Source organism: Pseudomonas sp. S1_G07 (assembly GCF_054668565.1).
The window spans coordinates 4,635,357-4,691,807 of the sequence record NZ_CP162778.1 but is presented as its reverse complement, the minus strand read 5'-3'; the positions used below and the strand labels follow the sequence as shown (position 1 = coordinate 4,691,807).

Genomic DNA, 56,451 nt, shown 5'->3' with positions numbered 1-56,451 from the left:
CGCAAAGTTCGCAATGTGCATAGTCAGACCGCTACCACAACGATGGCGCCGATCACCAGAACGGCACCGGCCGCCATGGAAGCTGCATACCAACGCAATTGGCCGGTTTCGCTGCGGCTCAGGGCGGTGTGACCGCCTTTGGCGGCGCGCGGGATCAAACCGATGGTCTGGTCGAGCGGGTCTTTGCGCAGTACATGGCTGATGGCAAGGTAAGGCTTGACGAACAGTTTGTCGTAGATCCAGTCGAAGCCCCAGGCGGCGAACCACCAGGCCGAAAGGAAGCGGCCGATGCCACTGTTGGCCACGGCGGTGACGAAACGACGCTTGCCGAGGAACAGCAGGGCCGCCAGCAGGATACCGGCCAGGGCGATGGCGCCCGAGGCGATTTCCAGGCTGTGCTTGGCGGCGCCGCCGGCATGGCCGGCGCTTTCCGGCAGTACACCGGCCAGTGGCGGGGTGATCAGGGCGCCGATGAAGGTCGACAGGATGATCAGCACCGACAGCGGCAACCAGTGGGAGATGCCATGGCCTGCATGGGCTTCGGTCTTGGCTTCACCGTGGAAGGTGATGAAGATCAGGCGGAAGGTGTACAGCGAGGTCATGAACGCACCCACCAGGCCCGCGTAGAGCAGGTTCTGGTTACCGCTGGCAAAGGCTTCCCAGAGGATTTCGTCCTTGGAGTAGAAACCGGCGGTCACCAGCGGCAGGGCGGCGAGCGCGGCACCACCGACGATGAAGCTGGCGTAGGCCAGCGGCAGTTTCTTCCACAGGCCGCCCATCTTGAAGATGTTCTGCTCGTGGTGGCAGGCCACGATCACCGCGCCGGAAGCCAGGAACAGCAGGGCCTTGAAGAAGGCGTGGGTCATCAGGTGGAAGATCGCCGCGTCCCAGGCGCCGACGCCCAGGGCCAGGAACATGTAGCCGATCTGGCTCATGGTCGAATAGGCGAGGATCCGCTTGATGTCGGTCTGCACCAGCGCGGCGAAGCCGGCCAGTACCAGGGTGATGCCACCCACCACGCCCACCAGGTGCAGGATGTCCGGCGCCAGGGTGAACAGGCCGTGGGTACGGGCGATCAGGTAGACACCGGCGGTCACCATGGTGGCGGCATGGATCAGTGCCGACACCGGGGTAGGGCCGGCCATCGCATCCGCCAGCCAGGTTTGCAGCGGCAGTTGCGCGGATTTACCCACGGCGCCGCCCAGCAGCATCAGCGTGGCCAGGGTGATCCAGAAGTCACCGACCTGGAATTTCTGCGGCGCCAGCACCAACAGTTCCTGGATATTCAGCGTGCCGACCTGTTGGAACAGGATGAACAGGCCGATGGCCATGAACACATCGCCGATCCGCGTGACGATAAACGCCTTGAGGGCCGCGTTACCGTTGTTGCGGTTGCTGTAGTAGAAACCGATCAACAGGTACGAGCACAGCCCCACGCCTTCCCAGCCGAAGTACAGGAACAACAGGTTATCGCCGAGCACCAGGAACAGCATGCTGGCGATGAACAGGTTGGTGTACGAGAAAAAGCGCGAGTAACCCGCTTCACCGCGCATGTACCAGGACGCGAACAGGTGGATCAGGAAGCCCACACCCACCACCACGCCGAGCATGGTGATCGACAGGCCGTCGACGTAGAGGGCGAAGTTGGGCTTGAAGCCTTCCACCGACATCCACTGCCACAGCACCAGGGTGTAGTGACCGCCTTCCGGCGGCGCCACGTTGAATTGCCAGATGACGTAGGCGGCAACGATGGCCGACAGGCCAATGGAGCCCACGCCGATCAGGGCAGAAAGGTTTTCCGACCAGCGTCCACGGGAGAACGACAGCAGCAGGAAACCGATCAGGGGAAATACGAAAGTCAGAAAGATCATGTTCATCCGCGCATCTCACTGGCAGCGTCGATATCAAGCGTGTGGAAGCGACGATACAGCTGCAGCAGGATCGCCAGGCCGATACTGGCCTCGGCGGCTGCCAGGCTGATCACCAGGATGAACATCACTTGTCCATCCGGCTGGCCCCAACGTGCACCCGCCACAATGAAAGCCAGTGCCGCAGCGTTCATCATGATTTCCAGGCTCATCAACACGAACAGGATGTTACGGCGAACCATCAGGCCGACCAGGCCAAGGCAGAACAGGATGCCGGCGACCGCCAGACCATGCTCCAAAGGGATAGCAGGCATCGTCATTGCTCCTTGGCTTCGTTGCGGCCCAAGTGGAAGGCGGTGACGGCTGCGGCGAGCAGCAGCATCGACGCCAGTTCGACCACCAGCAGGTACGGGCCGAACAGGCTGATGCCCACGGCTTTCGCGTCCACGGTGGTGTGGCCGATGGCCTGGCCGCTCTGGTGAGCGAACAGCACATACAGCAGTTCACCCAGCAGCAGGGCTGCGAGGACAACCGGGCCGAGCCAGATGCCGGGCTTGAGCCAGACGCGCTCCTGGGCGACCGAAGCCGGCCCGAGGTTGAGCATCATCACCACAAACACGAACAGCACCATGATGGCGCCGGCATAGGCGATCACTTCGAGCACGCCGGCGAACGGTGCGCCGAGGCTGAAGAAGGTCATGGCCACGGCGATCAGCGAAATGATCAGGTAGAGCAGGGCGTGCACGGGGTTGGTGTTGGTGATCACGCGAAGCGTGGACACAACCGCGATACCCGATGCGAAATAGAAAGCAAATTCCATCTTTCTTCCTTAAGGCAGCAAGCTCTTCACGTTGATCGGCTCGGCTTCGTTTTGTGCGGCGCCTTTCGGCTTACCGGCAACGGCCATACCTGCAACACGATAGAAGTTGTAATCAGGGTTTTTACCGGGACCAGAGATCAGCAGATCTTCTTTCTCGTACACCAGGTCCTGACGTTTGAACTCGGCCATCTCGAAATCCGGCGTGAGCTGGATCGCAGTGGTCGGGCAAGCTTCCTCGCAGAGGCCGCAGAAAATGCAGCGCGAGAAGTTGATGCGGAAGAAGTCCGGGTACCAGCGACCGTCTTCGGTTTCAGCTTTCTGCAGGGAGATGCAACCCACCGGGCATGCCACGGCGCACAGGTTGCAGGCTACGCAACGCTCTTCGCCATCGGGGTCGCGGGTCAGCACGATACGGCCGCGATAGCGCGGCGGCAGGTACACCGCTTCTTCCGGATATTGCAGGGTGTCGCGTTTGCGGAAGCCGTGACCGAACACCATCACCAGGCTTCGCAACTGGGTACCGGTACCCTTAACGATGTCGCCAATATATTTGAACATGGGTCAAATCCTCACTGAACCGCGCCCGCTGGCGTGTTCAACAACACAACGGCAGCAGTCACCAGCAAATTGATCAGGGTCAGCGGCAGGCAGAAGCGCCAGCTGAAATCCATCACCTGGTCATATCGTGGACGCGGAATGGAAGCGCGCAGCAGGATAAACAGCATGATGAAGAACGCGGTCTTCAGGAAGAACCAGAAGAACGCCAGCTGCGGCAGGATGCCGAATGGTCCGTGCCAGCCGCCGAAGAACAGCGTGACCAGCAGGGCCGAGATCAAGATGATGCCGATGTACTCACCGACGAAGAACATGCCCCATTTCATGCCGGCATATTCAATGTGGTAACCGTCGGCCAGTTCCTGTTCCGCTTCCGGCTGGTCGAAGGGGTGACGGTGAGTCACGGCCACGCCCGCGATGAAGAACGTACAGAAGCCAAAGAACTGCGGAATGATGAACCACAGGTTCTGCGCCTGGTACTCGACGATGTCGCGCATGTTGAACGAGCCGACCTGCACCACGATGCCCATCAGCGCCAGGCCCATGAACACTTCGTAGGACACGGTCTGCGCCGAGGCCCGCAAGCTGCCCAGCAGGGCGAACTTGTTGTTGCTCGACCAGCCGGCGAACAGCACCGCATAGACCGACAAGCCGGCCATGGCGAAGAAGAACAGCAAGCCGATGTTCAGGTCCGCCACGCCCCAGGTCGGGGTGATCGGAATGATCGCGAAGGCGATCAGCAAGGCGCTCATGGCCACCACCGGCGCCAGGGTGAAGATCACCTTGTCGGCAAACGGCGGGGTCCAGTCTTCCTTGAAGAACATCTTCAGCATGTCGGCCGCGATCTGGAACATGCCGAACGGGCCGACGCGGTTCGGACCGTAACGGTCCTGCCACCAGCCCAGCAGGCGACGTTCGACGAAGCTGAGCAGGGCGCCCGCGACGACCACCGCCAACAGGATCACGATGGCCTTGACGACCGAGATGATCACATCGATCACTTCAGGGGTGAACCAGGTCATTGCGCTGCCTCCTGCAGACCGTCAACGGTTTTGCCAAAGATCGCAGGCGGAATGCCGGCGAGGCCTTTCGGCAGTGCAACCAGGCCAGCACCCAACTCATCGTTGATGCGCAGCGGCAGACGCAGGGTCTGGCCGGCCACGTTCAGGCTGAGCAGGGCACCGTCGTTGACGCCCAGGCGGTCGGCTTCGGACTTGGCCAGGGACACATAAGCAGTGGGGATGCGCTCTTGCACCGGCGCGGCCTTGGAAGAGGTCTCTTCGCTGCCGAACAGGTGGAAGAACGGCACAACCTGCCAGGTGCCTGGGGCCGGGTTGAACGGACGCGGTACCGCAGCGAACCAGTTCAGCGAATCACCAGTGCTTTCGATCAGGCGCGTGCCTGGGTCGCCAGCGCGGATGTGGCCGCCGACTTCGTCCTGGAACTTGTTCCAGGCCTGCGGCGAGTTCCAGCCCGGTGACCAGGCGAACGGCACCTGCTGACGCGGCTCGACCGAACCCGAGTAACCTTCCATGGAGAAGGCGAACGCGGTGTCGTTGTCTTGCGGAGTACGCGGTTCATGCACGCTGATGTCGGCGCGCATGGCGGTACGACCGGAGTAACGCAGCGGTTCACGGGCCAGTTTCAGGCCCTTGATACGGAACGCGGCGGACGGTGCGGCGTCGACGATACGCGCCAGTTGCGGCGCGCTGGCGGCCACGGCGGCGGTGACGTGGTCGAGCTGGGTCCAGTCGATCGGCTGGTTCAGCAGGGTCGAGCGCAGGGCATGCAGCCAGCGCCAGCCTTCGTGAACCAGGATGCTGGCGTCCATGTACTTCGGATCGAACACCTGGAAGAAGCGCTGGGCGCGGCCTTCCTGGCTGACCAGGGTGCCGTCGCCTTCGGCGAAGGTCGCCGCCGGCAGCACCAGGTGGGCGCGGTCGCTGGTAGCGGTCTTCTGGTGGTCGGCCACGATCAGCACTTTGGCAGCGTTCAGCGCGGCGTCGACCTTGGCGGCATCGGTACGGGTGTACAGGTCGTTTTCCAGCACCACGATCGCATCGGCAGTGCCGTCGATCACGGTTTGCAGGGCGGCGTCCACGGACTCGCCGCCGAGCATGGCCAGGCCGAGGCTGTTGGCTTCCGGCACGACCAGGCTGATGGAGCCGTTCTTGTCGCGCAGCTTCAAGGCTTTCGCAATGTTGGCAGCGGCTTCGATCAGTGCCTTGGAACCCAGGGAGGTACCGGCAATGATCAATGGGCGCTTGGCGGCCAGCAGGGCGTCGGCGATGCGCTGGGCCAGTTCGACAGCTTCAGTGTCCAGGCCTTCGACGGCCGGTGCGCTGGCGTCGAGGGCGTGGGCCACGGCGAAACCGATGCGCGCCAGGTCGTCGGGCGCTGCGTGTACGCACTCTTCGGCGATGTCGTCGAGCTTGGTTTCAGCCAGGCTTGCGATAAACAGCGGGTTCAGCGCGTGCTGGCCGATGTTTTTCACCGCGGCGTCGAGCCAAGGCTGTACGCGCATGGCGTCGGCCATCGCTTCGGCCTTGCCTTTGACCGACTGGCGCAGCGACAGGGCGATGCGGGCCGCGGTCTGGGTCAGGTCTTCACCGAGCACGAAGATCGCATCGTGGTCTTCGATGTCGCGCATGTTCGGCACCGGCAGCGGGCTGTCGTTCAGCACTTGCAGGACCAGGCGGATGCGTTCCAGCTCAGCAGCTTCGATACCGGAGTAAAAGTGCTCGGCACCGACCAGTTCGCGCAACGCGTAGTTGCTTTCGAGGCTGGCGCGCGGCGATCCGATACCGATGATGTTGCGGCCGCGCAGCAGGTCGGCGGCCTTGTCCAGCGCTTCGTCGGTGCTCAGCTTGGCGCCACCGGCCAGCAGCGGCTGACGTGGGCGATCTTCGCGGTTGACATAGCCATAGCCGAAACGGCCACGGTCGCACAGGAAGTATTGGTTCACCGAACCGTTGAAGCGGTTTTCGATGCGACGCAGTTCGCCGTAGCGCTCGCCCGGCGAGATGTTGCAACCGCTGGAGCAGCCATGGCAGATGCTCGGTGCGAATTGCATGTCCCACTTGCGGTTGTAACGCTCGGAGTGAGTCTTGTCGGTGAACACACCGGTCGGGCAGACCTCGGTGAGGTTGCCGGAGAATTCGCTCTCGAGTACACCGTCTTCAACGCGACCGAAGTACACGTTGTCGTGGGCGCCGAATACACCCAGGTCGGTGCCGCCGGCGTAGTCTTTATAGAAGCGTACGCAACGGTAGCAGGCGATGCAGCGGTTCATTTCGTGGGAAATGAACGGGCCGAGGTCCTGGTTCTGGTGGGTACGCTTGGTGAAGCGATAACGGCGCTCGTTGTGGCCGGTCATCACCGTCATGTCCTGCAGGTGGCAGTGACCGCCTTCCTCACAGACCGGGCAGTCGTGGGGGTGGTTGGTCATCAGCCATTCGACAACGCTGGCGCGGAACGCCTTGGATTCTTCATCGTCGATGGAGATCCAGGTGTTGTCGGTGGCTGGGGTCATGCAGGACATGACGATGCGACCACGGGTGTCGTTCTCGTCGGTGTATTGCTTGACCGCACACTGGCGACAGGCCCCGACGCTACCGAGCGCGGGGTGCCAGCAGAAATAAGGGATGTCGAGGCCTAGTGACAGACACGCCTGTAACAGGTTGTCCGCCCCATCGACTTCGAGCGCTTTGCCGTCTACGTGGATAGTGGCCATGGTTCAAAGTTCTTCGTTGGCCCGTTGTCAGCGGGCGTGGCTAATGGAATCTTGTTGTTCATGTGCATCTACACAGCCATAAAGGCGTCAGCACATGAGCAGGCGAAGGGCACGGACCCTTCGCCTGTTTAAACGTTACGCGCCGACTACGATCGGCCTCGCCAGAGGCGGGACGGCAGCGCTGGTAGGCGCGATGCCGGCTTCGAACTCCGAACGGAAGTATTTGATTGCGCTGCCCAATGGCTCCACGGCGCCCGGTGCGTGAGCACAGAAGGTCTTGCCCGGACCGAGGAAACCGACCAGGCCCAGCAGGGTCTCGATGTCACCCTCGCGGCCTTCGCCGTTTTCCAGGGCCATCAGCAGCTTGACGCTCCAGGGTAGACCGTCGCGGCATGGGGTGCAGAAACCGCAGGATTCGCGGGCAAAGAACTGCTCCATGTTGCGCAGCAACGAGACCATGTTGACGGTGTTGTCCACCGCCATCGCCAGGCCGGTACCCATGCGGGTGCCCACCTTGCCGATGCCGCCGGCATACATCTGGGCGTCGAGGTGCTCGGGGAGCAGGAAGCCGGTGCCGGCGCCGCCTGGCTGCCAGGCTTTCAAGGTGTAGCCGTCGCGCATGCCGCCGGCGTAGTCCTCGAACAGCTCGCGGGCGGTCACGCCGAACGGCAGCTCCCACAGACCGGGGTTCTTGACCTTGCCGGAGAAACCCATGAGCTTGGTGCCCATGTCTTCACTGCCTTCACGGGCCAGGGATTTGTACCAGTCCACGCCGTCGGCGATGATCGCCGGCACGTTGCACAGGGTCTCGACGTTGTTCACGCAGGTCGGCTTGCCCCACACGCCCACGGCGGCAGGGAAGGGCGGCTTGGAGCGCGGGTTGGCGCGGCGGCCTTCGAGGGAGTTGATCAGTGCGGTTTCTTCACCGCAGATATAACGCCCGGCGCCGGTGTGCACGAACAGTTCGAAGTCAAAACCGGAACCGAGGATGTTCTTGCCCAGCAGGCCCGCAGCCTTGGCTTCCTGCACCGCGCGGTTGAGGTGCTTGGCGGCGGTGGTGTATTCGCCGCGCAGGAAGATGTAGCCACGGTAGGTTTTCAGCGCGCGGGCGCTGATCAGCATGCCTTCGATCAGCAGATGGGGCAGTTGCTCCATCAGCATGCGGTCTTTCCAGGTGTTCGGCTCCATCTCATCCGCGTTGCACAGCAGATAACGGATGTTGATGGATTCGTCTTTGGGCATCAGGCCCCACTTCACGCCCGTGGGGAAGCCCGCACCGCCGCGACCCTTGAGGCCGGAGTCCTTCACGGTCTGGACGATGTCGTCCTGGGCCATGTCGGCGAAGGCTTTGCGCGCAGCGGCGTAGCCGTTCTTGGCCTGGTACTCGTCGAGCCATAGCGGCTCGCCGTCGTCACGCAGGCGCCAGGTCAGCGGGTGAGTTTCGGCCGAACGCTTGATCAGGTTGGCCGGGCCGAAGGAAGTCAGGGTCATGGGTAGCCCTCGAGCAATTGGGTCACGCCAGCGGGCTGCACGTCACCGAATGTGTCGTCGTCGATCATCAACGCCGGCGCCTTGTCGCAGTTGCCCAGGCAGCACACCGGCAGCAGCGTGAAGCGGCCGTCCGCGGTGGTCTGGCCGAGGCCGATGCCCAGCTTGGCCTGGATCTCGCTGACCACCGACTCGTGGCCACCGATGTAGCAGACCATGCTGTCGCACACGCGAATGATGTGGCGGCCGACCGGCTGGCGGAAGATCTGGCTGTAGAACGTGGCCACGCCTTCAACGTCGCTGGCGGGGATGCCGAGGATCTCGCCGATGGCGTAGAGGGCGCCGTCCGGCACCCAGCCACGTTCCTTCTGGACGATCTTCAAGGCTTCGATCGACGCCGCGCGCGGGTCTTCGTAGTGATGCAGCTCGTGCTCGATGGCCGAGCGCTCGGTTTCACTCAAGGTGAAACGGTCTGTCTGGATAAGCGGGCTGTTCATGCTTAGCGGTCCACGTCGGCCATAACGAAATCGATACTACCCAGGTACGCAATCAAGTCCGCGACCATCTCGCCTTTGATCACCGAAGGGATCTGCTGCAAGTGGGCGAAGCTTGGGGTACGAATCCGGGTGCGGTAGCTCATGGTGCCGCCATCGCTCGTCAGGTAATAACTGTTGATACCCTTGGTCGCTTCGATCATCTGGAAGGATTCGTTGGCCGGCATCACCGGGCCCCACGAAACCTGCAGGAAGTGCGTGATCAGGGTTTCGATGTGTTGCAGCGTGCGCTCTTTCGGCGGCGGCGTGGTCAGCGGGTGATCCGCCTTGTACGGGCCTGCCGGCATGTTGCGCATGCACTGTTCGATGATCTTCAGGCTCTGGCGCATTTCTTCGACGCGCACGATGCAGCGGTCGTAGGCATCGCCATTGGCCGCCAGCGGTACTTCGAATTCGAAGTTCTCGTAGCCGGAGTACGGGCGCGCCTTGCGCAGGTCGAAATCGCAGCCGGTTGAGCGCAGACCGGCACCGGTGACGCCCCATTCCAGGGCTTCCTTGGTGTTGTACTGGGCGACGCCGATGGTCCGACCCTTGAGGATGCTGTTATCCAGGGCGGCCTTCTGGTACTCGTCGAGGCGCTTGGGCATCCAGTCGATGAATTCCTTGACCAGGCGCTCCCAACCGTTCGGCAGGTCGTGGGCCACGCCGCCGATGCGGTACCAGGCCGGGTGCAGGCGGAAACCGGTGATGGCCTCGATGACCTTGTAGGCGCGCTGACGGTCGGTGAAGGTGAAGAACACCGGGGTCATGGCGCCGACGTCCTGGATATAGGTGCCCAGGAACAGCAGGTGGCTGGTGATGCGGAAGAACTCGGCCATCATGATACGGATGGTGTCGACGCGGTCCGGCACCTTGATACCGGCCAGCTTCTCGACCGAGAGCACGTACGGCAGGTTGTTCATCACGCCGCCGAGGTAGTCGATACGGTCGGTGTACGGGATGAAGCTGTGCCACGACTGGCGCTCGGCCATCTTCTCGGCACCACGGTGGTGGTAGCCGATGTCTGGCACGCAGTCGACGATTTCTTCGCCGTCCAGTTGCAGGATGATACGGAAGGCACCGTGAGCCGAAGGGTGGTTCGGACCCAGGTTGAGGAACATGTAGTCCTCGTTGGTGCCGGAACGCTTCATGCCCCAGTCTTCCGGACGGAAGCGCGCGGCTTCTTCTTCAAGCTGTTGCTTGGCCAGGTTGAGGCTGAACGGATCGAATTCGGTGGCGCGGGCAGGGAAGTCCTTGCGCAGCGGGTGACCTTCCCAGGTCGGCGGCATCATGATGCGCGTCAGGTGCGGGTGGCCCGGGAAGTCGATGCCGAACATGTCCCAGACTTCACGCTCGTACCAGCTGGCGTTCGGCCAGATACCGGTCACGGTCGGCACGCTCAGGTCGCTTTCGGACAGCGCGACCTTGATCATCACGTCGCTGTTACGTTCGATCGACAGCAGGTGATAGAACACGGTGAAATCGGCGCCGCTCGGCAGGCCCTGGCGCTTGGTGCGCAGGCGCTCGTCCACGCCATGCAGGTCATAGAGCATGACGTACGGCTTGGGCAGGTTGCGCAGGAAGGTCAGGACTTCGACGAGCTTGGCGCGCGCCACCCACAGCACCGGCATGCCGGTGCGTGTGGCCTGGGCGGTGAAGGCGTCAGGGCCAAAACGGTTGTTGAGTTCGACGACCACATCCTGGTCGTCTGCCTTATAAGGCGGGATGTACAGAGCACTGCCTGTAGTCATGGTTTTTTATCGCTTTCGGTCAACGTAAAGAATGAGGCCAGGGTTTCGTTCTATAAAAGAAGCGGGCTGGATCAGACTTCGTCGGGGCTGCGCAGGTTGGTGACTGCGATTCGCTGTTCGCGGCGCTGTTCCTTTTGCGAAGGCATCTCGGCGCGATAAACGCCTTGATCGCCGACGACCCAGGACAGTGGGCGACGCTCCTTGCCAATCGATTCCTGCAACAGCATCAAGCCTTGCAGAAATGCTTCTGGACGGGGCGGGCAGCCAGGCACGTAGACGTCCACGGGCAGGAACTTGTCCACCCCTTGAACGACGGAGTAGATGTCGTACATGCCACCGGAGTTGGCGCACGAACCCATGGAGATAACCCACTTCGGTTCGAGCATTTGCTCGTAGAGACGCTGAATGATAGGCGCCATCTTGATAAAGCAGGTACCGGCGATAACCATGAAATCCGCCTGACGCGGCGATGCCCGGATGACTTCGGCGCCAAAGCGCGCGATGTCGTGGGGCGCCGTGAAGGCGGTGGTCATTTCCACATAGCAGCACGAAAGACCGAAGTTGTACGGCCACAGGGAGTTCTTACGTCCCCAGTTGACCGCGCCACTCAGCACGTCTTCCAGCTTGCCCATGTAGATGTTTTTGTGGACTTGATCTTCTAACGGATCGGAAACGGTTTCCCGTTCGCCGATGGGGTACTGCTCGTTAGGAGCATCCGGGTCGATCCTGGTGAGATTGTATTGCATCGCCAAAGCCTCATTGTTTCAGCTTCGCTTGCCGCTTGCGACGAGCTTCCGGAGCCCAATCAAGGGCGCCCACTCGAAATAGGTAGACAAGGCCTGCCAACAGAATTGCTATGAAAACGAGGGCTTCGACGAATCCGGTCCAGCCGCTTTCGCGGACGGACACAGACCAGGCAAAGAGAAAGAGGGCTTCGATATCGAAGATCACGAACAGCATCGCGACCAGATAGAATTTGGCTGAGAGCCGCAAGCGGGCGCCACCTGTAGGTAGCATGCCCGACTCGAACGGTTCGTTTTTGCTGCGGCCCCAGGCTTTTGACCCGAGGAGGCTGGAGACGCCGAGCATGAAGGCACAGAGGCCGACAACACCGAGGAGGAAAATGGCAAAGCCCCAGTTGTGGGCCATGAGTCCTGTCGCTTCGGTCATGCTGGAAATCCTTAACAGAGAGCAAAGGTCTCTGAGCTCGAAAAAGTAACAATGCAGTGACGATATGTCGCAGCGTAGTCAATCCCGGTGATTTTATGGCTAAACACCGGGCAAGTAAAATTCCTGTGGCGAAATTATTCGATGGAATAAGGACATAGTGCACCTCGATGGGGCTGCAGCCCTTGTATGGTGGGCATTAGCGGGCAATTAATCAATTGTGTTTTGTTTAACCTGTAACGAAGTTTAAAGACTCTAAATGATAATGAATATTGTTTGGGTGGGGTTTAAGCGAGCGGTTGTCATGTGGCGAGGGAAGTTGCCGTTACTTGGTTGATTGAGGCTAGTTGCTCGAGGGGATCTTTTAACCGATTTATCTGGCGCGAATACCGCGTTGGATCAAGGTTTTGCAAAAAAACCTCAGCCCGACGCGTTCCCTGTGGGCGCTGGGCTTGCCCTATTGCCAGTCAGTCAAGCGCAGATTCCTTGTAGAAGCTGGCTTGCCTGCGATGGCGGTGGATCAGTAGACCCCTATGCCAGCTGACCCGCCGCCATCGCGGGCAAGCCAGCTCCTACAGTGGATCGGCGTTGCTTGAGCATTGCGTTCGTTTAATTGATCGGTATTAAGACTTGCCTGCGATGGCGGTGTGTCAGCTATGGGTGGGGTGCCAGCACACCGCTATTGCAGGCAAGCCACACTTTTGATTTTCGGTGTTCCTGAAACAAAAAAAACGCCCCGAACCAGTCGGGGCGTGATTGTTGTGCGGCACGGCGGTTAGTTCTTCAGTGGTTCCGCCGTGGCCGTGTACTCAGTCTCAGTGGAACTGTTCTTCTTCGGTCGAACCGGTCAGCGCGGTCACGGACGAGGTGCCGCCCTGGATCACGGTGGTCATGTCGTCGAAGTAGCCGGTGCCCACTTCCTGCTGGTGCGCCACAAAGGTGTAGCCTTTGGCGGCGTCAGCGAACTCCTGCTCCTGCAGCTTCACGTAGGCGGTCATGTCGTTGCGGGCGTAGTCGTGCGCCAGGTTGAACATGCTGTGCCACATGTTGTGAATGCCGGCCAGGGTGATGAACTGGTGCTTGTAGCCCATGGCGGACAGTTCGCGCTGGAACTTGGCGATGGTCGCGTCGTCCAGGTTTTTCTTCCAGTTGAAGGAAGGCGAGCAGTTGTAGGACAGCAGTTGGTCCGGGTATTCCTTCTTGATCGCTTCGGCGAAACGACGGGCTTCTTCCAGGTCCGGCTTGGCGGTTTCGCACCAGATCAGGTCGGCGTACGGGGCATAGGCCAGGCCGCGAGCGATGGCCTGGTCGAGACCGGCGCGCACTTTGTAGAAGCCTTCCTGGGTACGCTCGCCAGTGACGAACGGCTGGTCGTACGGGTCGCAGTCCGAGGTCAGCAGGTCAGCGGCGTTGGCGTCGGTACGGGCCAGGATGATGGTCGATGTGCCGGCAACGTCAGCCGCCAGGCGCGCAGCGGTGAGCTTTTGTACGGCTTCCTGGGTGGGCACCAGAACCTTGCCGCCCATGTGGCCGCATTTTTTCACGGAGGCCAGCTGGTCTTCGAAGTGCACGCCAGCGGCGCCTGCCTCGATCATGCTTTTCATCAGTTCGTAGGCGTTCAGAACGCCGCCGAAACCGGCTTCGGCGTCAGCCACGATCGGTGCGAAGTAGTCGATGTAGCCTTCGTCACCTGGGTTCTTGCCGGCTTTCCACTGGATCTGGTCGGCACGACGGAACGAGTTGTTGATGCGCTTGACCACGGTCGGCACGGAGTCCACCGGGTACAGCGATTGGTCGGGGTACATGGATTCAGCGGAGTTGTTGTCCGCCGCCACTTGCCAGCCGGACAGGTAGATTGCCTGGATACCGGCTTTTACCTGCTGGACTGCCTGGCCGCCAGTGAGGGCGCCCATGCAGTTGACGAAATCTTTGTCGGGACGGAAGGACGGCTTGGCGCCCTGGGTCACCAGGTTCCACAGCTTCTCGGCGCCGAGTTTTGCAAAGGTGTGCTCGGGTTGAACCGAGCCACGCAGGCGGACGACGTCAGCAGCGGAATAAGCGCGGGTCACGCCTTTCCAGCGTGGGTTTTCAGCCCAGTCTTTTTCAAGGGCTGCAATTTGCTGTTCGCGTGTCAGTGCCATGGAGATAAACCTCGTCGCGTCTTCGATGGTAGAGAAATCCGTTTGCCAGCCCTGCATTGAATGCGTGGGCAGGGCTGCTCGCTGACCAGAAGCTTAGGCGGCCATGTCGGGTGTGGCGGGGAGTGCGACGGGATGAACGATGATCCAGAGAGGGGCAGGTAGGGGCTGGCCGAGAACGGTCTTTGGGCATCGTGGGCCCTTGGATATTCTGCGTGTATAGCCGGGTTACCTGGTTAGCTTCCGTCCCTCGGGACAACTTCGTTCCAGTCGCAACCTCGTCAAACACGCCTTGTGGGCGGTACAGACACGAATCGGCTCGGGTGGGTAGCTTGGAGCGACGATCCGAAGGCCCTTGCCAGGGCCCCTGATTAGCGGGAGCGAGGCCATCATGCCCATGCTTTTTTGGATCGTCAAATGTTTTGTAGTGCTTTTTTTGCGGCACTACATCTTTAGTCTTATACGACTCATCAGTCAGTTTTCGGTGCTTCAGTTCAGGGTGTCGACTTTGACCCGCAAAGTCAGGTCGTCGCGGCCCTGGGTAGAGTAGCTGCGGGTTGTGGAGGATTTATCGGCCTGAGTTTCACGATTGATGCCTGCCAGGGAAATCCACTCGCCCAGGCGACCGCTGACGGTTGTGTCGGTACTTTGCACATTCACTACATCGGGACGCTCCTGGCTCATGCGGTCACGGTTGGTACTGATCGCCAGGTGCACGGTCTCACCCGTGACGCTCGCGGTCACGTAGAAACCCTGAGTCACGTTACGGTACTGCGTCTGGTTTTGCGGGCGGCCATAGGTGTCGGGCTGCGTGGTGGTCAGAGGCACGCTCTGGCCGACCTGGATCAGTGCCGGTACGCCTTCGCTGGCCTGGATCTGCTGGATGCCGCCGTCGCGGCTGGCGGTGCCGTAGCTGATAATGCGGGTTTGGCTGTCAGTGCTGTTCTGCTGGTTGTTTTCGTTGGTGTCGACGGTAATCAGCAGGCGCTTGGCCGGGGTGTCGAGTTGAGCGAGCAATGCCCGTAGACCTTCGATCTTGCCGGGGTCAGCGTCCACGATCAACTGGTTGCCATAGGCGCTGACCTTGCCGTCCTTGCCGATGAAATTCTGTGCCACCGGCAACAGGTCGGCGCTGGTGCGATTGCTCAGATTGATGACTTGAGTGTCAGCCAAGGCCGAGACACTGGCGGTCAGGAGGAGGGCGGTGAGCAGGGTGCGTAGGGACATGTCCGTTATCTCTGCGAGTCATTTAGGCTTGATAGTGCCAGTTTGTCGGCCTGGTGGGTCGCAAGTTTAGTGAGGAGCGAGCTTGCCGTGTCGGGCGGGTTTGTCCTAATGCCAGTCAGTTAAGAGATAGAACGAGCAAACAGTAACCTGTGGCGAGCGGGCTTGTCCCGCGTTGGGCTGCGCAGCAGCCCCCATAAAAAAACGCCGCGTTCTTTCAGAAAGAACGCGGCGTCTGGTTTTGGCGCTGCTACGCAGCCCAGCGCGGGCGGTGCGAACAGGGATCAGCCCTCGCGCACCATATCAACATGCGGAATCCCGACTTCCAGGAACTCCTCGCTGACGATCTTGAAGCCCAGTCGCTCATAGAACGGTGCGGCATACACCTGTGCGCTGAGGAACTGCCTGGTCTGGCCGCGTTTCTCGGCCTCGCCAATCACCGCCGCCATCAACTTATCGCCGACCTTCAGCCCGCGCCAGTCCTTGAGCACCGACACGCGGCCGATCTCGCCGCTGGGCAGCAGGCGCGCGGTGCCAATCGGAAAATCACCTTCGAATGCCAGGAAATGCACGGCATCCGCGTCGTCCGCATCCCATTCCAGCTCGGGCGGAACCGATTGTTCGGCAATAAATACCGCTTCACGAATGCGCCGAATCTCCGCGATATCCTTTTGCCAGTCCGCGACACTTACGTGAATTTTATTCATCCGCAAACCCCAGACTGCCTTGCTTGACCAGTTCGCACAGCAGGTTGCGGCCGTCTTCGTCGGCCAGCCATTGGCCGAGGTTTTCGCTATGCAGGGCGTCGGCCGAGCACACCAGTTTCAACAGTTCGCGCAGCTTGCCCGGCAGGTATCGGCTCTGGCCGCTGGCGAACAGCAACACATCATCGTCGACTTCGGACCAGGCCATGCGAGCGCTGGGGTTGCGTACCAGGATCGCGCCATCGTGCAGGCTGTTGACGAAATCGTCTTCGTCCAGCTCTTCGCCGGCCACCAGTTCCGGGTAGCGTGGCTCGGTCATGAACTGGCCGAACCAGGTCAGCAGCATGCGTTCGTCGCTCATGTGCTCGGCCAGCAGGCTCTTGAGGCGATCGAGGGCATCATTCTGGATCTGGTGCGGGTCGCTGACTGGCTGGGCATCGGCGTCGGTGTAGCGCTCTTCGTCCGTCAGGTACTGGGCGAGGAAATCGGTGAAGTGGGTCAGCACTTCGGCGGCGCTTGGGGCGCGAAAGCCTACCGAGTAGGTCATGCAGTCGTCTTCGGCAATGCCGAAGTGCGCCAGGCGCGGCGGCAGGTACAGCATGTCGCCCGGTTCCAGCACCCATTCGGCGCTTTCTTCGAATTCGGCGAGGATGCGCAGGTCGGCATGCTGCAGCAACGGGCTTTCCGAGCTGCACATCTGGCCGATCTTCCAGTTGCGCTTGCCTTGGGCTTGCAGCAGGAATACGTCGTAATTGTCGAAGTGCGGGCCTACGCTGCCGCCGGAGGCGGCGAAGCTGATCATCACGTCGTCGATGCGCCAGCTGGGCAGGAAGCGGAACTGTTCCAGCAGCTCGGCGACTTCCGGCACGAACTGGTCGACGGCCTGTACCAGCAGCGTCCACTCGCGCTCGGGCAGGGTGCTGAAGGCGTCTTCGGCGAACGGGCCACGGCGCAGTTCCCACGGACGCTCGCCGTGTTCGATCACCAGGCGCGATTCGACTTCTTCTTCGAGGGCCAGGCCGGCCAGTTCGTCGGCGTCGATCGGGCTTTCGAAGTCAGGGATGGCCTGGCGAATCAGCAGCGGTTTTTTCTGCCAGTAATCGCGCAGGAATTCCCGTGCCGTGATGCCGCCCAGAAGTTGAAGAGGGATATCAGGATTCATGTGTAACCTATTGAAAAAAAGCACTTTTCAGACTGGAATAAAAACGCCCGGCGCTGCCGGGCGTCTCAAGGGTCTTGCGGTAATCAGATGCGCTTGGCTTGGGCCACGGCGTTGCCGATGTAGTTGGCCGGGGTGAGCAGTTTCAGCTCGGCCTTGGCCGCGGCTGGCATGTCCAGGCCGTCGATGAAAGTTTGCAGGGCTTCAGGGCTGATGCCCTTGCCACGGGTCAATTCTTTCAGCTTCTCGTACGGGTTTTCGATGTTGTAGCGGCGCATCACGGTCTGGATCGGCTCGGCCAGCACTTCCCAGCACGCGTCCAGGTCAGCGGCGATCTTCTGCTCGTTGAGCTCAAGCTTGCTGATGCCTTTGAGGCTGGCCTCGTACGCGATCACGCTGTGGGCAAAGCCCACGCCGAGGTTGCGCAGTACGGTGGAGTCGGTCAGGTCGCGCTGCCAGCGCGAGATCGGCAACTTGCTGGCCAGGTGCTGGAACAGGGCGTTGGCGATGCCGAGGTTGCCTTCGGAGTTTTCGAAGTCGATCGGGTTGACCTTGTGCGGCATGGTCGACGAACCGATTTCACCGGCAATGGTGCGCTGCTTGAAGTAGCCCAGGGAGATGTAGCCCCAGATATCGCGATCGAAGTCGATCAGGATGGTGTTGAAGCGCGCAATGGCGTCGAACAGCTCGGCGATGTAGTCGTGGGGTTCGATCTGCGTGGTGTACGGGTTGAAACCCAGGCCCAGCTCGTCTTCGATGAACGCGCGGGCATTGGCTTCCCAGTCGATCTCGGGGTAGGCCGACAGGTGGGCATTGTAGTTGCCGACAGCGCCGTTGATCTTGCCCAGCAGCGGTACGGCCGCGACTTGGGCGATCTGACGCTCCAGGCGGTACACCACGTTGGCCAGTTCTTTGCCCAAGGTGGTCGGCGAGGCCGGCTGGCCGTGGGTGCGCGACAGCATCGGCACGGCGGCGAAGCGGATCGCCAGCTCGCGGATGGCTTCGGCAGTCTGACGCATCAGCGGCAGCATCACGTCATCACGGCCTTCGCGCAGCATCAGGGCATGGGACAGGTTGTTGATGTCCTCGCTGGTGCAGGCAAAGTGGATGAATTCGCTGACCTGAGCCAGTTCCGGCAGCTTGGCCGCCTGCTCCTTGAGCAGGTACTCGATGGCCTTGACGTCGTGGTTGGTGGTGCGCTCGATCTCTTTCACACGCTCGGCGTGCTCCAGGGAGAAGTTTTCCGCCAGGGTGTTCAGTACAGCGTTGGCCTCGGCGGAGAACGCCGGCACTTCGCTGATAGCGGGGTGAGCGGCCAGGCGCTGGAGCCAGCGCACTTCAACCAGTACACGAGCACGGATCAGGCCGTATTCGCTGAAAATAGGGCGCAGGGCCTGGGTTTTGCCGGCGTAGCGGCCGTCAACAGGGGAAACCGCAGTGAGCGAAGAGAGCTGCATGGGGTGTTCTCGGACAGTCGGGCAACGAAATGGGGCGCGTATCATACATGAAAAAATCCGCCGGTCCGTCGCCAACTGACCGGCGTATTACGCGTAACGGCTTGAAAATGGCCTGTCGCTGCGACTTATTCGTTGCGCATCAACGGGTAAAGCTCTTTGAGCAATTTGCGGCGGCTGATGACCAACTGCCAACGGTGACCGCCCAACTGGCGCCACAGACGCGCCGAGCGAATACCGGCCAGGAGCAGGGCGCGGATTTTCGAGGCGTTATTCGGCTGTTGCAGATTGCGCATGTCGCCATGCACCTGGATCCGCTGGCGCAAGGTGCTCAAGGTGTCCTGGTACAGCGCACCGCAGGCTGCGATCACGTTTTCATGGGCCGGGCCGAAGTGTTCCACCTGGGACTGGATCTGTGGCAGGCGCTTGCCGATGGTGTCCAGCATGTCTTCGCGCTTGGCCAGTTGACGCTCGAGGCCGAGCATCGACAGGGCGTAGCGCAGCGGTTCGCGTTGCAGGGTGCTGGGGTCGCGTTCAAGGGCGCCGACCAGCGCGCGGTAACCCTCGCGCAGCGCCAGGTCGTCGCCGCCGTAGACTTCCAGGGTGTCCTTGGGGTCGCGGATCAGCAGGCTGCCGAGCATGCAGGTCAGGCCGGCCTCGGTGACCTGGCCGGTCTTGGCGATCTTGTCCACCAGCACGGCGCTGAGGAATACGCCGCCGAGGGCGGTCAATTGCTCCTGGGTAGGGCTCATGCCGGGTTGCTCCAGGCTTGTGCGACTTCGATCACGCCGCCGCCCAGACAGATTTCACCGTCATAGAACACCACTGACTGGCCAGGGGTGACCGCGCGTTGCGGGTCATCGAAGGTGGCACGGTAGCCAGTGGCGGTTTTTTCCAGGGTGCAGGGTTGGTCGCTCTGGCGATAACGCACTTTGGCGGTCAGGCGACGCGGCGTGCTCAGGTCGATCGGGTTGACCCAATAGATCTCCGAGGCCAGCAGCGCGCCGGAGAACAGCAGCGGGTGTTCATTGCCCTGGCCGACGATCAGTACGTTGTTTTCCAGGTCTTTGACCAGCACGTACCACGGCTCTTCGCCTGCGTCTTTCAAGCCGCCGATGCCCAGGCCCTGGCGCTGGCCGATGGTGTGGTACATCAGGCCATGGTGCCGGCCGATGACTTCACCGTCGGTGGTTTTGATGTCGCCCGGTTGCGCCGGCAGGTATTGCTTGAGGAAGTCGCTGAAGCGGCGTTCGCCGATAAAGCAGATCCCGGTGGAATCCTTTTTCTTGGCGGTGGCCAGGCCGTGTTGTTCGGCGATCCGACGCACTTCGGGCTTTTCCAGCTCGCCCACGGGGAATAGGGTCTTGGCGATCTGTTCACCGCCGACGGCGTGCAGGAAGTAGCTCTGGTCCTTGTTCGGGTCCAGGCCCTTGAGCAGTTCGGTGCGGCCATCGATATCGCGACGGCGTACATAATGGCCAGTGGCAATCAGATCGGCGCCCAGGATCATGGCGTAGTCGAGGAACGCCTTGAACTTGATCTCGCGGTTGCACAGGATGTCCGGGTTCGGCGTGCGCCCGGCCTTGTATTCGGCCAGGAAGTGCTCGAACACGTTGTCCCAGTACTCGGCGGCGAAGTTGGCGGTGTGCAGCTTGATACCGATCTTGTCGCACACGGCCTGGGCGTCCGCCAGGTCATCCATGGCGGTGCAGTATTCCGTTCCATCGTCTTCTTCCCAGTTCTTCATGAACAGGCCTTCCACCTCATAACCCTGCTCCATGAGCAGAACGGCGGAAACGGAAGAATCCACGCCGCCGGACATGCCGACGATGACGCGCTTCTTTTGTGTGTCAGAAGGGGCTGGATCACGCATAGGGTTTCAACGGGTGTCTTGAAAAAGGACGCGATTCTAGCAGGCCTGGGCCCGCAAGGCTAAAGAGAAGGGCGGATCAATTCGAGACTGTGGCACTGGCCGGCCAGATAATCATCGATACAACGCATGATCAGCTCGCTGCGCCAGTCGTCGTGCAGGCCCATCAGCTCCTCACGAGTCAGCCAGCGGGCGCGGATAATGCCTTCGTCGAGTTGATAGTCCGGGTGGTGTTTCAGCGCCTTGGCGGTGAAGCACACGCGTTGGTAGGTCACGCCGTTGCTCGGGGCGGTGTACAGGTAGATGCCGACGATGCCGGTGGCCTCCACGTCCCAGCCCGTTTCCTCGAGGGTTTCGCGCACGGCGGCTTCGGTGAGGGTTTCATGCGGATCAAGGTGGCCGGCCGGCTGGTTGAGCACGGCGCGGCCGCCCTTGAGTTCTTCGACCATCAGGAAGCGGCCGTTGTCTTCGACGATGGTGGCGACGGTGATGTGGGGTTGCCAGGTCATTCAAAACCTCGATTCATGGTGCGGTGCGGTCTTTGGGCAGGATTGCAGTCGGTGTGGGAGCGGGCTTGCTCGCGAATGCAATGGGTCAGATATGCATCGGGCGACTGGCACACCGCATTCGCGAGCAAGCCCGCTCCCACATTCTGATCCGGTTTCTTCAGCAAAACCGCAGTGTCCTGAAACAGAAACCCCGGCACAGGGCCGGGGCTTCTTTGCATCTCTTACAACCTTACTTCAACTTGGCAATCGCCGCATTGAGCGTGTTGCTTGGGCGCATGGCCTTGCTGGTCAGCTCCGGGTTCGGCGCGTAGTAGCCGCCGATGTCCACTGGCTTGCCCTGTACGGCGTTGAGTTCGGCAACGATGGTTGCTTCGTTCGCGGCCAGGGTCTTGGCCAGTTCGCCGAATTGCGCTTGCAATGCAGTGTCTTCGGTCTGGGCAGCCAGGGCTTGGGCCCAGTACAGCGCCAGGTAGAAGTGGCTGCCGCGGTTGTCGATGTTGCCGACTTTGCGCGAGGGCGACTTGTTGTTGTCGAGGAACTGGCCGGTGGCCTGGTCCAGGGTCTTGGACAGCACCAGGGCTTTCGGGTTGTTGTAAGTCACACCCAGATGCTCAAGCGACGCCGCCAGGGCCAGGAATTCGCCCAGGGAGTCCCAGCGCAGGAAGTTTTCTTCCAGCAGTTGCTGCACGTGCTTGGGTGCCGAACCGCCGGCGCCGGTTTCGAACAGGCCGCCGCCGTTCATCAGCGGCACGATCGACAGCATCTTGGCGCTGGTGCCCAGTTCCATGATCGGGAACAGGTCGGTCAGGTAGTCGCGCAGTACGTTGCCGGTCACGGAGATGGTGTCCAGGCCCTTGCGGGTGCGCTCCAGGGTGAGCTTCATCGCGTCGACCGGCGACATGATGCGAATGTCCAGGCCTTCGGTGTTGTGGTCTTTCAGGTAAGCCTGGACTTTCTCGATCACCGCGCCATCGTGGGCGCGCTGTGGGTCCAGCCAGAAGATGGCCGGGGTATTGCTGGCGCGGGCACGGTTGACGGCGAGTTTGACCCAGTCCTGGATCGGCGCGTCTTTGGCCTGGCACATGCGGAAGATGTCGCCGGCTTCGACGTTCTGTTCCATCAGCAGGTTGCCCTTGCTGTCGGTGACGCGGACGACGCCGTCGGCCTTGATCTGGAAGGTCTTGTCGTGGGAGCCGTATTCTTCGGCTTTCTGTGCCATCAGGCCAACGTTCGGCACGCTGCCCATGGTGGTCGGATCAAACGCGCCATTGGCCTTGCAGTCTTCGATGACGGCTTGGTAGATGGTGGCGTAGCAGCGATCCGGGATCACCGCCTTGGTGTCGTGCAGTTGACCGTCGGTGCCCCACATTTTGCCGGAGTCACGGATCATGGCCGGCATCGAGGCGTCGACGATGACGTCGCTCGGCACGTGCAGGTTGGTGATGCCTTTGTCGGAGTTGACCATCGCCAGGGAAGGGCGAGCGGCATAGACCGCCTGGATGTCCGCTTCGATCTGCGCTTGTTGCTCGGCAGGCAGCGCCTTGATACGCGCGTACAGGTCGCCGATGCCGTTGTTCAGGTTGAAGCCGATCTGCTCCAGCACGTCGGCGTGCTTGGCCAGGGCGTCTTTATAGAACTCGGCAACGATCTGGCCAAACATGATCGGGTCGGAGACCTTCATCATGGTGGCTTTCAGGTGAACCGACAGCAGTACGCCCTGTTTCTTGGCGTCTTCGATTTCAGCGGCGATGAAGCTGCGCAGGGCTTTCTTGCTCAGCACGGCGCTGTCGATGATTTCGCCGGCCTTGACGCTGGTCTTTTCTTTCAGGACGGTGGTGCTGCCGTCTTGGGCGACCAGTTCGATTTTGACGGCGTCAGCGGCTTCGATCTGCACGGCTTTTTCGCTGCCGTAGAAGTCGCCGTTGCTCATGTGGGCCACGTGGGACTTGGAGTCGGCAGCCCAGGCGCCCATCTTGTGCGGGTGCTTGCGCGCGTAGTTCTTGACCGACAGCGGTGCGCGGCGGTCGGAGTTGCCTTCGCGCAGTACCGGGTTCACGGCGCTGCCCTTGACCTTGTCGTAACGTGCGCGGGTTTCTTTTTCCGCGTCGGTGGTTACGGTTTCCGGGTAGTCCGGCAGGGCGTAGCCCTGGGCCTGCAGTTCCTTGATCGCGGCTTGCAGCTGCGGGGTCGAGGCACTGATGTTAGGCAGCTTGATGATGTTGGCTTCGGGGGTAACGGCCAGGGCGCCGAGTTCGGCGAGGTGGTCCGGTACGGCCTTGGTGCCCAGTTGCTCGGGGAAGCTTGCGAGGATGCGCCCTGCGAGGGAGATGTCGCGGGTTTCCACGGCAATATCAGCGGAAGCGGTGAAGGCCTCTACGATAGGCAGCAGTGAATAGGTGGCGAGGGCTGGGGCTTCGTCGGTGAAGGTGTAGATGATCTTCGAGCGGGTGGGCATATTCGGATTAACTCTCTTCTTTGCTGAAAGCGTGCGCAGAAACTCGAGATGCGCCGGGTAGAGCGCGTTCGTTCAAAGTCATCCATGAGCGAAAGGTCGAGGTTTCTTCGCGGTGATGTTGGGTTGCATCAGTCGAGCGTCAAGCGGGTGGGCTATTGTAATAACCCTGCTTTCTGGCTGAGGGCTCGGTTCTAGAGCGGTCCGCCGTCGTGACTCTTTGGTCAGCGGCGGCATTATACATAGGTCGCTATGCTTACGCCGAGCCTTCATACAAAAGGTGTGTCGTCCATTGGTCTAAAGGTCGCAGGTACCGGATTACGCCTAAAGTCGCACGATGTGCTCAAGATTGGCGTTTTTCCCTTTGCTTTCAGGCTTGTAGGCGACAAATTACGCTGTTTTCGAGGCAAATGAGCATGGCGCGAGGTTTCGGTCGCCATTTATCTGGAGTAGGCTCGAACGCAGCCAGATGTTCAATCCATAGATGGAGTTCAGCATGGGATACAAGAAGATTCAGGTTCCGGCAGTCGGCGACAAAATCACCGTCAACGCAGACCATTCTCTCAATGTTCCTGACCAACCGATCATCCCCTATATCGAGGGCGACGGTATTGGCGTAGACATCAGCCCGGTGATGATCAAAGTGGTCGACGCAGCTGTTGAAAAGGCCTACGGCGGTAAGCGCAAGATCTCGTGGATGGAGGTGTATGCCGGTGAAAAGGCCACCCAGGTCTACGACCAGGACACCTGGCTGCCCCAGGAAACCCTGGACGCCGTCAGGGATTACGTCGTGTCCATCAAGGGCCCGCTGACCACCCCGGTGGGGGGCGGTATTCGTTCGCTGAACGTGGCCCTGCGTCAGCAGCTCGATCTTTATGTATGCCTGCGCCCGGTGCGCTGGTTTGAAGGCGTGCCCAGCCCGGTCAAGAAGCCAGGCGACGTGGACATGACCATCTTTCGTGAAAACTCTGAAGATATTTACGCCGGGATCGAATGGAAAGCCGGTTCGCCGGAAGCGATCAAGGTGATCAAGTTCCTCAAGGAGGAGATGGGCGTCACCAAGATCCGTTTCGACCAGGATTGCGGCATTGGTATCAAGCCGGTATCGCTGGAGGGGACCAAGCGTCTGGCGCGCAAGGCCCTGCAATATGTCGTGGATAACGACCGCGACTCGCTGACCATTGTGCATAAAGGCAACATCATGAAGTTCACCGAGGGTGCCTTCAAGGAATGGGCCTATGAAGTGGCGGCCGAGGAGTTTGGCGCAACGCTGCTCGACGGCGGGCCTTGGATGCAGTTCAAGAACCCGAAGACCGGCAAGAACGTGGTAGTCAAGGACGCCATTGCCGACGCCATGCTCCAGCAAATCCTGCTGCGCCCGGCTGAATATGATGTGATCGCCACGCTTAACCTCAACGGCGACTACTTGTCCGATGCCCTGGCGGCGGAAGTGGGGGGGATCGGTATTGCGCCGGGTGCCAACCTGTCCGACACCGTGGCCATGTTCGAGGCGACCCACGGCACCGCGCCAAAATATGCCGGCAAGGACCAGGTCAATCCGGGCTCGCTGATCCTCTCAGCGGAAATGATGCTGCGTCATATGGGTTGGACGGAAGCCGCCGACCTGATCATCAAGGGCACCAATGGCGCTATCTCGGCCAAGACCGTGACCTACGACTTCGAGCGCTTGATGGAGGGTGCGAAGCTGGTCTCGTCGTCAGGTTTTGGTGATGCGCTGATCTCGCACATGTAAGGCAGGGGCAACAAAAAAACGGCCGCTCAAAATGACTGATACGGCCGTTTTTTTTGCAATTTAAACGCTCGGCGACAGAGGGGTCAGGCCGTTTGTTTGTTTTCTTTATGAGCGTGCGCGGCTGCGGTTGTTTCCGGTGTTTCTGCCTTCACTGCATCGATTTTCACCGTGTGCAGCCCTTTCGGTCCTTGAACGATTTCGAAGCTCACAGCTTGGCCTGCCTTCAACGTTTTGTAGCCTTCCATTTCGATCGCTGAATAATGCGCAAAAAGGTCCTCGGTTTTTCCATCCTCATTCACAAAACCATATCCCTTGGCATTGTTGAACCACTTGACCTTGCCATTGATCTTGACGCCAGACATACACATTTCCTTCTGCACCAGACTCCATCACTGGAGTATCATCCAGTTTATCCGTCCTAACCCGAATAAATAAGGTTGACTGCGCGGACCTTTTTTACCCACTGTGGGTTCTATTGGTTGTAACACCGATTTGCCGATAGTCAAGGCGACCAGTCGGTCATAGTTGAAATTCTGACAGCTCGCCCCCATCACTGTTATTGAACCACTGACGAACCTTTCTTTCCCATGCATGCAATCAGCCAGATTCGACTAACATTCAATCAGGATCGACCGGATCACGAACACGATGACGACGGTTCTGCAGGCATTGCTGTTCAGGAATCCAAGCCTGCGTTACAGGCGCCGCCGATGTACAAGGTGGTTTTGTTCAATGATGACTACACACCGATGGATTTCGTGGTCGAAGTGCTCGAGGTGTTTTTTAACCTGAACCGCGAGTTGGCGACCAAGGTAATGCTGGCCGTTCACACAGAAGGACGGGCAGTATGTGGAGTGTTTACCCGTGACATCGCCGAGACAAAGGCCATGCAGGTCAACCAGTACGCCAGGGAAAGCCAGCATCCGCTACTCTGTGAAATCGAGAAGGACGGTTAACGCCGACCACTTGGGTATGAGGTGAAGCTATGTTAAACCGCGAGCTCGAAGTCACCCTCAATCTTGCCTTCAAGGAGGCTCGTTCGAAGCGTCATGAATTCATGACCGTCGAGCACCTGCTGCTGGCACTTTTGGATAACGAAGCTGCCGCCACCGTTTTGCGTGCGTGCGGCGCCAACCTCGACAAGCTCAAGCATGACCTGCAGGAGTTTATCGACTCCACCACGCCACTGATCCCCGTGCATGACGAGGACCGCGAGACCCAGCCAACCCTGGGCTTCCAGCGGGTATTGCAGCGTGCTGTTTTCCACGTACAGAGCTCCGGTAAGCGTGAAGTCACAGGCGCCAATGTGCTTGTGGCGATCTTCAGCGAACAGGAAAGCCAGGCAGTGTTCCTGCTCAAGCAGCAGAGCGTTGCCCGTATTGATGTCGTCAACTACATCGCCCACGGCATCTCCAAGGTGCCTGGGCATGGCGATCATTCCGAGGGTGAGCAGGATATGCAGGACGACGAGGGCGGCGAGCCTTCTTCTTCAAGCAACCCGTTGGATGCCTATGCCAGCAACCTCAATGAACTGGCGCGCCAGGGGCGGATCGATCCGCTGGTGGGGCGTGAGCTCGAGGTCGAGCGTGTAGCGCAGATCCTTGCGCGTCGTCGCAAGAACAACCCGTTGCTGGTGGGTGAGGCGGGTGTGGGTAAAACCGCGATTGCCGAAGGCCTGGCCAAGCGCATCGTCGACAACCAGGTGCCTGACTTGCTGGCCAACAGCGTCGTCTACTCCCTTGACCTGGGCGCGCTCCTCGCGGGGACCAAGTACCGTGGCGATTTCGAGAAGCGCTTCAAGGCGCTGCTCGGCGAGCTGAAAAAACGCCCGCAGGCCATCCTGTTCATCGATGAAATCCATACCATCATTGGTGCCGGCGCGGCATCCGGTGGCGTGATGGACGCTTCCAACCTGCTCAAGCCGTTGCTGTCGTCGGGTGATATCCGCTGCATCGGTTCGACTACGTTCCAGGAATTTCGCGGTATTTTCGAAAAAGACCGAGCCCTGGCGCGGCGCTTCCAGAAGGTTGACGTTTCCGAACCGTCGGTTGAAGACACCATCGGCATCCTGCGCGGGCTCAAGGGGCGTTTTGAAGCGCACCATGGCATCGAGTATACCGATGAAGCGTTGCGTGCCGCTGCGGAGCTGGCGTCACGCTACATCAACGACCGGCACATGCCGGACAAGGCCATCGACGTGATCGACGAAGCAGGGGCCTACCAGCGCCTGCAACCGGTCGAGAAGCGCGTGAAGCGCATCGACGTGCCCCAGGTCGAGGACATCGTGGCGAAGATTGCGCGGATTCCGCCAAAACACGTCACCAGCTCCGACAAGGAACTGCTGCGTAACCTGGAGCGTGACCTCAAGCTCACCGTGTTCGGCCAGGATGCGGCCATCGACTCGCTGTCCACCGCGATCAAGCTGTCGCGTGCGGGCCTCAAGTCGCCGGACAAGCCGGTCGGTTCGTTCCTGTTTGCCGGCCCTACCGGCGTCGGCAAAACCGAAGCGGCGCGGCAGCTGGCCAAGGCCATGGGCATTGAGCTGGTGCGCTTCGACATGTCCGAATACATGGAGCGTCACACTGTGTCGCGCCTGATTGGTGCGCCTCCGGGCTATGTCGGCTTCGACCAGGGCGGTCTGCTGACCGAAGCGATCACCAAACAGCCGCATTGCGTGCTGCTGCTCGATGAAATCGAGAAGGCCCACCCGGAAGTCTTCAACCTGCTGCTGCAGGTGATGGACCACGGCACCCTGACCGACAACAACGGGCGCAAGGCGGACTTCCGCAACGTGATCGTGATCATGACCACCAATGCTGGCGCCGAAACCGCTGCACGGGCTTCGATCGGCTTTACCCATCAGGACCACTCCTCCGATGCGATGGAAGTGATCAAGAAGAGCTTCACGCCGGAGTTCCGCAACCGTCTGGACACCATTATCCAGTTTGGTCGCCTCAGCCATGAGGTTATCAAGAGCGTGGTGGACAAGTTCCTCACCGAGCTTCAAGCGCAGTTGGAAGACAAGCGCGTGCAGCTGGATGTGACGGATGCGGCGCGCAACTGGCTGGCAGAGGGCGGTTACGACGCGGCAATGGGCGCTCGCCCGATGGCGCGGCTGATCCAGGACAAGATCAAGCGGCCGCTGGCCGAAGAGATCCTGTTTGGCGAACTCTCCGACCATGGTGGCGTGGTACATATCGACCTGAAGGATGGCGAGCTGACCTTCGAGTTCGAAACCACGGCTGAAATGGCCTGATAGCGGGACGCAACAATGCAAAAGGCGCCGAGAGGCGCCTTTTTGCTGCCTTGGAATAATCGCCAAGGCAATGAAGATCAAATGTAGGAGCTGGCTTGCCTGCGATGGCGGCATATCAGTCAGCGGATGCTTTGCTGACGCTCCGCTATCGCAGGCAAGCCAGCTCACACAGGGGGTGTGGGGCGTTCAATAAGGCAGCGCACACACAAAAACGCCCGGCATAACCGGGCGTTTTGTATTGACTTGCTTAGCGAGCGCGGTAAGTGATGCGCCCTTTGCTCAAGTCATAGGGCGTCAGCTCGACGCGCACTTTGTCACCGGTAAGAATACGAATGTAGTTCTTGCGCATCTTGCCGGAGATATGCGCGGTTACGACGTGCCCATTTTCCAACTCCACACGAAACATGGTGTTGGGCAGGGTGTCGACGACAGTGCCTTCCATTTCGAAGCTGTCTTCTTTCGACATGCAGTAAAGCCCTCGGTATCCAGTGAATGGCCCGGTGCAACTGCGCCAGGCAAAAGCGGCGTGCATTGTGCCCGAAAAAGGGTGTTTAAGCCAAGGGGTTCTAGTTAAGCGTGACCCATCTTTGATTAATCAGCAGTTCAATGGGCCGATATTGGGTCTTGTAATTCATCTTTTTGCAGTTTTTGATCCAGTATCCGAGGTACACCGCCTCCAGTTCCAGGCGCAGGGCTTCGCCGATTTGCCAGAGGATCGCAAAGCGCCCCAGGCTGCGGCGTTCTTCCGTCGGTTCATAGAAGGTGTACACCGCCGACAGGCCATTAGGTAGCAGATCGGTCACGGCCACTGCCACCAGTTGCCCCTGTGCGCGAAATTCATAGAAGCGCGAGAAGGGCAGGTCGCGCACCAGAAAGGTGGAAAACTGGTCGCGGCTCGGGGGGAACATGTCGCCATCGGCGTGGCGTTGCTCGATATAGCGCTGGTAAAGGTCGAAATACTCTTCGGTAAAGCGCGGCTTGGCCGAAGTGACCGTCAGGTCGGCATTGCGCTTGAGGATGCGCTTCTGGTTGCGCTCCGGCAGAAACTGCGCCACGGGGATGCGCGCCGGCACGCAGGCATTGCAGTTCTGGCAATGGGGTCGGTACAGATGATCGCCGCTGCGCCGAAAGCCCATTTCCGAGAGATCGGCATACACATGCACGTCCATAGGCTGGCTGGGGTCGAGGAACAGCGTGGTGGCCTGCTCATCGGGCAGATAGCTGCAAGCGTGGGGTTGAGTGGCATAGAACTTCAAACGCGCCAACTCGGTCATGATCAACCCTCGGGGTAAGCTTTGAAATAAGTGTAAGCCAGGTGGGCGAATGTCGCCTATGAAACCCATGGCCCAGAGCTGGGTTGGTCCAGATAGTCGCGCAGGTAGCCGGCAAAGTCGCTGCGGGGGATCGCGCGCGCGCCCAGGCTGTGCAGGTGATCGTTGGGCATCTGGCAGTCGATGAGCACGAAGCCCCAGGCCTTCAATTGCCCGACCAGCGTGGCAAAGCCGAATTTGGAGGCGTTATCGGCGCGACTGAACATGGATTCGCCAAAGAACAACCGGCCCATTGCCAACCCGTACAGGCCGCCCACCAGGTTGCCGTCGTCCCAGACTTCCACCGAGTGCGCATGGCCTCGCTCGTGCAGCGCCAGGTAGGCGCGCTGAATACCTTCAGTGATCCAGGTGCCGTCGGCATAGGCTCGAGGCTCGGCGCAGGCCTGGATGACGGCCTCGAAGTCCTGGTCGAAGGTCACGGTATAGCGCTGCTGGCGCAACAGTTTGCCCAGGCTGCGGGAGATATGCAGCTCGTCAGGGAATATCACCGTGCGCGGGTCGGGTGACCACCAGAGGATCGGTTGGCCCTCCGAGAACCAGGGAAAGCAGCCGTGGCGATAGGCTTGCACCAGTCGCTCGGCCGACAGGTCGCCGCCGGCGGCGAGCAGGCCGTTGGGTTCACGCATGGCCTTGGCCAGCGGAGGGAATGTCAGTGAGTCGCGTTGTAACCAGGTCAGCATGGCATCCAGGCTTACGGAAGGGGGGGAGTGGCAGGAATGGCACCTGCCCCAAGTGTGTGATTATTGTCGACACAGCGCCCTGGGGCCAGCCCGAATCCGCCATGGGCATGGATTAGCGTGAGCGGGTGCCGCTGCAACTCTCTGTCAGGAGCGTGGTCGTAATCGGGGCTGGCGCATGCAGGCCATTTGCCAAGCTGGACTGGATTGCCAAAAACAGCTCATAAGCCTTTGTCAGCAAAGACAATGCGTGCTCAAATTGAACATGTTGTGACACTTGAATGGCTCGGGTTGCCGGTGAAGGGCAAGGGCGTGGCATCGCGAGCACAAACCCGTACAATGCGGCCATTGTGGCGCTTTCGTCATTTCATCAAGCGAACGCCTGATGTTACAACGTAGATTCACCAATGTTCGTTCATTTTTCAGCTGCTCGGATTGGGCGGTTTTTTGCAGTCACTCAATAGATGGACGCGCTGAAGGCGCAGGAAAAGACCCGTTTTGAAGAAATCCACCGCGACACCCAAGACAGTCGTGCCGGCCTGGCGTCAGCACCTGCATTATCGACTCAAGGAAGGTGCGCTGATCGCTATCGGCGCCCTGTGCCTGTTCCTGATCATGGCGTTGCTGACCTATGGCAAGGACGACCCGGGCTGGAGCCATAACAGCAAGATCGACGATGTGCAGAACTTCGGCGGCCCTGTCGGTTCCTACAGCGCCGATATCCTGTTCATGGTGCTGGGTTACTTCGCCTACATCTTCCCGTTGCTGCTGGCGATCAAGACCTGGCAGATCTTTCGCCAGCGTCACGAGCCGTGGCAGTGGAGTGGCTGGCTGTTCTCCTGGCGCCTGATCGGCCTGGTGTTCCTGGTGCTCTCCGGCGCGGCCCTGGCCCATATTCATTTCCACGCGCCCACCGGCCTGCCGGCGGGCGCAGGCGGGGCGTTGGGCGAGAGCCTCGGCGACCTGGCGCGCAAGACCCTGAATATCCAGGGCAGCACCCTCATGTTTATCGCGCTGTTCCTGTTCGGCCTGACGGTGTTCACCGACCTGTCGTGGTTCAAGGTGATGGACGTGACCGGCAAGATCACGCTCGACCTTCTCGAGCTGTTCCAGGGCGCCGCCAACCGTTGGTGGGCGGCCCGGGTCGAGCGCAAGCGCATGGTGGCGCAACTGCGCGAAGTCGACACCCGCGTCAACGAGGTGGTGGCCCCCAGCACGCCGGACCGCCGCGAACAGGCCAAGGTCAAGGAGCGCCTGATCGAGCGCGAACAGGCCCTGAGCAAGCACATGTCGGACCGCGAGAAGCAGGTGCCGCCGGTGATCGCCCCCGCGCCGCCCAAGGTCGCCGAGCCAAGCCATCGCGTGCAGAAGGAGAAACAGGCGCCGTTGTTTGTCGACAGCGCCGTCGAAGGCACATTGCCGCCGATCTCGATTCTCGACCCGGCCGAAAAGAAGCAACTCAACTATTCCCCGGAATCCCTGGCGGCCGTCGGCCACCTGCTGGAAATCAAGCTCAAGGAATTCGGCGTCGAAGTGTCCGTGGACTCGATCCACCCCGGCCCGGTGATTACCCGTTACGAAATCCAGCCGGCCGCCGGTGTGAAAGTCAGCCGTATCTCCAACCTGGCCAAGGACTTGGCGCGTTCCCTGGCCGTGACCAGTGTGCGCGTGGTGGAAGTGATCCCCGGCAAAACCACCGTGGGTATCGAGATTCCCAACGAAGACCGCCAGATCGTGCGTTTCTCCGAAGTGCTGTCGACGCCGGAATACGACAACTTCAAATCGCCGGTCACCCTGGCCCTGGGCCATGACATTGGCGGCAAGCCGGTGATCACCGACCTGGCGAAGATGCCCCACCTGCTGGTCGCCGGTACCACCGGCTCCGGTAAGTCGGTGGGTGTGAACGCGATGATCCTGTCGATCCTGTTCAAGTCCGGCCCGGAAGACGCCAAGCTGATCATGATCGACCCGAAGATGTTGGAGCTGTCGATCTACGAAGGCATTCCGCACCTGCTGTGCCCGGTGGTCACCGACATGAAGGACGCCGCCAATGCCCTGCGCTGGAGCGTGGCCGAGATGGAGCGGCGCTACAAGCTGATGGCCAAGATGGGCGTGCGCAACCTGTCCGGTTTCAACGCCAAGGTCAAGGAAGCCCAGGACGCCGGCACGCCGCTGACCGACCCGCTGTACAAGCGCGAAAGCATCCACGATGAAGCGCCGCTGCTGACCAAGCTGCCGACCATCGTGGTGGTGGTCGACGAATTCGCCGACATGATGATGATCGTCGGCAAGAAGGTTGAAGAACTGATCGCGCGTATCGCCCAGAAGGCGCGTGCGGCCGGTATCCACCTGATCCTCGCCACCCAGCGTCCGTCGGTGGATGTGATCACCGGTCTGATCAAGGCCAACATCCCGACACGAATGGCGTTCCAGGTATCGAGCAAGATCGACTCGCGGACCATCATCGACCAGGGCGGCGCCGAACAACTGCTGGGTCACGGTGACATGCTTTACATGCCGCCAGGCACCAGCCTGCCGATTCGTGTGCATGGCGCTTTCGTTTCCGACGACGAAGTGCACCGTGTGGTGGAAGCGTGGAAGCTGCGTGGCGCACCGGAATATAACGACGATATCCTCGCGGGCGTTGAAGAGGCCGGCAGCGGCTTTGACGGCGGCAGCAGCGGTGGCGACGATGACGCCGAGACCGACGCGCTGTACGACGAGGCCGTGGCATTCGTGCTGGAAAGCCGTCGCGCCTCGATTTCCGCGGTGCAGCGCAAGCTCAAGATCGGCTACAACCGCGCCGCCCGTATGATCGAAGCCATGGAAAACGCGGGCGTCGTCACTGCAATGAACACCAACGGCTCGCGCGAAGTCATCGCCCCCGGGCAGATGCGCGACTGATCCCGCGCCGCGTGGCAGCACGCGGCGCGCCTTAACGACTCAATGAGGACTCCCATGCGCTTTATCCGCATGCTGTTGTTGCCGGCCCTGGCTCTGACCGCTGTTTCGGCTCACGCTGATCCGGCCTCCGTTGCCAGCCTGAAGAACCTGTTGGACAAGTCCCAGACCCTCACCGCGCGCTTTTCCCAGCTGACCCTGGATGCCGGTGGCACCCAGTTGCAGGAAACCGCGGGCGAGATGGCCGTGCAGCGCCCAGGGCTGTTTTACTGGCACACCGAGGGCAAGGCCGAACAGACCATCGTTTCCGATGGCCAGAAGGTCACCCTGTGGGATCCGGACCTGAAGCAGGCGACCATCAAGAAGTTGGACCCACGCCTGAACCAGACCCCGGCATTGCTGCTGTCGGGTGACGTGTCGAAAATCAACGACAGCTTCGACATCACCTCCAAGCAAGCCAGCAACGTCATTGAGTTCACCCTCAAGCCGAAGTCCAAGGACACGCTGTTCGACAGCCTGAACCTGTCGTTCGACAAGGGCTTGATCACTAACATGCGCCTGATCGACAGCGTCGGCCAGCGCACCGATATCCTGTTCACCGGGGTCAAGGCCAATACGCCTGTGCCTGCGTCCAAGTTCAAGTTCGACATCCCCAAGGATGCCGAGGTGATCCAGGAATAATCTGCCCAGAGGTTTCAAGCGCTGCCCATGGACCTGTTTCGAAGTGACCCGATTGCCCAGCCCTTGGCCGCGCGTTTGCGTTCGACCAACCTGGATGAGTACGTCGGTCAGGAACACCTGCTCGCTCGCGGCAAGCCTTTGCGCGAGGCCCTAGAGCAGGGCGCGCTGCATTCGATGATTTTCTGGGGGCCGCCGGGAGTGGGAAAGACCACCCTGGCGCGGCTGCTGGCGAAAGTCTCGGATGCGCACTTCGAAACGGTCTCGGCGGTGCTGGCCGGGGTCAAGGAAATCCGTCATGCCGTGGAGGTCGCCAAGCAGCAGGCCGGGCAGTACGGCAAGCGCACCATCCTGTTCGTCGACGAAGTGCACCGTTTCAACAAGTCTCAGCAGGATGCGTTCCTGCCCTATGTTGAAGACGGCACATTGATCTTTATTGGCGCAACCACCGAAAACCCTTCGTTCGAATTGAACAACGCGTTGCTGTCGCGGGCTCGGGTGTATGTGCTCAAGAGCCTCGATGAGGCGGCGATGCAAAAGCTGCTGCATCGTGCCCTTAGCGAAGACAAGGGCCTGGGCAAGCGCCAGCTGAGCCTGAGCGACGAAGGCTTCAAGATTTTGCTCAGCGCCGCCGATGGCGACGGGCGGCGCTTTCTCAACTTGCTTGAGAACGCCTCCGACCTCGCCGAAGACGGCAGTGAAATAGGCGTCGACCTCCTGCAAAGCCTGCTCGGCGATACGCGTCGGCGTTTCGATAAAGGCGGCGAAGCGTTCTACGACCAGATATCGGCGCTGCATAAGTCCGTACGCGGCTCCAACCCGGACGGTGCACTGTACTGGTTTGCACGCATGATCGACGGCGGCTGCGACCCGCTGTACCTGGCGCGCCGCGTGGTGCGCATGGCCAGCGAGGACATCGGCAACGCCGACCCGCGGGCCTTGAGTCTGTGCCTGGCGGCGTGGGACGTGCAGGAACGCCTCGGCAGCCCGGAAGGCGAGTTGGCGGTGGCCCAGGCCATCACCTACCTGGCCTGCGCGCCGAAAAGCAACGCGGTGTACATGGGCTTCAAGGCGGCGCTGCGCGCGGCGGCCGAACATGGCTCCCTCGAAGTGCCGCTGCACCTGCGCAACGCGCCGACCAAGCTGATGAAACAACTGGGCTACGGTGACGAATACCGTTATGCCCATGATGAGCCGGATGCCTATGCCGCCGGCGAAGATTACTTCCCCGATGAGCTTGAGCCGCAACCGTTCTATCAGCCAGTGCCCCGTGGCCTGGAGTTGAAGATCGGGGAAAAGCTCAGTCATCTGGCCAGCCTTGACCGTTTAAGTCCCAAGCAGCGGAGAAAGTCATGATTCCCTTGGTTGTCGCCGTTTCGGCAGGTGGTATCGCGGGTACACTGCTGCGCTTTGCAACAGGCAATTGGATCAATGCCAATTGGCCTAAACACTTCTATACGGCGACGCTGGCCGTTAATATCGTGGGCTGCCTGTTGATCGGCGTGTTATACGGCCTGTTTTTGCTGCGCCCGGAAGTGCCTATCGAGGTGCGTGCCGGATTGATGGTTGGCTTTCTTGGCGGCCTGACGACCTTTTCATCCTTTTCACTGGATACCGTGCGCCTGCTGGAAAGCGGGCAAGTGCCGCTGGCGATTGGCTATGCGGCCATCAGCGTATTCGGCGGGCTGCTCGCGACCTGGGCCGGCCTGTCCTTGACCAAACTTTGATAAACGAGAGACCGACATGCTCGATTCCAAACTGTTACGTAGCAACCTTCAGGACGTAGCGGACCGCCTGGCATCCCGTGGCTTTGCCTTGGATGTTGCGCGCATCGAAGCGCTGGAAGAACAGCGCAAGACCGTCCAGACCCGCACCGAAGCACTGCAGGCTGAGCGTAATGCGCGTTCCAAATCCATCGGTCAGGCCAAGCAGCGCGGCGAAGACATCGCGCCGTTGATGGCGGATGTCGAGCGCATGGGGACCGAGCTGTCCGATGGCAAGGTCGAGCTGGACAAGATCCAGTCCGAGCTGGACCAGATCCTGCTGGGTATTCCCAACCTGCCGCACGAGTCAGTGCCGGTGGGCGCGGACGAAGACGGCAACGTTGAAGTGCGTCGCTGGGGCACGCCAAAAACCTTTGATTTCGAGATCAAGGACCACGTTGCCCTGGGCGAATTGACCGGTGGCCTGGATTTTGAAACCGCCGCCAAGCTGTCAGGCGCGCGTTTTGCCCTGCTGCGCGGCCCGATCGCGCGCCTGCACCGCGCCCTGGCGCAGTTCATGATCAACCTGCATACCGGCGAGCACGGTTACGAAGAGGCCTACACCCCATACCTGGTGCAGGCGCCGGCGCTGATGGGCACCAGCCAGTTGCCGAAGTTCGAGGAAGACTTGTTCAAGATCAGCCGCGACGGCGAAGCCGACCTGTACCTGATCCCGACCGCCGAAGTGTCGCTGACCAATATCGTGGCCGGCGAGATCCTCGACGCCAAGCAGCTGCCGATCAAGTTCGTCGCCCACACGCCGTGCTTTCGCAGCGAAGCCGGTGCGTCGGGCCGTGATACCCGCGGGATGATCCGCCAGCACCAGTTCGACAAAGTCGAGATGGTGCAGGTGGTCGAACCGTCGACCTCCATGCAAGCTCTGGAAGGCCTGACCGCCAACGCTGAACGCGTGCTGCAACTGCTGGAGCTGCCGTACCGCGTTCTGGCGCTGTGCACCGGCGACATGGGGTTCAGCGCCGTGAAGACCTACGACCTGGAAGTGTGGGTGCCGAGCCAGGACAAATACCGCGAGATTTCGTCGTGCTCCAACTGCGGTGATTTCCAGGCCCGTCGCATGCAGGCGCGTTTCCGTAACCCGGAAACCGGCAAGCCGGAGCTGGTGCACACCCTCAACGGTTCTGGCCTGGCCGTGGGCCGTACGCTGGTCGCGGTGTTGGAAAACTATCAGCAGGCCGACGGTTCGATCCGCGTACCCGAGGTGCTCAAGCCGTACATGGCGGGCATCGAGGTCATCGGCTAAATGGAATTTCTGCCGCTGTTTCATAACCTGCGCGGCAGCCGTGTGCTGGTCGTCGGTGGCGGGGAGATTGCCTTGCGCAAATCCCGCCTGCTGGCCGACGCCGGCGCAGTGCTGCGGGTGGTTGCTCCCCAGATCGAAGACCAGTTGCGTGAATTGGTGCTGGGCAGTGGCGGGGAACTGATTTTGCGCGGTTATCAGGAAGCCGACCTTGACGGGTGCACCCTGGTCATTGCCGCGACCGACGACGAGCCGTTGAACGCGCAGGTGTCCAGCGATGCCAGGCGTCGTTGCGTACCGGTCAACGTGGTGGACGCGCCAGCCTTGTGCAGTGTGATCTTCCCGGCGATTGTCGACCGTTCGCCGTTGGTGATCGCAGTGTCCAGCGGCGGCGATGCGCCGGTGCTGGCGCGCTTGATCCGCGCCAAGCTGGAAACCTGGATTCCGTCCACCTATGGCCAACTGGCCGGGTTGGCGGCGCGTTTTCGCGCCCAGGTCAAAGGCTTGTATCCGGACGTGCAGCAGCGTCGCGCATTTTGGGAAGAGGTGTTCCAAGGCCCGATTGCCGACCGCCAGTTGGCCGGGCAGGGCGATGAGGCCGAGCGTCTGTTGATCGAAAAGGTCAATGGCGCGCCGCCCCATGCGCCGGGCGAGGTTTACCTGGTGGGCGCAGGCCCGGGTGACCCGGACCTGCTGACCTTCCGCGCGTTGCGCCTGATGCAGCAAGCCGATGTGGTGCTGTATGACCGCCTGGTGGCGCCGGCGATTCTCGAGCTGTGCCGGCGTGATGCCGAGCGCGTGTACGTCGGCAAGCGTCGCGCCGAGCATGCCGTGCCGCAGGACCAGATCAACCAGCAATTGGTCGACCTGGCCAAGCAAGGCAAGCGCGTGCTGCGCCTCAAGGGTGGCGATCCGTTCATCTTCGGGCGCGGGGGGGAAGAGATCGAGGAATTGGCCGCCCATGGCATCCCGTTCCAGGTCGTGCCGGGCATCACGGCAGCCAGTGGTTGTGCGGCGTATGCCGGGATTCCGCTGACCCACCGCGACTATGCGCAATCAGTGCGCTTTATCACCGGGCACTTGAAGGACGGCACTTCGGACCTGCCCTGGAACGACCTGGTGGGCCCTTCGCAAACCCTGGTGTTCTACATGGGTTTGATTGGCTTGCCGATCATCTGCGAACAGTTGATCAAGCATGGACGCGCCGCTGATACCCCGGCCGCGTTGATCCAGCAGGGCACGACCGCCAACCAGCGCGTGTTTACCGGCACCCTGGCGGACTTGCCGCGCATGGTGGCCGAGCATGAAGTGCATGCGCCGACACTGGTGATCGTGGGTGAGGTGGTGATGTTGCGCGAGAAGCTCAAGTGGTTTGAAGGGGCTCAGGCTCAGGTGTGAGCCTTAAAGGCATCGCGGGCGACCGCCCATGTACCACAAGGAGCGAGCTTGCTCGCGAAAAACGTCAACGATAACGTGGGTATTCTGGATAAACGCGGCGTTCTCGGGTTTTTCGCGAGCAAGAACTAGGCGTCCCCCTCGCTCCTACAAAAGTGACCGGTGAGTGCCCAAGCCGAGCGGGTGCACCTAGACCTCTCTGTAGGAGCGAGCTTGCTCGCGAAGACCGTCAACGATAACGCGGAAACCCTGATTCCCCGCAGCGTTCTCGGGTTTTTCGCGAGCAAGAACTAGGCGTCCCCCTCGCTCCTACAAATTGACCGGTCAGTTCCTATGCCGAGCGGGGCACGCAGGCAAGCCCGCTCGCCACAGGTACTGTTTGCTCGTTCTATCTCTTGACTGACTGGTATTAGGGCAAGCCTTCAAGCCCATCCAATCATTCGTATCAGCTCCAAACACCCTTGGCGTTCAACCGCTCTCGGTCATGTTTGGCATCAAACCTCTGCGCCGGCCCCTTGGGCACAATCCCCGTCGGATTGATCGTCCGATGGCTTGCGTAGTAATGCCCTTTGATATGCTCGAAATCCACGGTCTCGGCCACGCCAGGCCACTGGTACAATTCCCGCAACCAATTCGATAAGTTCGAATAATCCGCGATCCGCCGCAGATTGCATTTGAAGTGGCTGTAATACACCGCATCAAAACGAATCAGCGTGGTGAACAGCCGCACATCGGCTTCGGTCAGGTACTCGCCGGCGAGATAACGATGATCGCCCAAGTGCTGTTCCAGCTGATCCAACTGCGCGAACACATCATCAAACGCACTTTCATACGCCTGCTGTGAGGTGGCGAAGCCTGCGCGGTAGACGCCGTTGTTCACGGCCGGGTAGATACGCTCGTTCAGCGTGTCGATGGTTGAACGAAGCGGCTCGGGGTAGAAATCCAGGGTGTTGCCGGTCAGCCCGTTGAACGCGCTGTTGAACATGCGGATGATTTCCGCCGATTCATTGCTCACGATGCGCTTGAGTTGCTTGTCCCACAGCACTGGCACGGTGACGCGACCGGTGTAGTCGGCGGTGTCGGCGGTGTAGCGCTGATGCATGTAGGTAAAGTCGTCGAGCGCATCGCCGGTGGAGCCATGGGCCTTGTCGAAGGTCCAGCCATTTTCCAGCATCAGCCAACTGACCACCGACACATCGATCAGGCTTTCCAGGCCCTTGAGCTTACGCAGGATCAGGGTGCGGTGGGCCCAGGGGCACGCGAGGGAAACATACAGGTGATAACGACCGGCCTCGGCCTTGAAGCCGCCTTCGCCGCTTGGGCCAGGTTGGCCGTCGGCGGTCACCCAGTGACGGCGCTTGGCCTGTTCCCGTTGGAACGCGCCATCTGCGCTACTTTCGTACCACTGGTCTTTCCAATGTCCTTCGATCAGCAAACCCATGACTGGCTCCTCGACTCTATAAGCGTTGGAGCCCAGTCTAATCGGATGAGTTCGAACTAAAAGCGCAAAGACTGCGGGTGAATAATCGATTAAATCGATTTATCCCGCGCGTCCCAGTATTGCTGGGCCAATGCGAACGCCTGTTCCCGTGGGTGGCCGAGGCCACGCAAGGCCAGGGCCATGGTGGCGATCAGCGCCAATTGCGGGTAACTGTCTTCGACGTCGCCGCGCCACAGCGCTTTCAAGTGTTCCGGATCCAGGGCCGCCGGCTTGACGTGGCGCTGGGCGGAGAGGGCGGGCCATTCTTCGTCCCAGCTCTGACCGCCCGTGGTGCCGTAGAGGTGGCTGAGGGTGTCGGGGTTGATCTCGATTTCGCCGCCGTCGCCTTTCACCACGATCACGTTGTCTCCCAGCAGGCCGCTGGCATCGCGGTGCACGCCCTGGTAGCCGGGGTGGAAAATACTTTGCAGGCCGCAACGGGCGCTCAGCGGGTTGAGCAGGCGCGCCAGGGAGTGGATCGGCGAGCGCAGGCCCAGGGTATTACGCAGGTCGATCATGCGTTGCAGCTGCGGCGCCCAGTCACCCAGCGGAATAAACGCCAGGTTGCCCTGTTCGAAGGCCGCTTCGACCTGCTGCCAGTTGCGGCACAGCGGGATCTGCAAGCCTTCCAGCAGTTGTTCGGTGTACAGCCGGCCGGCGGTGTGGGCGCCGCCGCCGTGCATCAGAATGCGCACGCCATTGTGCGCCAGGCATTTGGCCGCCAGCAGGTACCACGGCAGGTGGCGTTTCTTGCCGGCGTAGGTCGGCCAGTCCACATCGACATTCAGTGCCGGTGCGTCCAGGCGTTCGCGCACGGCTTCGGTAAAGCCGGCGAGTTCTTCCGCGCTTTCTTCCTTGTGCCGCAGCAGCATCAGGAAGGCGCCGAGCTGGGTGTCTTCGACTTTTTCGTCGAGCAGCATGCCCATCGCTTCGCGGGCCTCGGTGCGCGTGAGGTTGCGCGCACCGCGCTTGCCTTTGCCGAGGATGCGCACGAACTGCGCAAACGGGTGCTCGGCAGGGGTTTCCAGGATCAGCGGGGCAAAGTCGGTCATAAGCAATTCGTCGGTCTGGGCAGGCCCGCCAGCTTGGCGGCGAGTTTGGCGGGGGTGCCGTTGAACAGGGTGTTGAGGTGTAGGCTGTTGCCTTTTTCCGGGCCCAGCTTCAATGCGGTGTACTTGATCAGCGGGCGCGTGGCCGGGGACAACTGGAATTCGGCGTAAAACCCGCGCAGCAGTTCGAGGATTTCCCAATGTGCCGGGGTCAACGCCAACGCTTCGGCGGCGGCCAGGGCGTTGGCGACGTCGGGCGACCAGTCATCCAGGTTGACGAGGTAGCCGTCCTTGTCCAGTTCAAGACGGCGTTCGCCTACGGTCAGGGTGTTCATAGCCAGGCGTTGACCTTGTCGTAGTCGATCGACAGCTGCACGAAACCTGGGTAGTCGACGCTATCGGCCCAGTCAGGCAGCGATAAGTTGCGCGCCTGCATGTCTTCGGCCAGCACAAACACTTTCACGCCCTTGATCAGCAGGGCCGGGTTGTGCAGGCCGTAGGCGCCGTCGCCGCAGAGCAGGATCGCGTCCTGGGTGCCGCACACGCGCAGGCAGCTGTCGAGGCGGCTGTCGGTAAACGGGGAGTGGGTTATCACATGTAAGGTCGACATCAGAGGGTGATCACCTGGTCGTAACGGTCAATCAGCTTGGAGATGGCTTCGCTGTCCAGCGGTTGTGCGGTGGCGGGGTGTGCCAGCCCGCGCGCGGCCAGGCTGTGGCTGCAGGCGAACACCTCGTCAATGCCGAACAGCCCCAGCGCCTGCAGGTTGGCGCTGAGGTCCTTTTGCTGCACGGCTTTGGCGTTCTGGTGTGGCGCCAGTTGGAACACGCCGTCATCCATAAACAGTACGCCGATCGGCAGATCGAACGCGCCACCGGCCAGCACGATGTCCAACGCTTCGCGCGCACTTGGCCCGGACCACGGCGCCTGGCGGCTGATGACTAATAAGGATCTGGACATGTCACGGCCCTCCAAAACAGATCAGGCGGTCGGCGGCCTGGATTGCGTCATGCAGTTGCCCCAGGCCCGACAGTGCCCAGGGGGCGTCCAGATTGACTGCACTGCGTTGATAACGCGTGGCCTCTTCGCTGTTGAGCACGCCACGGCGCAAGGCGGCGGCGATGCACACCACGCCGTCGAGCTGGTGCTGGCTGACGAACTCACGCCATTGGCGGGCGATGTCTTGCTCATCCTGGGGCGCGACAATGGTATTGGACGCGCTGTACACGCCATCCTGGTAAAAAAACAGCCGCACAATCTCATGCCCGCCGGCCAGCGCCGCCTGGGCGAACAGCAGGGCGCGGCGCGAGGAGGGCGCGTGGGCGGCGGAATACAGGGCAATCGCAAACTTCATGGAACACTCGGCAAGCAAACGTAGGCCAATGATAAAGCCGCCGCCGCGAAAAAGCCCGCCGTGATCAAAACGGTCACTGTTGGTGATTGTTCTGACGATTGCCGGTGGGCACGGGGCTGCCTAGTCTGTAGGCATTCGAAACCGAAACGGAGTTTCCATGTCAGGTCCCTTGGCGTCCCTCAAAGTCCTGGATTTTTCCACCTTGCTCCCCGGCCCGTTCGCGTCCCTGATGCTGGCGGATATGGGCGCCGACGTGCTGCGCATCGAGTCACCCACCCGTATGGACCTGTTGCGTGTGCTGCCGCCCCACGATGGGGGAACGTCGGCGAGCCACGCCTACCTCAATCGCAACAAGCGCAGTTTGGCGCTGGACCTCAAGCAGGTCGAAGCGCTGGAGATTGTGCGGGCGTTGGTCAAGGACTACGACATTGTGCTGGAGCAGTTTCGACCGGGGGTGATGGAGCGCCTGGGCCTGGGCTACGAGGCATTGAAGGCAATCAACCCGCGGCTGATTTATGTGTCGATCACTGGCTACGGCCAGACGGGCCCGTATAAAGACCGCGCCGGGCACGACATCAACTACCTGGCCCTGGCCGGTGTGGCCAGCTACACCGGGCGCCAGGACAGTGGGCCATTGCCGTTGGGTGTGCAACTGGCGGACGTGGGCGGTGGTTCGCTGCATGCGGTGGTGGGGTTGCTGGCGGCGGTGATCGCGCGGCAGCAGAGCGGGGTGGGGCAGTACCTGGATGTGAGCATGACTGACTGTTCGTTCAGCCTCAATGCCATGGCGGGCGCGGGTTACCTGGCCTGTGGCGTAGAGCCTGGGTGGGGAAACCAAGTGCTCAATGGCGGCAGTTTCTATGATTACTACCGTTCCCGTGACGGGCGCTGGATGTCGGTGGGTAGCCTGGAACCGGCGTTTATGCAGCGCCTGTGCGCGGCATTCGGGCGACCGGAATTGGCCGCGCTGGGGTTGAACCCAGCGCGACAGCAAGCGCTGAAGCAGGCGCTGCAGGTGGAGTTTGAGAAGCGCAGCTTTGAGGAGCTGTGTGAGCTGTTTGCCAGGGTGGATGCCTGCGTGGAGCCGGTGTTAAACCTGAGCGAAGCGGTAGAGCATCCCCAGTTGAAGGCGCGGGGGCTGGTCACGCAGGTGCCTCGGGGCGATGGCTCGACGCAGGCGCAATTGGCGTGCCCGCTGAAATTTTCCGAGGGGTTGCCAGAGCCCCGGCATATGGGGGCGGCCGTGGGTGCACACAGTGATGAGGTGTTGGCAGCGTTGGGGCTAAGCGCTCAGCGGATAGCCGAGCTGCGGCGCGCCAAGGTGGTTGGGTAGGGCATGAACGGCGCCGCAAACCTCACTCCACCCGGGTTTCCCCGGTAAAGACCAGCGTCTGCCGACACCGCCGACACAAGTACCGCCGCCCCTGCGTCACCAGGCCATGGCGCTGCGACGAAAATGGAAAGTCACTGTCGGCACAGGGGCAACGGTAGATGTAGCGGGTCACCTGGCGGCGTTTTACCGCATAGGTGTGACAACGGTCCGGCGGCAGCTCGTAGACCCCGCGCATGATCAGTTGCCATTCCTCGCCGTGGGGCTGGATGCGTTCGCCAAATAATTGGTGGGCGATCAGGTGCGCCACTTCGTGGGCGACGGTCTGCTTCAGGAAATGTTGGCTGTTTTCACGGTACAACTGTGGGTTGAAACGCAGCAGGTTCTCGTGCAAATGCGCGACACCGGCCTTCTGGCCCCGCAGCTTGAGGCTGACCTGGGGGCGTTTGAAGTTTCGTTTGAAAAAGGATTCGGCTTGCAGGAAACACTCTTCGACGCGGGTATTGAGTTGCTCGGGCATGCTGTACATCTCTCCAGAGAGAGCCAGTATGCCGCAAAGCTGGGTGTTTCCGAATCTGTCAGGCGCCGAATGGTCATGCATGACGCACAAAGCCACCTTGCGGTGGCCTTGCCTACGGGTTGAACCATCAGTTGGTGTAGATAGGCCCCACGCCCAGGCCCCAGACGATCACGGTAAACGCCATGATCGCCACCAGCACCACCAGCCCTACGGCCAGTATCGAGCTGGAAAACAGAAAGCCTTCGTCCGGGTCGATGCTCATGAAGGTCGGCACGCCCACGTACAGCAGGTACACCGTGTAGCAGATCGCCGCCGTGCCCACGACCATGCCCAGCCACATATGCGGGTAGAGCGCGGCCAGCCCGCCGATGAACAGCGGTGTCGCGGTGTAGGTGGCAAACGCCACGCAACGCGCCATGCTGGGGTTGGCGTCGTAGGTGCGGGCCATCCAATGAATGAACGCTCCCATCACCGCCACGCCGCCGAGCATGGCCGCGTACGACATGATGGTCATCCACAGCGCGCTTTCCTGAGTCAGCATGACTGGGGAACGGTTGCCGATGACCCAGCCGACCTGGGTGGTGCCGATAAATGCTGATATTGCGGGGATTGCCGCGAGAATCAGGGTGTGAGTGAGGTACATGTGGCCGATGCTTTCTTCTTTATCGCCACGAATTTCCCGCCATTCCTGATCGGGATGGGTAAACAGCCCCACGACGTGATGGATCATGCCAGTCACTCCTGTCGTTATTACCATCGCCCCCCATTGGAGCGCTCACGGGCCAGATGGCCTGAAAGGTCTGGATAAATATGTGCGACCTCAAGTCGCAGTATAGGAAGGGATGACCGGAAAAACTGTGGGGCTTTAGAGCAAATTGCGCTGTAAACGTTGGGGTTAATCGCGGCGGGGTCTTTTAGCGCTAGCCCTTTTGCCTGTTTTTTTGCGTAAAATACCCGGCTTTTCGTCACACACCTGCAGCGGATCCAAGCGCCATGGGCACTCTTACGGTCAACCAGAACAAATTGCAAAAACGCCTGCGTCGCCTGGCCGGTGAAGCGGTCGCTGACTTCAACATGATCGAGGACGGCGACAAGGTCATGGTTTGCCTCTCCGGTGGCAAAGACAGCTACACCATGCTCGACGTGCTGCTGCACCTGCAAAAGGTCGCGCCGATCAAGTTCGAGATCGTCGCCGTCAACATGGACCAGAAACAGCCAGGCTTCCCGGAGCACGTGCTACCGGCCTATCTGAAAGAACTGGGCATCGAGTACCACATCGTCGAAAAAGACACCTATTCGGTGGTCAAGGAACTGATCCCGGAAGGCAAGACCACCTGCTCGCTGTGCTCGCGCCTGCGTCGTGGCACGCTCTATACGTTTGCCGATGAAATTGGCGCGACCAAGATGGCCCTGGGGCACCATCGCGACGATATCGTCGAAACCTTCTTCCTCAATATGTTCTTCAACGGCTCGCTCAAGGCCATGCCGCCCAAGCTGCGCGCCGACGATGGGCGCAACGTGGTGATTCGCCCACTGGCGTATTGCAATGAAAAGGACATCCAGGCCTACTCCGACTTCAAGCAATTCCCGATCATCCCGTGCAACTTGTGTGGCTCCCAGGAGAACCTGCAGCGCCAGGTGGTCAAGGAGATGCTGGTGGACTGGGAACGCAAGACCCCAGGGCGTACCGAGAGCATCTTCCGCAGCCTGCAGAACGTGATCCCCTCGCAGTTGGCCGACCGCAACCTGTTCGACTTCACCAGCCTGAAGATCGACGAGACCGCCGCGTCGCGCTTCGTCAATGTAGTGAACCTCTGAGCGCCGCCTAGGCTCTCACACACGGCGCTTGCGAGCGCCGTTTTCAATTCGATTCCCAGGAGAGGGCATGCGCGATTACAAGTGGCTGCACGAATATTGTCTGAACCGTTTCGGTTCAGCCGCCGAGCTGGAAGCCCACCTGCCGGTGCCCAAGAGCCCGGCGCAATTGCGCAAGATCAGCGATGACCGTTACCTGTCGACCCTGGCGCTGCGTGTGTTTCGCGCGGGCTTGAAGCACAGCGTGGTGGATGCCAAATGGCCGGCCTTCGAGCAGGTGTTCTTCGGCTTCGACCCGGAAAAGGTCGTGTTGATGGGGACCGAGCATCTTGAACGGCTGATGCAGGACACGCGCATCATCCGCCACCTGGGCAAGCTCAAGAGTGTGCCGCGTAATGCGCAGTTGATCCTGGATATCGAGCAGGAAAAAGGCAGCTTTGGCGCGTTTATCGCCGACTGGCCGGTGACCGATATCGTCGGCCTGTGGAAGTACCTGAGCAAGCACGGCCACCAGTTGGGCGGGCTGTCCGCACCGCGCTTCCTGCGTATGGTGGGCAAGGACACCTTTGTGCCCAGTGATGATGTGGTGGCGGCATTGAACGCGCAGAAGATCGTCGACAAGGCGCCGACCAGCCTGCGCGACCTGGCCACGGTGCAGGGCGCGTTCAACCAGTGGCACGCCGAGAGTGGACGGCCGATGTGCCAGTTGTCGATGATGCTGGCATATACGGTGAATCATTGAGGCCGAGGTGATGCCTTCGCGAGCAAGCCCGCTCCCGCATTTTTCCGCGTACATCCTTTGAAATGCGGTCGATGTGGGAGCGGGCTTGCTCGCGAAGACTGACTGTCCGGCACCAAATCGCTATCAGGCTGCCGCCAAGTGCCGATTCAACTGATGCCGCCAGCGCACATACAACAGCGCCGTACAAAACACCGCCACACTCGCGAGCATCTCCAGCACCCCGAACCACTGGCGGTTCGGGTCATACGCCGCCAGCGCGCCCTTGATGAAATACAGGTTCACCGCAAAGCACATCCACGAATGCCCGCGCGCGCTGCCCAGGAGCATCCCCGGTGCCAGCACCAGCAGCGGCACCAGTTCGATCAGCAGGATCACCCACGGACGCGCGCCATGCAGGTCGGCAACGAACAGGTAGTACGCGCAGAGCAGGCCCACCAGGGCGAAAAAGGCCAGCAGGCTCAACACGCGTGCAACCTTGACCCGAGGCTCCAGCCACGCCTGGGGCGGCAGGACTTTAGGCTTTCTGGCCACTGCCGTTCTCCAGCAGTGTGGCGATTTTCGCCAGGCGCAGGCCCAAGGCCTTGCACAGGGCGATTTCATGTTGATCGAGCAGGCGCTTGCCGTCGGGCCCGGCATGGTGGCTGGCGCCATACGGCGTGCCGCCGCCCTGGGTGTCGAGCAGCGCCTGTTCGCTGTAGGGCAGGCCGGTGATCAGCATGCCGTGGTGCAACAGTGGCAGCAGCATCGACATCAGTGTGGTTTCCTGGCCGCCGTGCAGGCTGGCGGTGGAGGTGAACACCCCCGCCGGTTTGCCGACCAGGGCGCCGGTGAGCCACAGGTTGCTGGTGCTGTCGATAAAGTACTTGAGCGGCGCGGCCATGTTGCCGAAACGCGTCGGGCTGCCCAAGGCCAGGCCCGAGCAGTTTTTCAGGTCATCCAGGCTGGCATACAGCGCGCCTTCATCGGGGATGCTCGGCGCCACGGCTTCGCACTCGGTGGAGATCGCCGGCACGGTGCGCAGACGCGCTTCCATGCCACCTTGCTCGATGCCCCGGGCAATGTGCCGGGCCATTTCGCTGACCGAGCCGTTGCGGCTGTAATACAGCACCAGCACATACGGTGTGGTCACGGCAGAATCTCCAGCACATTTTCCGCTGGGCGGCCAATGATGGCCTTGCTGGCGGTCTCCAGGATCGGGCGCTCCATCAGCTTGGGGTGTTCGGCAATGGCGGCGATCAGTTGGGCTTCGTCGAGGCTTGGGTCGGCGAGGTTGAGGCTTTTGTATTCATCTTCGCCGGTGCGCAGCAATTGCCGCGCGCTGAGCCCGAGCTTGGCGAGCAGGGCCTGGATTTGTCCCGCATTCAGCGGGGTTTCCAGGTAGCGCACCACGGTTGGGGCGAGGCCGCGGGCTTCCAGCAGTTCGAGCGCTCCGCGGGATTTCGAGCAGCGCGGGTTGTGATAAAGCGTCAGGTCGGTCATGTGCGGGTCGCATCTTGCGTAAGGTGGCGGGTATTCTACCCGCGCGGCGCCTTGTCCTTAAACCGTAAGAGGCGATAGGTCGCAGCCAACGTTCATTTCTGCGAAGGATAACCCCATGACACGTCGACTGATCGGTGCATTGGCGATCATTACAACCCTGCTGCTCAGCGGCTGCGGCAATGACTATGGCATTGACCAGTATGGCCAGAAAGTCGCGGCCGAGCGCCTGGACAAGCAATGGCTGGTGGTCAACTACTGGGCGGAATGGTGCGGCCCGTGCCGTACGGAAATCCCGGAGCTCAATGCCTTGGCTGAACAGCTCAAAGGGCAGGGCGTGGGGGTGTTTGGGGTCAATTTCGACAATGTGCAGGGTGCAGAGCTGAAGGACGCCAGCGACAAGCTGGGGATCAAGTTCACCGTGCTGGCGCAGAACCCGGACGGTATCTTTGATATTCCCCGCAGCGAAGGCTTGCCGGTGACCTACATCATCGATGACAAGGGCAAGGTGCGTGAGCAGTTGATGGGGGAGCAGACGGCGCAAGGTGTGTTGGCCAAGCTTAAGGCCCTGCGCGGTTAAAAAGTGCCCCCAATCCATCACCGAAAAGGCTGATGTTTTTCGCTCATGACCGGCAGCAGTCGACCCAAAGCTGCCCTTTGCGAAGGGCGGCAGTCGGCCAGAAGAGGACGTTCAGGAGTGGCTACTTCCGGCCAAAACCAACCGATCACAAGCGACCGTTTTCGATTAAAGTAGCCGTTCGACCTATGTAATAGTGAACTGGTTAAGTTGAATCTGCCCAGTGATGGTAATAGGTCGACTGGATTGTTTTTGGAGTTTGATGATGGGTTTCTCCACAACGTTGTGGGAATGGTACGGCCAAGATGAATACAAACGTGTTCTTGCAGTGTGCGAGGCAATTCCGGCTCTTGAGTTCCTCGCACTGACATCGGATATGCAGCAGAAAACCATCCCGGATTGCCCTGCATGTGAAACCTGGTCACAGATGATCCTTCCGTTGAACGAGGTTCTTACAGTCTGTGGCAGCGCGTTACCAGCGCAGATCAATACACGGCTGCGAGACCTTTGGGAGCGATGCAATAGCCTTACTGAGGCTGCATTCTGCTGTCATGATCGACTGATATTCGATCATGACGAGTGGCGGCCAATAAGGACTGCGTCCGCAGATGTGCTCGATCTAATGGAGCTAATAGACATCAATCCATTCCTGGATGATTTGCTACTGGATTGCGGAAACCTTGCTCGCGGAATATAACGTTGAGCATTTTTACAATCAAGTGACGATATTGGCGTGCATATCGACGTGCCCTGCCTACTGCCTGCTTTTGGCCAATCGCTGCCAGTCGCCACCGGCTGCGATCGGCCAAAAGCCGTCACTGAGTGTCTACGAAAGCCGGGGCGATTCACTCGGCTTTGTAACGAATATTTTGGCGGCGTAAATCGCGGTGCTCGCTCAGGAGATTGGAGATAGACAAGTAACTCCACGCGATGGGAAGAACGGCGTATTGGATGCGCAGTTATCGGCGCTGGATACGGCAACTGTTGACGGCGTGCCGCTTAATAGCAGAAAACGTAGTATGGGCTAAACCCACAGGGCGAGCGCCGTTCTAGCCGATGTCAATCTTTTAGGGGGCTGCCCGCTCCTCCCACCAAGGACTGCCCACCGTAATGACTAAGACCAGAGATAATCACTTCGTAGCACAATGGCATCAGAAGGGCTTTATCGACGCTGGAGAGAAACTTTGCTACTTAACCCGCAGGGATATTGTTCGAAACGGGCAGAACGAAACGATATATTCGAAGAAGTGGCGCACCCCAGCTCAACAATTTTATAGGAAAGATCTTTACTCTACATTTTTTGGTGACGAGGTTAACGACGACATAGAGCAAAAGTTGTTTGGCCCCATTGACGACAGCGGCTCCAAGGCCATTCGGGCATTTTCAACAAACGATCAGTCTCAGTGGCATAATAACTTTGAAAGTTTTTTTACGTATCTGGATGCTCAAAAACTGCGAACGCCGAAAGGTCTGGATTGGATTCAAAGCAAATACCCTGAACTAAGCCAACTCTCTCTCATGACAGAGATGCAATCGCTACGATCCATACATTGCACCCTGTGGGCGGAAGGGGTCCGCGAGTTGGTGTCCGCGGAAAACTCTGACGTTAAATTTATTGTTTCAGATCATCCGGTCACCATTTATAACTACGCTTGCCCGCCCGATTCACTAATGTGCGAGTACCCTAGCGACCCAGATATAGCACTGAAAGGATCTCAGACAATATTCCCCCTAAATAAGAATCGCTGTTTAATTCTCACAAACTTGGAATTTGCTAAAAACCCTAATGCGGTCGACCCACTCGAACCACGCACAAACGCTAATCGTGTTCGTCAAAGCCTCGTAAATACAATTGAGTTCATCAACTCCCGAAATCTAACCTCAGAGGAAGTTACAAAAATAAATTATATTATCAAGAGCAGAGCCGAGTCTGTGGCTGCTGGGAAAGAAGAGTGGCTTTATCCAGAACTAGAAATAACTGCTGACTGGGCGGAGTTAAAAAGTTTATTACTTCCGCCAAAAGATATGATTTACAGGTTTGGTGGAGAAATGTACGCCTCTTTTGCTGATGGCTCCGTTCACTACCAAGATGCATTCGGGCGGACCGAGCCCCACGATGAGTTTCTAAACAAGAATATTGTCGAGGAGTCTATTAGCCGGAACGGGAATTGTGGCTGTGGTAGCGGCCGAAAGTATAAAAACTGTTGCCGGAACACTCCGATCGAGCTTCGAACGACGTGGAGTGTCGCCAGCGTTCGAGAGCGAAACCTAGCATTCTGCAACTGCATACGAGAAGTTTTAGGACTCAGCAATGGTAAGTGTTGGCAAGACGTGCGTCGAGAGCTGACCAACGAACAAATTTCAGAAATTTATAAATTTTACGGGATTCTTTGGCCTCGCAGCACCGACATTTATGCGATGCTGCCGAAGCCGGACGGTAAATTTCGGGCGCTTTATAGCGGAATATTGGACGTTCGCGTCATAAGCGAGAACGCATTACCAGCGGCATCTTTTTTTGACGAGTTCCTTATACAAACGCCTGTTACCAATCCTAATAATATTCGCCCAGAATTCAGCCCAATCCAATCGCCAGCTAAGTACAAGTATCAAGCATTAAAAGAATTTCTTTTCATGCTTGATATAGAGCCACTCATTGCGCATGGATTAGTAAACCTTATTCCCGACCCCTCTGATTTCGACAGTGCTCTAATGAGCGCAATGTTAGAAATGGCGAGAGGCCGGTCTAAAAATCGCACCAAAGACGTTATGAGCGTAGAAGACTTAAAGGTAGGCTATAAACTGCAACTGGACGATCTACTTAATTCGACCGCCATGATGCCGAGCGAGGCGAGAGTTCAGTTTTTGGTTCATGATTTCGGGCTGACGCACGAGGATGCTGAAACAGCTGTGTCTGAACTAGAGCTACTAGCGGAATCTTCTCCGCTAATGTTGTTACAAAAACTGGACTATCCTGAGGGAGGACAGTTCATGCAATTTCGAATGGGGCCGAACTACGAAATGGCATTATTCTTAGCTCAAGTAACCGGCTCGATTTTGGTCACGGATAGTAGTTCAAGATGGCGTGAATTAATTACGGCGCAACACCGCGACCAAGGAATTGTTAACTACCCATGGAACAGCGGGCTAGGCCAATTTTGCTCACTTCCAGTTGATTACGATTTTTTACAAAATCTTCGTAAAAGCAATGGCTTATTCTCGGAGTGTAGAGATTTTTTGAAAAGCGCGAATAATTTAGTCCTGAATGATGATCGCGACAGCTCAAAAATATCAAGACTGACTAATCAAGCTGCTACGCTGCAGCAGAGAATTCTTCAAGCTAATGAACATGACAAGATTGTAAGTTTAGAAATACTTTCCCCTAGCGGTGGACTGTATGACGCAAGCGTGCAGCGATTGTTAGTTAGATCAAGCTGTATGCGGTACGAAAATAAAGTTAGATCGGTGTATGGCATTGCGCTTTCAAATACAAATACTGAATCGCCCCTAGTTTAATAGTCACTTTCTAATGGCCGCTTCTGGCCGAAAGCAGTCCGTCAGAAAAATTCATATTGCTCATCATCGGGCTTGCTGGTGACTAGCTTGAATGGCTCGCCTACCGCATGACTGCAAGACCCAACGCATTCACGTGGGGAACCACAACGTTAATTAAACGATTACTTATAGCCGGGCGTACACGGCTTCAAAATCGCGGAGAGCTTGGTTCACCTTGTAGCGAAGCATCAGCGACGCGGAAAGCTTCACCATCGCCTCGAACAGAACATGCCCTGATTCAATCTCACACTGACCGACGCAACTCCCTCCATGGCCTCCAGGCTTATAAGCGTAGACAGTGTAGAAAACCCTATCAGGCTCGCGATTCAGTCCCGCCGAAAGATGAGTGACAGAGCTCTCTGTCACAACGAGGTCGGGGAGTGAAAACTCCAATACATCATCGAATGGAATGAACAGAGCTGAAGCGGACATCACGAATAGGCTCGCGATATCCAACGCCTCTTCAACATTTTTAAGCTCAGGCGTTGCGTACTCGTGCTCGAGAATATTTCGCATATCGACGACTTTACGCAACAGACTTGGCGCCAATAACCCAAGCGCCCTTAACCGTTCGATCTTCTTCGGCACGTTCCATCGAAGTGAGGGATAGCCGAAAGAGATCAGCAACTGATCAAGCTGAGAGACAATGGCGCGTTTTGCATTGGTCGTTGCATTGACAAGAGCCGCCAAACCGCCCCGTTCAAAATCATCCTCCGCCAAGGTCAAAAATTCGACTGGTGAGGTTTTCAACTCAGTCATTTCGAAACCGCCACCCCCCAACGCTACCCCACATTTGCTCATATCGAATCCATGAGCGAGGCAAAACTCTTTAATATCCATTGATTCGCCCTGTTTTTATTTATACCAAATGATCGATAGTTGCCTGTCAGTAGATTTCATATTACCCATCATGAGGTTTGCTGCTGACCAGCTTGATTCCGAACCGTTGAATGGCCGCTTTCGACCCAGGCTGTGTGAAAACGGGTTCGGTGGGACGCGTCGCCGGTTTGTCAAAAAATGCGGTGGCTTGTAGGCGCTCCCGCTTTTGTGCAAGGATTCGCTATGACTCAATTTATTCCAAGCAATCGCCATCATCATCACGGACCTCGCTCAGGGTGCCGCGGTTGCGTACGCTCATCGATTAATCAGAGTTCGAAACATCGATTCTGACCACTCAGTGAACCAAACCAAGGCGCCAATGGCGCCTTTTTTATTGCCTGTAATTTGGAGATTATGAAAATGACTATGCTTCGTGGAACTCGAATAGTGACTGGGAAAGAAGCTGCAATCATGCGTGAGATAGAAGGCCGTTTTCGGAGCTATCTTCATCAATGCCGGGGCTGAAGAGGCCATAGTTCCTGCGCTATGGGGCCAGGACACTTTTATTGAGAAAACCGGCGGGAGTGAAATCATCGGACAAATGTGGGCCTTCAATGACAAGGCCGGACGTCCTTGTTGCCTCATCCCAGAAGCAACCGCGCTCTTTCAGGAGCGCAACGGTGTGCTTCTCGGGTCACGAGAAGAAGCGATGTTTTTCTATGTGGCGCGATGTTACCGGTATGAACGACCCCAAGCCGGTCGTTATCGCGAATTCACTCAACTGGGACTCGAAATTCTTAGTCCCACACCAGCACAGGCTTTGGCGCGTAGCCAAACAATTTGCACTGGCTTTCTTGATTCGCTGGGACTGGAATATGAACTCAGTCTCGCAGTGAAGCGTGGACTAAGTTATTACCTTGAGGGGAATGGCTTCGAGGTGCGTTGTCCCGTATTGGGCGCACAACAACAAGTTGTCGGCGGCGGTGCCTATCGAGAAGGAGCTGGGTTCGGCATCGGACTTGAACGGTTGGTGCTGGCCTCAGGAATGACTCGGAGTCTTTGATCTTTAAGGCGCCTCCACCAGGAGGCGCTTTCAAACCAGACAGGGTGAAATGGTCTTGGCTTGTCTAAACTTCTTTCGTCGAGATCGTAGCGGGGGCGATCATGAAGCGATTTATTGAAGGTGAGGCTCGGACGCAAGTCACCTTGCTGCCGGAGTGTCTGGACGATTACGTAGCCGAAGAAAATTCAGTCCGAGTGGTCGACGTTTTCGTCGATGAACTCGACCTGGGCGCACTTGGTTTTGGGGGCGTCGATCCTGCCGCAACGGGTCGTCCGGCCTACCACCCAGCGGTGTTGCTGAAGATCTATATCTACGGCTATCTCAATCGGATTCAGTCCAGCCGCCGACTTGAGCGTGAGGCCGAGCGCAACGTCGAGTTGATGTGGCTAACGGGGCGTTTGGCTCCGGACTTCAAAACCATTGCCGACTTTCGCAAAGACAACGGCAAAGCCATTCGCAGCGTATGCCGCCAGTTCGTAGTTCTTTGCCGCAACCTCAATCTCTTCTCTCAGTCGATCATCGCTATCGACGGCAGCAAATTCAAAGCCGTCAATAATCGCGACCGCAACTTCACTCAGGGCAAGGTGAAGGCACGCATGCAGCAGATTGAGCAGAGCATTGATCGCTATCTGGCGGCGATGGATTCGGCGGATCGGGCCACGCCCGAAGTGGCCGAGGCCAAAGCAGAGCGGCTTAAGGAAAAGATAGAAACACTGAAAAAGCAGATGCAGAAACTCAAGGAAATCGAGGCGCAGCTCCACGAAAGTCCAGACCAGCAGATCTCCCTCACAGACCCAGATGCACGCTCAATGGCCACGAGCGGCCGAGGCACCGGAACCGTTGGCTACAACGTACAAACAGCTGTCGACGACAAACACCATCTGATCATTGCCCATGAGGTGACCAACGTGGGTAATGATCGTGGGCAACTGAGCAATATGGCGAACCAGGCGCGTGAAGAAATCGAGGCTGAATCGCTAACGGTGGTGGCCGACCGAGGCTATTACAAAGGTCTGGAAATCCTTGCTTGCGAGCAAGCCGGCATCACTACCTACGTACCGAAACCCCTCACATCTGGCAGCAAAGCCGAAGGCAGATTCGGCAAGCAGGATTTCATTTATCTTATTACGTCGGACGAGTATCGATGCCCTGCGGGGCAGTTACTAACCAGGCGGCATTCGTCGATGGAAGACGGCATGTTATTGCATTGTTACTACTTCTCGGGCTGCCAGTCCTGCTCAATGCAAAAGCAATGTACGACGGGTAAGGAGCGCCGGGTGAAGCGCTGGGAACATGAGGCTGTAGTCGACGCGATGCAGCTTCGGCTAGAACATGATCCAGCGATGATGAGGGTTCGTCGACAGACCGTTGAGCATCCTTTTGGAACGCTCAAATATTGGATGGGAGCCACCCACTTCCTGACCAAAACACTTCCGCGGGTAAGTACCGAAATGAGCCTTCACGTGCTCGCATACAACCTCAAACGAATGATGAGCATCTTCGGCGTCGCAGGACTGCTTGAGGCGATCAGGGCGTGAATCCAGCCGCTTGCTCGCCCGTGAGTAGCCGTTTGGGCCGCTGACGCGCCCCAAACGGCATTACGAACGTCTATGTAGCTGACTAAGGTAATTCGCACTTCCGCCCACTGATTCCACAGGCAACCCTCGCGACTCACTGTTTTCGACGCGTTTAGCGCGTTTTCACACAGCCTGGACCCAAAGCTGCCCTTTGCGAAGGGCGGCAGTCGGCCAAAAGCTGCCTGTGGTGACCGGTTGAGTCCACAGCCAGAAGTGAACGTTATCGAACGCACAGCATCGCCCCAAACGGGTCGATCGCGGCGTCTTTGAAAACCGGGGCGATTCAGATCATCTGACAATGATTAGAAACATTATGATCCACAATGATGGGGTAGCCACTGACTATCATAAAGCTCTCTGCAAAAAAGAGAAGAAGACCGAATTTGAGAAAAGGTTAATCAAAGCAATTGAGAGAACTGAGGGGGTAGAGGTAAACCTTTTCAACGGCATCATCGTCGATGAGCGATTTCTCAGATACGCGGTGGCTGAATTCAATCGCTACGCTACAGCTTTGGAGCAAACAATCCAGAGCCGCCATCGTCAAAGCCCATCCCATAAGCTTTCATCACTGTAATCGTCATGTGAAGGAATGGTGCCGATCCGACCATCGATCTCTCTGAAATGAGCGCCGCCGATCCCGCCGATATAGTCGGAATTCGG

The 56,451-nt window shown here is 59.4% G+C and carries 53 protein-coding genes; 17 read left to right on the top strand and 36 right to left on the bottom strand.

The window, feature by feature from the left end:
- Positions 1-23: 23 nt before the first annotated feature.
- From nuoL to AB4O05_RS21185, 20 genes are all read right to left on the bottom strand, one after another.
- On the bottom strand, positions 24-1,877 hold the full coding sequence (gene nuoL, locus AB4O05_RS21280) for an NADH-quinone oxidoreductase subunit L (RefSeq protein WP_460135472.1): 1,854 nt from the start codon (positions 1,875-1,877) through the stop codon (positions 24-26).
- On the bottom strand, positions 1,874-2,182 hold the full coding sequence (gene nuoK / locus AB4O05_RS21275; protein ID WP_003174727.1) for an NADH-quinone oxidoreductase subunit NuoK: 309 nt from the start codon (positions 2,180-2,182) through the stop codon (positions 1,874-1,876). The genes nuoL and nuoK overlap by 4 nt, the downstream gene beginning before the upstream one ends.
- A 2-nt stretch (positions 2,183-2,184) precedes the next feature.
- Positions 2,185-2,688 carry an NADH-quinone oxidoreductase subunit J gene (gene nuoJ, locus AB4O05_RS21270; protein ID WP_016974048.1) on the bottom strand — a complete coding sequence of 168 codons (504 nt, stop codon included), beginning with the start codon at positions 2,686-2,688 and terminating at the stop codon, positions 2,185-2,187.
- A 9-nt stretch (positions 2,689-2,697) separates the two neighbouring features.
- On the bottom strand, positions 2,698-3,246 hold the full coding sequence (gene nuoI, locus AB4O05_RS21265) for an NADH-quinone oxidoreductase subunit NuoI (RefSeq protein WP_003174725.1): 549 nt from the start codon (positions 3,244-3,246) through the stop codon (positions 2,698-2,700).
- 11 nt (positions 3,247-3,257) lie between these two features.
- Complete coding sequence (gene nuoH, locus AB4O05_RS21260; RefSeq protein ID WP_017137518.1) at positions 3,258-4,265, bottom strand: NADH-quinone oxidoreductase subunit NuoH; 1,008 nt, start codon at positions 4,263-4,265, stop codon at positions 3,258-3,260.
- The gene (gene nuoG, locus AB4O05_RS21255; protein ID WP_460135474.1) at positions 4,262-6,976 is read right to left on the bottom strand and encodes an NADH-quinone oxidoreductase subunit NuoG; all 2,715 of its coding nucleotides are present in this window, start codon (positions 6,974-6,976) and stop codon (positions 4,262-4,264) included. The genes nuoH and nuoG overlap by 4 nt, the downstream gene beginning before the upstream one ends.
- 135 nt (positions 6,977-7,111) lie before the next feature.
- Positions 7,112-8,467: an NADH-quinone oxidoreductase subunit NuoF gene (nuoF, locus tag AB4O05_RS21250; protein ID WP_460135476.1), complete on the bottom strand. Its 1,356-nt coding sequence runs from the start codon at positions 8,465-8,467 to the stop codon at positions 7,112-7,114.
- Positions 8,464-8,961 carry an NADH-quinone oxidoreductase subunit NuoE gene (nuoE, locus tag AB4O05_RS21245; RefSeq protein ID WP_460135477.1) on the bottom strand — a complete coding sequence of 166 codons (498 nt, stop codon included), beginning with the start codon at positions 8,959-8,961 and terminating at the stop codon, positions 8,464-8,466. Before nuoE ends, nuoF begins: the two co-directional genes overlap by 4 nt.
- Positions 8,962-8,963: 2 nt before the next feature.
- Positions 8,964-10,748: an NADH-quinone oxidoreductase subunit C/D gene (gene nuoC, locus AB4O05_RS21240; RefSeq protein ID WP_025858969.1), complete on the bottom strand. Its 1,785-nt coding sequence runs from the start codon at positions 10,746-10,748 to the stop codon at positions 8,964-8,966.
- Between the two features lie 71 nt (positions 10,749-10,819).
- On the bottom strand, positions 10,820-11,494 hold the full coding sequence (locus tag AB4O05_RS21235) for a NuoB/complex I 20 kDa subunit family protein (protein ID WP_003174719.1): 675 nt from the start codon (positions 11,492-11,494) through the stop codon (positions 10,820-10,822).
- A 10-nt stretch (positions 11,495-11,504) separates the two neighbouring features.
- Positions 11,505-11,918 carry an NADH-quinone oxidoreductase subunit A gene (locus AB4O05_RS21230; protein ID WP_003219575.1) on the bottom strand — a complete coding sequence of 138 codons (414 nt, stop codon included), beginning with the start codon at positions 11,916-11,918 and terminating at the stop codon, positions 11,505-11,507.
- An 812-nt stretch (positions 11,919-12,730) separates the two neighbouring features.
- On the bottom strand, positions 12,731-14,056 hold the full coding sequence (gene aceA, locus AB4O05_RS21225; RefSeq protein WP_460135480.1) for an isocitrate lyase: 1,326 nt from the start codon (positions 14,054-14,056) through the stop codon (positions 12,731-12,733).
- 486 nt (positions 14,057-14,542) lie between these two features.
- Entirely contained in the window at positions 14,543-15,280 is a 738-nt protein-coding gene (locus AB4O05_RS21220) for a secretin N-terminal domain-containing protein (RefSeq protein WP_460135482.1), read from the bottom strand.
- Positions 15,281-15,561: 281 nt separating this feature from the next.
- Entirely contained in the window at positions 15,562-15,984 is a 423-nt protein-coding gene (locus tag AB4O05_RS21215) for a GNAT family N-acetyltransferase (RefSeq protein ID WP_460135483.1), read from the bottom strand.
- Positions 15,977-17,143, bottom strand: coding sequence for a ribosomal protein uL16 3-hydroxylase (locus AB4O05_RS21210; RefSeq protein WP_460135485.1), 1,167 nt, complete (start codon positions 17,141-17,143; stop codon positions 15,977-15,979). Before AB4O05_RS21210 ends, AB4O05_RS21215 begins: the two co-directional genes overlap by 8 nt.
- A gap of 83 nt (positions 17,144-17,226) precedes the next feature.
- A complete protein-coding gene (gene purB, locus AB4O05_RS21205) occupies positions 17,227-18,597 on the bottom strand; it encodes an adenylosuccinate lyase (protein ID WP_024076171.1) in 1,371 nt (456 codons plus the stop codon).
- A 125-nt stretch (positions 18,598-18,722) separates the two neighbouring features.
- Entirely contained in the window at positions 18,723-19,346 is a 624-nt protein-coding gene (gene hflD, locus AB4O05_RS21200) for a high frequency lysogenization protein HflD (protein WP_460135487.1), read from the bottom strand.
- On the bottom strand, positions 19,343-20,467 hold the full coding sequence (mnmA, locus tag AB4O05_RS21195; RefSeq protein ID WP_460135489.1) for a tRNA 2-thiouridine(34) synthase MnmA: 1,125 nt from the start codon (positions 20,465-20,467) through the stop codon (positions 19,343-19,345). Before mnmA ends, hflD begins: the two co-directional genes overlap by 4 nt.
- Positions 20,468-20,526: 59 nt before the next feature.
- On the bottom strand, positions 20,527-20,973 hold the full coding sequence (locus AB4O05_RS21190) for an NUDIX hydrolase (RefSeq protein WP_460135490.1): 447 nt from the start codon (positions 20,971-20,973) through the stop codon (positions 20,527-20,529).
- A gap of 229 nt (positions 20,974-21,202) precedes the next feature.
- Complete coding sequence (locus AB4O05_RS21185; protein ID WP_460135492.1) at positions 21,203-23,428, bottom strand: NADP-dependent isocitrate dehydrogenase; 2,226 nt, start codon at positions 23,426-23,428, stop codon at positions 21,203-21,205.
- Between the two features lie 493 nt (positions 23,429-23,921).
- On the opposite strand from AB4O05_RS21185, the gene icd reads away from it, so the two are divergent.
- A complete protein-coding gene (gene icd / locus AB4O05_RS21180) occupies positions 23,922-25,178 on the top strand; it encodes an NADP-dependent isocitrate dehydrogenase (RefSeq protein WP_053256831.1) in 1,257 nt (418 codons plus the stop codon).
- A gap of 83 nt (positions 25,179-25,261) precedes the next feature.
- On the opposite strand, the gene cspD is transcribed toward icd, so the two are convergent.
- Positions 25,262-25,540 (bottom strand): cold shock domain-containing protein CspD, encoded by a 279-nt coding sequence (gene cspD / locus AB4O05_RS21175; RefSeq protein ID WP_460135494.1) that lies wholly within the window; start codon positions 25,538-25,540, stop codon positions 25,262-25,264.
- Between the two features lie 225 nt (positions 25,541-25,765).
- Here cspD and clpS point away from each other — a divergent pair, with 225 nt between their 5' ends.
- Together clpS and clpA are read left to right on the top strand one after the other, a co-directional pair.
- On the top strand, positions 25,766-26,134 hold the full coding sequence (gene clpS / locus AB4O05_RS21170) for an ATP-dependent Clp protease adapter ClpS (RefSeq protein ID WP_460135496.1): 369 nt from the start codon (positions 25,766-25,768) through the stop codon (positions 26,132-26,134).
- Positions 26,135-26,163: 29 nt separating this feature from the next.
- A complete protein-coding gene (gene clpA, locus AB4O05_RS21165) occupies positions 26,164-28,434 on the top strand; it encodes an ATP-dependent Clp protease ATP-binding subunit ClpA (protein ID WP_460135497.1) in 2,271 nt (756 codons plus the stop codon).
- 247 nt (positions 28,435-28,681) lie between these two features.
- On the opposite strand, the gene infA is transcribed toward clpA, so the two are convergent.
- From infA to aat, 3 genes are all read right to left on the bottom strand, one after another.
- On the bottom strand, positions 28,682-28,900 hold the full coding sequence (gene infA, locus AB4O05_RS21160) for a translation initiation factor IF-1 (protein WP_002553999.1): 219 nt from the start codon (positions 28,898-28,900) through the stop codon (positions 28,682-28,684).
- A gap of 100 nt (positions 28,901-29,000) precedes the next feature.
- Positions 29,001-29,708: an arginyltransferase gene (locus AB4O05_RS21155; RefSeq protein ID WP_460135499.1), complete on the bottom strand. Its 708-nt coding sequence runs from the start codon at positions 29,706-29,708 to the stop codon at positions 29,001-29,003.
- Positions 29,709-29,764: 56 nt separating this feature from the next.
- Positions 29,765-30,445 (bottom strand): leucyl/phenylalanyl-tRNA--protein transferase, encoded by a 681-nt coding sequence (gene aat / locus AB4O05_RS21150; RefSeq protein WP_460135501.1) that lies wholly within the window; start codon positions 30,443-30,445, stop codon positions 29,765-29,767.
- 495 nt (positions 30,446-30,940) lie between these two features.
- Here aat and AB4O05_RS21145 point away from each other — a divergent pair, with 495 nt between their 5' ends.
- The 6 genes from AB4O05_RS21145 to cysG are packed head-to-tail and all read left to right on the top strand — an operon-like array spanning position 30,941 to position 38,440.
- Positions 30,941-33,346, top strand: a complete 2,406-nt coding sequence (locus tag AB4O05_RS21145; protein WP_460135503.1) for a DNA translocase FtsK — start codon at positions 30,941-30,943, stop codon at positions 33,344-33,346.
- A 54-nt stretch (positions 33,347-33,400) separates the two neighbouring features.
- On the top strand, positions 33,401-34,024 hold the full coding sequence (lolA, locus tag AB4O05_RS21140; protein WP_460135505.1) for an outer membrane lipoprotein chaperone LolA: 624 nt from the start codon (positions 33,401-33,403) through the stop codon (positions 34,022-34,024).
- Positions 34,025-34,051: 27 nt separating this feature from the next.
- Positions 34,052-35,377, top strand: a complete 1,326-nt coding sequence (locus AB4O05_RS21135; protein ID WP_460135507.1) for a replication-associated recombination protein A — start codon at positions 34,052-34,054, stop codon at positions 35,375-35,377.
- The gene (gene crcB, locus AB4O05_RS21130) at positions 35,374-35,748 is read left to right on the top strand and encodes a fluoride efflux transporter CrcB (protein ID WP_071493379.1); all 375 of its coding nucleotides are present in this window, start codon (positions 35,374-35,376) and stop codon (positions 35,746-35,748) included. The genes AB4O05_RS21135 and crcB overlap by 4 nt, the downstream gene beginning before the upstream one ends.
- Before the next feature lie 16 nt (positions 35,749-35,764).
- Positions 35,765-37,045: a serine--tRNA ligase gene (gene serS, locus AB4O05_RS21125; protein ID WP_460135509.1), complete on the top strand. Its 1,281-nt coding sequence runs from the start codon at positions 35,765-35,767 to the stop codon at positions 37,043-37,045.
- Entirely contained in the window at positions 37,046-38,440 is a 1,395-nt protein-coding gene (cysG, locus tag AB4O05_RS21120; protein ID WP_460135511.1) for a siroheme synthase CysG, read from the top strand.
- Positions 38,441-38,882: 442 nt separating this feature from the next.
- On the opposite strand, the gene AB4O05_RS21115 is transcribed toward cysG, so the two are convergent.
- The 6 genes from AB4O05_RS21115 to tusD form a co-directional block, all read right to left on the bottom strand.
- Positions 38,883-39,878: a glutathione S-transferase family protein gene (locus tag AB4O05_RS21115; protein WP_460135513.1), complete on the bottom strand. Its 996-nt coding sequence runs from the start codon at positions 39,876-39,878 to the stop codon at positions 38,883-38,885.
- Positions 39,879-39,967: 89 nt separating this feature from the next.
- Complete coding sequence (locus AB4O05_RS21110; protein WP_460135515.1) at positions 39,968-40,969, bottom strand: glycosyl transferase family protein; 1,002 nt, start codon at positions 40,967-40,969, stop codon at positions 39,968-39,970.
- Positions 40,966-41,301 carry a TusE/DsrC/DsvC family sulfur relay protein gene (locus AB4O05_RS21105; RefSeq protein ID WP_460135517.1) on the bottom strand — a complete coding sequence of 112 codons (336 nt, stop codon included), beginning with the start codon at positions 41,299-41,301 and terminating at the stop codon, positions 40,966-40,968. Before AB4O05_RS21105 ends, AB4O05_RS21110 begins: the two co-directional genes overlap by 4 nt.
- Complete coding sequence (tusB, locus tag AB4O05_RS21100) at positions 41,298-41,576, bottom strand: sulfurtransferase complex subunit TusB (protein ID WP_460135519.1); 279 nt, start codon at positions 41,574-41,576, stop codon at positions 41,298-41,300. The genes AB4O05_RS21105 and tusB overlap by 4 nt, the downstream gene beginning before the upstream one ends.
- Positions 41,576-41,926 (bottom strand): sulfurtransferase complex subunit TusC, encoded by a 351-nt coding sequence (gene tusC, locus AB4O05_RS21095; protein WP_460135521.1) that lies wholly within the window; start codon positions 41,924-41,926, stop codon positions 41,576-41,578. The genes tusB and tusC overlap by 1 nt, the downstream gene beginning before the upstream one ends.
- Position 41,927: 1 nt before the next feature.
- Positions 41,928-42,320, bottom strand: a complete 393-nt coding sequence (gene tusD, locus AB4O05_RS21090; RefSeq protein WP_460135523.1) for a sulfurtransferase complex subunit TusD — start codon at positions 42,318-42,320, stop codon at positions 41,928-41,930.
- 157 nt (positions 42,321-42,477) lie between these two features.
- On the opposite strand from tusD, the gene AB4O05_RS21085 reads away from it, so the two are divergent.
- A complete protein-coding gene (locus AB4O05_RS21085; protein WP_460135524.1) occupies positions 42,478-43,653 on the top strand; it encodes a CaiB/BaiF CoA transferase family protein in 1,176 nt (391 codons plus the stop codon).
- A gap of 22 nt (positions 43,654-43,675) precedes the next feature.
- Here the strand turns inward: AB4O05_RS21085 and AB4O05_RS21080 are convergent, their stop codons facing one another.
- Together AB4O05_RS21080 and AB4O05_RS21075 are read right to left on the bottom strand one after the other, a co-directional pair.
- Positions 43,676-44,170 carry a SprT family zinc-dependent metalloprotease gene (locus AB4O05_RS21080; protein WP_460135526.1) on the bottom strand — a complete coding sequence of 165 codons (495 nt, stop codon included), beginning with the start codon at positions 44,168-44,170 and terminating at the stop codon, positions 43,676-43,678.
- A 127-nt stretch (positions 44,171-44,297) separates the two neighbouring features.
- A complete protein-coding gene (locus AB4O05_RS21075; RefSeq protein WP_460135528.1) occupies positions 44,298-44,900 on the bottom strand; it encodes a Yip1 family protein in 603 nt (200 codons plus the stop codon).
- A gap of 263 nt (positions 44,901-45,163) precedes the next feature.
- On the opposite strand from AB4O05_RS21075, the gene ttcA reads away from it, so the two are divergent.
- Both ttcA and AB4O05_RS21065 read left to right on the top strand, forming a co-directional pair.
- Positions 45,164-45,988, top strand: a complete 825-nt coding sequence (ttcA, locus tag AB4O05_RS21070) for a tRNA 2-thiocytidine(32) synthetase TtcA (protein WP_025858140.1) — start codon at positions 45,164-45,166, stop codon at positions 45,986-45,988.
- A gap of 67 nt (positions 45,989-46,055) precedes the next feature.
- Complete coding sequence (locus AB4O05_RS21065) at positions 46,056-46,727, top strand: DNA-3-methyladenine glycosylase I (RefSeq protein ID WP_460135530.1); 672 nt, start codon at positions 46,056-46,058, stop codon at positions 46,725-46,727.
- A 123-nt stretch (positions 46,728-46,850) separates the two neighbouring features.
- Here AB4O05_RS21065 and AB4O05_RS21060 read toward each other — a convergent pair whose 3' ends face one another.
- From AB4O05_RS21060 to arsC, 3 genes are read right to left on the bottom strand one after another with little or no spacing between them, the layout of a single operon-like run.
- The gene (locus AB4O05_RS21060) at positions 46,851-47,258 is read right to left on the bottom strand and encodes a DUF2069 domain-containing protein (protein ID WP_460135532.1); all 408 of its coding nucleotides are present in this window, start codon (positions 47,256-47,258) and stop codon (positions 46,851-46,853) included.
- On the bottom strand, positions 47,242-47,856 hold the full coding sequence (gene wrbA / locus AB4O05_RS21055; protein ID WP_460135533.1) for an NAD(P)H:quinone oxidoreductase: 615 nt from the start codon (positions 47,854-47,856) through the stop codon (positions 47,242-47,244). Before wrbA ends, AB4O05_RS21060 begins: the two co-directional genes overlap by 17 nt.
- Entirely contained in the window at positions 47,853-48,206 is a 354-nt protein-coding gene (gene arsC, locus AB4O05_RS21050; protein WP_460135535.1) for an arsenate reductase (glutaredoxin), read from the bottom strand. The genes wrbA and arsC overlap by 4 nt, the downstream gene beginning before the upstream one ends.
- A 115-nt stretch (positions 48,207-48,321) precedes the next feature.
- Between arsC and AB4O05_RS21045 the strand changes: the two genes are divergently transcribed.
- Together AB4O05_RS21045 and AB4O05_RS21040 are read left to right on the top strand one after the other, a co-directional pair.
- Entirely contained in the window at positions 48,322-48,783 is a 462-nt protein-coding gene (locus tag AB4O05_RS21045) for a redoxin domain-containing protein (protein WP_460135536.1), read from the top strand.
- A gap of 1,107 nt (positions 48,784-49,890) precedes the next feature.
- Positions 49,891-52,293 (top strand): hypothetical protein, encoded by a 2,403-nt coding sequence (locus AB4O05_RS21040; RefSeq protein WP_460135538.1) that lies wholly within the window; start codon positions 49,891-49,893, stop codon positions 52,291-52,293.
- Positions 52,294-52,458: 165 nt separating this feature from the next.
- On the opposite strand, the gene AB4O05_RS21035 is transcribed toward AB4O05_RS21040, so the two are convergent.
- On the bottom strand, positions 52,459-53,172 hold the full coding sequence (locus tag AB4O05_RS21035) for a hypothetical protein (RefSeq protein ID WP_460135540.1): 714 nt from the start codon (positions 53,170-53,172) through the stop codon (positions 52,459-52,461).
- Between the two features lie 481 nt (positions 53,173-53,653).
- Here AB4O05_RS21035 and AB4O05_RS21030 point away from each other — a divergent pair, with 481 nt between their 5' ends.
- From AB4O05_RS21030 to AB4O05_RS21020, 3 genes are all read left to right on the top strand, one after another.
- Positions 53,654-54,214 (top strand): ATP phosphoribosyltransferase regulatory subunit, encoded by a 561-nt coding sequence (locus AB4O05_RS21030; RefSeq protein WP_460137505.1) that lies wholly within the window; start codon positions 53,654-53,656, stop codon positions 54,212-54,214.
- 101 nt (positions 54,215-54,315) lie between these two features.
- On the top strand, positions 54,316-55,752 hold the full coding sequence (locus AB4O05_RS21025) for an IS1182 family transposase (protein ID WP_460135096.1): 1,437 nt from the start codon (positions 54,316-54,318) through the stop codon (positions 55,750-55,752).
- 352 nt (positions 55,753-56,104) lie between these two features.
- Positions 56,105-56,365, top strand: coding sequence for a hypothetical protein (locus AB4O05_RS21020; protein ID WP_460135542.1), 261 nt, complete (start codon positions 56,105-56,107; stop codon positions 56,363-56,365).
- Positions 56,366-56,451: the final 86 nt, after the last annotated feature.

Excerpts from the sequence above, each read along its gene's own strand:
- nuoC (WP_025858969.1), bottom strand. The coding sequence starts at position 10,748 with ATGACTACAGGCAGTGCTCTGTACATCCCGCCTTATAAGGCAGACGAC.
- tusD (WP_460135523.1), bottom strand. The coding sequence starts at position 42,320 with ATGAAGTTTGCGATTGCCCTGTATTCCGCCGCCCACGCGCCCTCCTCG.
- AB4O05_RS21085 (WP_460135524.1), top strand. The coding sequence starts at position 42,478 with ATGTCAGGTCCCTTGGCGTCCCTCAAAGTCCTGGATTTTTCCACCTTG.
- ttcA (WP_025858140.1), top strand. The coding sequence starts at position 45,164 with ATGGGCACTCTTACGGTCAACCAGAACAAATTGCAAAAACGCCTGCGT.
- nuoJ (WP_016974048.1), bottom strand. The coding sequence starts at position 2,688 with ATGGAATTTGCTTTCTATTTCGCATCGGGTATCGCGGTTGTGTCCACG.
- clpS (WP_460135496.1), top strand. The coding sequence starts at position 25,766 with ATGCATGCAATCAGCCAGATTCGACTAACATTCAATCAGGATCGACCG.
- hflD (WP_460135487.1), bottom strand. The coding sequence starts at position 19,346 with ATGAGCCCTACCCAGGAGCAATTGACCGCCCTCGGCGGCGTATTCCTC.
- cysG (WP_460135511.1), top strand. The coding sequence starts at position 37,046 with ATGGAATTTCTGCCGCTGTTTCATAACCTGCGCGGCAGCCGTGTGCTG.
- infA (WP_002553999.1), bottom strand. The coding sequence starts at position 28,900 with ATGTCGAAAGAAGACAGCTTCGAAATGGAAGGCACTGTCGTCGACACC.
- AB4O05_RS21025 (WP_460135096.1), top strand. The coding sequence starts at position 54,316 with ATGAAGCGATTTATTGAAGGTGAGGCTCGGACGCAAGTCACCTTGCTG.
- AB4O05_RS21155 (WP_460135499.1), bottom strand. The coding sequence starts at position 29,708 with ATGACCGAGTTGGCGCGTTTGAAGTTCTATGCCACTCAACCCCACGCT.
- nuoL (WP_460135472.1), bottom strand. The coding sequence starts at position 1,877 with ATGAACATGATCTTTCTGACTTTCGTATTTCCCCTGATCGGTTTCCTG.
- AB4O05_RS21045 (WP_460135536.1), top strand. The coding sequence starts at position 48,322 with ATGACACGTCGACTGATCGGTGCATTGGCGATCATTACAACCCTGCTG.
- tusB (WP_460135519.1), bottom strand. The coding sequence starts at position 41,576 with ATGTCGACCTTACATGTGATAACCCACTCCCCGTTTACCGACAGCCGC.
- AB4O05_RS21135 (WP_460135507.1), top strand. The coding sequence starts at position 34,052 with ATGGACCTGTTTCGAAGTGACCCGATTGCCCAGCCCTTGGCCGCGCGT.
- lolA (WP_460135505.1), top strand. The coding sequence starts at position 33,401 with ATGCGCTTTATCCGCATGCTGTTGTTGCCGGCCCTGGCTCTGACCGCT.
- AB4O05_RS21235 (WP_003174719.1), bottom strand. The coding sequence starts at position 11,494 with ATGCAATACAATCTCACCAGGATCGACCCGGATGCTCCTAACGAGCAG.
- AB4O05_RS21185 (WP_460135492.1), bottom strand. The coding sequence starts at position 23,428 with ATGCCCACCCGCTCGAAGATCATCTACACCTTCACCGACGAAGCCCCA.
- AB4O05_RS21110 (WP_460135515.1), bottom strand. The coding sequence starts at position 40,969 with ATGACCGACTTTGCCCCGCTGATCCTGGAAACCCCTGCCGAGCACCCG.
- nuoH (WP_017137518.1), bottom strand. The coding sequence starts at position 4,265 with ATGACCTGGTTCACCCCTGAAGTGATCGATGTGATCATCTCGGTCGTC.
- crcB (WP_071493379.1), top strand. The coding sequence starts at position 35,374 with ATGATTCCCTTGGTTGTCGCCGTTTCGGCAGGTGGTATCGCGGGTACA.
- AB4O05_RS21190 (WP_460135490.1), bottom strand. The coding sequence starts at position 20,973 with ATGACCTGGCAACCCCACATCACCGTCGCCACCATCGTCGAAGACAAC.
- tusC (WP_460135521.1), bottom strand. The coding sequence starts at position 41,926 with ATGTCCAGATCCTTATTAGTCATCAGCCGCCAGGCGCCGTGGTCCGGG.
- AB4O05_RS21210 (WP_460135485.1), bottom strand. The coding sequence starts at position 17,143 with ATGAATCCTGATATCCCTCTTCAACTTCTGGGCGGCATCACGGCACGG.
- AB4O05_RS21020 (WP_460135542.1), top strand. The coding sequence starts at position 56,105 with ATGATCCACAATGATGGGGTAGCCACTGACTATCATAAAGCTCTCTGC.
- arsC (WP_460135535.1), bottom strand. The coding sequence starts at position 48,206 with ATGACCGACCTGACGCTTTATCACAACCCGCGCTGCTCGAAATCCCGC.
- purB (WP_024076171.1), bottom strand. The coding sequence starts at position 18,597 with ATGCAGCTCTCTTCGCTCACTGCGGTTTCCCCTGTTGACGGCCGCTAC.
- mnmA (WP_460135489.1), bottom strand. The coding sequence starts at position 20,467 with ATGCGTGATCCAGCCCCTTCTGACACACAAAAGAAGCGCGTCATCGTC.
- AB4O05_RS21065 (WP_460135530.1), top strand. The coding sequence starts at position 46,056 with ATGCGCGATTACAAGTGGCTGCACGAATATTGTCTGAACCGTTTCGGT.
- nuoF (WP_460135476.1), bottom strand. The coding sequence starts at position 8,467 with ATGACCCTGACTTCCTTCGGCCCGGCCAACCTGATCAAGCGTTCGGCC.
- AB4O05_RS21230 (WP_003219575.1), bottom strand. The coding sequence starts at position 11,918 with ATGACCGAAGCGACAGGACTCATGGCCCACAACTGGGGCTTTGCCATT.
- nuoK (WP_003174727.1), bottom strand. The coding sequence starts at position 2,182 with ATGCCTGCTATCCCTTTGGAGCATGGTCTGGCGGTCGCCGGCATCCTG.
- icd (WP_053256831.1), top strand. The coding sequence starts at position 23,922 with ATGGGATACAAGAAGATTCAGGTTCCGGCAGTCGGCGACAAAATCACC.
- aceA (WP_460135480.1), bottom strand. The coding sequence starts at position 14,056 with ATGGCACTGACACGCGAACAGCAAATTGCAGCCCTTGAAAAAGACTGG.
- AB4O05_RS21080 (WP_460135526.1), bottom strand. The coding sequence starts at position 44,170 with ATGCCCGAGCAACTCAATACCCGCGTCGAAGAGTGTTTCCTGCAAGCC.
- nuoE (WP_460135477.1), bottom strand. The coding sequence starts at position 8,961 with ATGAACAGCCCGCTTATCCAGACAGACCGTTTCACCTTGAGTGAAACC.
- AB4O05_RS21035 (WP_460135540.1), bottom strand. The coding sequence starts at position 53,172 with ATGGATATTAAAGAGTTTTGCCTCGCTCATGGATTCGATATGAGCAAA.
- clpA (WP_460135497.1), top strand. The coding sequence starts at position 26,164 with ATGTTAAACCGCGAGCTCGAAGTCACCCTCAATCTTGCCTTCAAGGAG.
- nuoG (WP_460135474.1), bottom strand. The coding sequence starts at position 6,976 with ATGGCCACTATCCACGTAGACGGCAAAGCGCTCGAAGTCGATGGGGCG.
- AB4O05_RS21220 (WP_460135482.1), bottom strand. The coding sequence starts at position 15,280 with ATGTCCCTACGCACCCTGCTCACCGCCCTCCTCCTGACCGCCAGTGTC.
- serS (WP_460135509.1), top strand. The coding sequence starts at position 35,765 with ATGCTCGATTCCAAACTGTTACGTAGCAACCTTCAGGACGTAGCGGAC.
- AB4O05_RS21105 (WP_460135517.1), bottom strand. The coding sequence starts at position 41,301 with ATGAACACCCTGACCGTAGGCGAACGCCGTCTTGAACTGGACAAGGAC.
- cspD (WP_460135494.1), bottom strand. The coding sequence starts at position 25,540 with ATGTCTGGCGTCAAGATCAATGGCAAGGTCAAGTGGTTCAACAATGCC.
- AB4O05_RS21215 (WP_460135483.1), bottom strand. The coding sequence starts at position 15,984 with ATGAATAAAATTCACGTAAGTGTCGCGGACTGGCAAAAGGATATCGCG.
- aat (WP_460135501.1), bottom strand. The coding sequence starts at position 30,445 with ATGCTGACCTGGTTACAACGCGACTCACTGACATTCCCTCCGCTGGCC.
- AB4O05_RS21040 (WP_460135538.1), top strand. The coding sequence starts at position 49,891 with ATGACTAAGACCAGAGATAATCACTTCGTAGCACAATGGCATCAGAAG.
- AB4O05_RS21115 (WP_460135513.1), bottom strand. The coding sequence starts at position 39,878 with ATGGGTTTGCTGATCGAAGGACATTGGAAAGACCAGTGGTACGAAAGT.
- nuoI (WP_003174725.1), bottom strand. The coding sequence starts at position 3,246 with ATGTTCAAATATATTGGCGACATCGTTAAGGGTACCGGTACCCAGTTG.
- AB4O05_RS21075 (WP_460135528.1), bottom strand. The coding sequence starts at position 44,900 with ATGATCCATCACGTCGTGGGGCTGTTTACCCATCCCGATCAGGAATGG.